The organism is Pleurocapsa sp. PCC 7327, assembly GCF_000317025.1.
Classification (GTDB): domain Bacteria; phylum Cyanobacteriota; class Cyanobacteriia; order Cyanobacteriales; family Microcystaceae; genus Hydrococcus.
On the sequence record NC_019689.1, the window covers coordinates 1,139,558 to 1,197,228 of the forward strand.

Consider the following 57,671-nt stretch of genomic DNA (forward strand, 5'->3'; position numbering starts at 1 on the left):
CTTTTGACCGAGAGAAATTCGATCGATTGTCCCCAAATTTATTCGTGGAAAAAAAACAAATTTTTTCCTGATTTTGAGCAAGCAGATTCATCTGTGGGGAAAATCCAAAATCGAAGTGACCGAGCTGAAGGAGCCGACAAAACCATGGCAGACTGGCAAGAAATTGACGGCGGCGTAACAGCACCCAAAGGCTTTAAGGCAGCAGGGATTACGGCAGGCTTAAAACCTTCTGGCGCGCCGGATTTAGCCTTAATTTTTTCAGAGACAGAAGCGATCGCGGCTGGAGTATTTACTATGTCTCAAGTTCGGGCGGCTTGCGTCGATTATTGCCGAACTCGCCTTCAAGCCAAAGCTAGCGCCCGCGCCATTCTCTGCAATGCGGGTCAGGCAAATGCAGCTACAGGCGATCGCGGTTGGGAAGATGCCCTAGAAAGCGCTCGTCTTTTAGGAGAAACCCTCAATATCTCTCCCGACTCAATTCTGTTGGCTTCTACAGGCGTTATCGGACAGCGGATTCCCATGGAGGCAATGCGCAACGGAATTCCCCAATTGGTTGCCTCTCTCTCAGAAGATGGCAGCGATGCGGCTGCCAAAGCCATTATTACAACCGATTTAGTCACCAAATCCATTGCCCTAGAAACCACGATGGACGGTCGTCCCGTCCGCATGGGCGGGATCGCTAAAGGATCGGGCATGATTCACCCCAATATGGCGACCTTGTTGGCGTTTGTTACTTGCGATGCGGCAGTTTCTACCTCCCTGTGGCAGCAGATGCTTAAGCGGACAGCCGATCGCAGTTTTAATCAGATTACGGTAGATGGGGATACCAGCACCAACGATACTTTGATTGCCCTAGCAAACGGTCAGTCCCGCACGGCAGCCATTACCGAAATGGGAGCCAGTGCCGAGAAACTGGAAGCGATGCTGACGGCGGTATGCCAGTATTTAGCCAAAGCGATCGCTCGCGACGGCGAAGGAGCGACTTGTTTAATTGAAGTGCAGGTATCGGGCGCGCCAGACGACGAAGCTGCCCGACAGATTGCTCGCACGATCGCCGGATCGTCGTTAGTTAAATCTGCTATTTTTGGGCGCGACCCAAACTGGGGTAGGATTGCAGCGGCGGCAGGACGTGCCGGAGTTTCTTTCCATCAGGAGGATTTACAAATTAAGTTAGGAAGTTTTGTGTTGATGGAAAACGGTCAACCGTTGGAGTTCGATCGCGCTGCGGCGAGTGATTATCTCAAAGGGGCAGCAGCAGGAGCGTATTTGCAAGAAGATACGGTGTTAATTTCGGTTTGTATTGGCAACGGTTCGGGGACGGGTACGGCTTGGGGCTGCGATCTGAGTTATGACTACGTAAGGATTAATGCCGAGTACACGACTTGAACGAGAATCGCTAGCAAACCGTCATACGAAGCTTTGATTCTTCTGCCGCCTAACAGTGCCGCCTCGCTGCAAGAAGCTGAGTCTATCTTGCTTGATTTCTATAAAAATGACGAACGGCTCGTTAAAATTCAACGACATGAGAAGAAACTAGATCTGACGATCGATGGCTGGATTTGTCATATCTATCTCAATAGACAACCTTACGTTCTCGAAGAATCGCGGGAGATATGGCAGAAACATTTGCTAGCGATCGCACAGATAAAGCTGAAATAGCAGCTTGCGATCGCCGATTGGAAATTATCTGTCAGCCAGACCCCGATCTAGATTACTTCAACAACTATTTGTTCGTTTTAGAGGAATTAGGTAGCTTCGTTGGTGCTAAGACTTGGGAGGGGATAACTGGGAAGTTTCTCTAAACATATCCGTTCAATTCAATATAAATACTTGACATAAACGCGATCGCATCGTTTGGTTTCCACGCCAGTAGCGCTGCGATAGCCGTATTTTTCATAAAGCGATACGGCTTGTTTGAGGATACTAGCGGTTTCGAGCCAAATTTCTTGAAATCTCTTTGCCGCGACCGCGTTTTCTAACTGTTTGAGCAAATGCTTGCCTAGTCCCATTCCTCTCGCTGTTGGTAATAAATACATTTTGCGGATTTCTACCGCCTTCTCGCCGCGAGCAATCGGGTAATAGGCAGCCGTTCCCACAATCTGTCCTTGCCGTTCGATACCCAAAATTCCCCACCAGCGCTAAGATAAGCGGTTTCGACTTCTAAAACATCTCGATCCGCACCCGTCGGTTCCCAGGGCAAGCCATACTCTTGCAACACTTGCTCGATAACGCTTGCCGCCGCCGCGCGATCGCGTTCTTGCCAGTTTCGGATTGTAAAATCTCGATAGATATTATTCATTTTACCTAGCAGATTTCAAGCGACCGTCTTCCATGTGAACGATGCGATCGGCAATATCTAAAATGCGGTTGTCGTGAGTCACTAGCAAAATCGTACAACCCTGCTCTTTTGCCAGAAATTGCATCAGATTAACCACATCGCGACCCGTTTTACTATCTAAAGCAGCGGTAGGTTCGTCTGCTAGCACTAATTTGGGGTGGCTCACTAAGGCGCGTGCGATCGCGATGCGTTGCTTTTGTCCACCTGAGAGATTGTCTGGGTAGTAGTTGACGCGATCGCCCAGACCCACCGTTCTTAACATTGCCTCGGATTTAGCCTTAGCTTGTGCGGGAGTGATATCTTCGTGGAGTTCGAGCGACATTTGTACGTTTTGCCTGGCGCTCATAAATGGCAGCAAATTATGTGCCTGAAAAATGTAGCCGATCTGGCGACGAACCATCACCAATTGGTCTTCGCTCGCCCCATTTAATTCTTTGCCAAAATGTTTTAAACTGCCTTCCTGAAGCGATCGCAACGCGCCGATCAGCGACAATAAAGTCGTTTTTCCCGAACCCGACGGTCCGGTCATAATAATAATTTCTCCTGGATAAATATCCAAATTGATATCAAATAAAACCTGTTTGACTAAAGTCCCTTTGCCATAGTAATGATTCAGATGGCGAATCTCTATCACTGGTTGCATGGCACCCTTAACCCTAGAAAATATCTGCCGGATCGGCTGCTTTTAGTTTTTGTACTGCCGAAGCGCCAGAAATAAAACACATTGCGATCGTTGCCACCAATACGATTACAGCTCTTTCAAAGGTCATAGCGATAGGAAGCAGCGTCGCTTGTTTGGTCACTTCGTACTGAATCATGGAAATTATAAAACCGGGAATATAGCCTAAAACAGCAATAAATAAAGCCTGTTGTAAAACCAGAAATAGCAAGTAGCGATGGCGATATCCAATGGCTTTTAGGGTTGCATATTCAGATAGGTGTTCGGAAACGTTAGTATAAAGGATTTGATAGACAACAACAACACCTACCATAATTCCTAACATTATGCCTAGATTAAAAACGAATCCGATCGCCGTACTGCTTTGCCAATAATGCTTCTCAAAATCGATTAATTCTTGTTTGGTAAAGACTTTTACATCTTTGGGCAAATAGTTTTGCAGGCGATCTTTAAATTTCTGTGCGTCTACTCCTGGTTTTAATTTAATCAAACCGACATCGATAGAACCTTTGCGACGAGAGGGAGAGAGCCGCAAAAAGTTAAGGTGGCTGGTAATGAGATTGCCATCCGAACCGAATGAGGTTCCCATTTTAAACAGTCCGACCACCTTGATGCGGCGATTGGTTCCTCGACCGCCAATTTCTGTAACTAGGCTGCCTGTTTTCTCAAATTCTGTCACAACCGGGCCGAATTCAGCGCGAGAATCTCGGTCGTATAAAACGACATCGGGAAGTTCTAGTTTCTTTCTATTTTCTTCAGCGCCTGGAAAACTAAAAATCGGATAGCGAATGTCAAATCCAACGATAAAAATATTGCGCCAATAATCTCTGGTTTCGGGATTTTTCCACTGACCTTGTCCGAGGTAAATGGGACTGACAAATTCGACCTCCTCAAAAGCTAGCGCTTGCGATAAACGTCGCTCTGGAAACGTTTCCATAGCAATCAAGGCATTGGAGCGAGGGCTGAGTAAAAAGCAATCGCCTTCCAACCCGTTATAAAAGCGAACGGCGCTATCAAATAAGGCTTCCTGCAACCCAAATTGCATGAAAACGATTACAACTGAGAAAACCACTCCCGCTAGGGCAACGATTAAGCGGACTTTTTGATGTCTCAGTTGTAACCAAGCTGTAGGTAATTTTTGCAGCATGAAGCTTCCGAATGTTGGCAACTCGTCACAATTGTTTCAAAGTTCAAAGTCAATGGATTTTGAACTTTGAATTTTAAACGATTTTGGTTGGGTTATTTAATGATTTCTGCTCTATCGTTGGTATTGATAATGACGTTGACTTGTAAGTTGGTTAAATTGGCAATTTTCAGGTTATCTTCTGGATTGATGCGAATTTTCACGTCAACGACTCTAGCATCGACATCCGCCACCGGATCGGTTCCCAGGACATCTTTTTGCCCGATTTGTAAGCCCACTTCGTCTACCGTTCCTCGTAAATCGCCAACAATTCCATGGCTTTTGATCGTTGCCGTTTGACCGACGCGAACTCTGGCGATATCGGTTTCGTAAACTTCTGCCGTAACGTACATTTGGTCGGTTTGTCCCAATTCTAGTATCCCGTCGTTGCTGACGATTTCTCCGGGCCAAGCGTGAATTTTGAGAATTTGACCGTTGCTGGGCGCTCTGACGTAAGCCCGATCTAAATCGGCTTGAGCGCGTTTAACGGCTGCTTGAGCTGATAGGAGTTCGGCTTGAGCGACTCGAACGTCCACGGGTCGAACCTCTGAAACGGCGCTGAGCATTGCTTGGTCTTCTTCGATCTGTCTTTGCAAGGTGGCTACTGTCTTATTAAGGGTAGCTTTTGCCTCATTGATTTGCTCCTGTAGCGTCGAGACGATTCGCCTTAAGTCGGCTTCGGCGGCTTTTAGGCTGCTACGAGTGGTTTCTGCTTGCAAGCAAACGCGATTGCGTTCCTGTTCGGCGATTCCCCCTTCGGCAAACAACTTCTGATAGCGATCGCAATTGCCATCGGCATCGCGCAACTCAGCTCTAATTTTGGCAATATTCGCTTCCTGGGCAGCTCTATTCCCGCTCAACTGTCCTTCCAGGCTAGAGATAGTCGCTTTTTGAGCGGCAATTTGTCCTTGTAATTCGGCTTGCGTGCGTAGAAATCTAGCGTCTTGCGCCTGGATGTCTCCGCTTTTAGCGCCAGCTTTGACCTTAGCGAGATTGGCTTGAGAGATTCTCACATTGGTTTTGGCTTGTTCTAGGGCGGCTTGCAAGCGATCGCGGCTGTCTAAGATAGCGATAATTTGTCCGGCTTTTACTTTGTCTCCTCGATTGACCAGCAGTTGCGCGACTCGCGCTCCCTCTTGCATCGTTGGCGCAGACAGTTTGATTACCTCTCCTTTGGGTTCGATATAGCCCAACGCCGCGACGGCATTAGTCGCGATCGTTTTTTGTCCTAAAGAAGCGGTTGGGGCGGTAGTGGGATTTGGCTGGCGCGTTGCCCGCAAACCATAGAGAAGGGCGATGCTCAAAGTCAACAAGCCGGCAATCGCTAGCGCCAGTTTTTGTGGCGATCGCTGCTTGGCTGAGTCGATTGATTCTTCTGATTCTATTTCGGTTTCTGGCGCTTGGGGCGGTGCCAGAACGGGTTCGACGAGCGCTACTTGTTGGGTATAGGGATCGGCTTCTAGCGCGCCTTGTCGCCGTCGTAGGACGCGCCAGTATTGATTATAGGTTGCTTCTTGCTTGCGGAGGTTACGGCGTTGACCGATCAGCGTTGCCTCCAGCAAGTCTTTTCTTTCCTGCTCGTTAGCTAGCTCTACTTCTAGACTAAAACGCTCGTACTCCCCAGCTGCCTGTAGTTTTTCTTCTAAATCTGCGATCGCTTGGTTTTGCGCGGCTAGTTCTACCTCTTGATCGCTGACGAAGCGCACCGATTTTTCTAAATTCGTTCTCAGATTGTCAACAATGTCTTGCAGTTCGTCTAGGGGCATATGCTCTAGCGCTTCTACCAGACCGGCTTTTTGGATGCGTTGCATGTCTTCGGTTTTGACCGAGAGACGATTCATGATTTGTCTGAGACGCTGGATTGCTTCCTGCTGGCTGTTGGGAAGCTTTTGTTGTAGCTGTTGGTTGGTTGTCTGCTTCATCATATGCAAAAATTGCTTAACGATTGAGGGTTAATTCGGACAAGAGTGGATTTGCTCGGAGCCAACTCAAGCGGTTGTTTTGGTTTTTGCACCGCAGCGGCGATTGCTACTGCGGATTGAAGGATAGATTTTGAAAGCTATCTTGTATAAGTTTGTGAAATTTTATCTAACTCGCGCTAGATGTAAGATTAACTGATATTTGACCAGATTATTCTACTTTTGCTGTAATACTTTATCTCAAATTCCTCCAATTCTCCAAATCGATGCCTGGGTTGCCCGGTAGGCAAGGAATTTGCTCTCCAGTGCTTTTAAACGTCTATCTTAGTGCTGTAGCGACCGGGAGCGAGAATTTGCTTGGGATCGAGGGCATGTTTGAGCCTGCCCAACAGCGCCCGATAGCTATCTTCTCCTTGCAGGGTTTCCATCGATTGAATTCCCGCGCGATAGGGATAGTAACCCGCCCCAGTTAATTCTTCGAGCAATTTGTCATAACATGTCATCGCTTTTTCATCCTCGCCAGGGATTTCGCGATCGTAGGAGATGCTAATAATGCAGCCAAGACAGCGTTCGGTTAGCAGCGTTATGGACATGCTCGGCTCAAACTGATATTTGGTCAAGGTTTCGCTGACGATTTTGTTAATGTTAACTGCATGTTCTCCCTCCAAGGGAGCGACGGGAGCGCACCAAATCAAGCCGCAACCGTCGCGATCGGGGTTCATTGATTCGGGTGGGGCAAATTTCTTACGCCAATAGGTGCTGACCAGCTGGGTATTGGTGGGCATTCCTTTCATCAACCCATAGACTGGCTCCAGAAGCTTGAGCAACTCCGGCAAATTTAATCCAGTCGCCATCCGGTATGGTTTGGCAAGGGTTTGTCCCAGTTTCAGGGTAAAGTCGTCTATAAATCTGAGCTTGCTGACCTTGCCTCTGAGGGCTTGTTTGATTAACTGTCGGGCAGCAGCAACTTGTTTTCTACTGCCATAAATGCCCCCAGAACCGTTCCAAGCGCCAAAGTCCCAGGTTTTGGCAAAATGCGCCATGACTTGGGGAGACAGCGGCGTTGTTCCTCCGGTTTCTTGCCAAGGATATTGCCGGATCGAAGAAAGAACTTTATAGCTGTTACCGATGTGAACGGCACTGCGAATCGTTCCATTGAGGCGCAGGGGACGCAGTGCGTCGATTAGTTCGGGGAGTTGTTCTTCTTGCTTGATACTGAAAAAAAAGGCTTGAAAATACTCCGGAGCTGGCATTAGCCATAGGGTCATCTGGGTGACGATGCCAAAATTGGATTGAGAGAACAAGCCGTCGAGATAAGGACCAAGACCCCAGCGATAGACTGAGGCGGTTTTAGCATTCGGAAACCTGCCAAAGCCTGTATGAACGACCTCTCCAGTCGGCAGAACGACTTCCATGCCGCAGACATTGGCGAAGCGATCGCCATAGGGAGTATGACCGAAGCCTCGCTCCATAATATTGCCAATCAGACTGCTATCGGGGCTGGAACCCGTCGCATCCATCCATAGGCGCGAGGATTGCTGCTGCAAAAACTCGTAAAGCTGGCGCTGAGTTACTCCAGGCTCGATGGTGACATAAGCCAGTTCCTCGTCAAAATCGACGATGCGGTTTAAGCGCGACAGATCGAGCAGCGCGCAGCCATCTTCGACGGGGACGCGAGAGCCGTATCCCCAATTTTTTCCGCTGCCAATGGGATAGACGGGCAGATCGTATTGGTTGGCTATCTTGAGACATTGGCGTACCTCTTCGCGGCTGCCGGGCTGGAGAATGACGGGAATCTGCTGCCGAGTTAGAAAGGTTGCCGTTTGAGCGTCGCGCAGCAGAGGGCGATCGCTCAGAACGCGATCGGCTCCCAAAAGCTGACTCCAGGCTTCTATGGCTCTATCTTGGTCCATTGGTATCTGCAAGCAAAAAATGTATTTTTCATATTGTTATATATTTTGGATTTTGGGACGGTTTCAGAGGACGGGGATTTTGGAGAGCGATTTAAGCATGGGAGAGACAATTAAATCGGAGCGCACGACCTCCATTAACTCGCGAATCTGGGCGGGCAAACTATTTTCAACTTCTTGTCGCATAACCTGGTACGGTCCCCGCTTACCCCGAAAGTCAACAAAATCGCCGATCTGAGTAAAGACAAATCCAAAGTAGCGAAGATGGCGGGCAAGTTTAGGTTCCATCAAAACGAAAACCCGTTCTACGCCTGCTTCCATGCCAATGCAAGTCGCAGCTAGATAAAGACTGAGGGCAATCACGGGAAAACCTCGTTTTTCTTCTCCTTCTTGAGAGCGATCGTTAAAGAATAGCAACCCTCCTGATGTTTGTGATTCTCCAGAGCGCCTGCGGAATCGACCGAGTACGGCTAGGCGCGAAACTTCTCCATAGGAATAGGGAGGTAGTTGACTGAGATCGAGATCGAGGGAACAGACTTTATTAAGAGGAAGAGAGCGTTCCGGTTGATAGGGATCGGGAAAGACAAAACGGATGCAGCCAGCGTAAACGCCGCTAGCGCGGTGTTTGAGGAGACAGTGCAAGGAGCGATCGTCGTAAATATCCATCTCTAGCCGATCGGGAAATTTATCGGTTGCTTCATAGTTGAGTTCTTGGCAATAGACCTCATAGCGAATTCGATAAACTTCTTCTTTTAGATCGTTAGTATCAGCGAGCGATATCTGAAATTGCTCGCGAAACTGCTCGCTTATGCTCTTTGGCTGCATAATCTTGGCTCGCTCGCGCTTTGGCTATAACTAAGGGAGGTTCACGATTGCAGTTTAATAGTTTTACTCATGGGTGTCCTCCGTATTTTTTCCGAAATATTGCTTATCCTTCGTTAAGGATTTGCAAATTTAGATTAGTAATACTTCCGAGCTTTATGCAAGCTATAAATAGCTTTTTATCGACTCACTACCAAAGGCAATAATGAAAAATTAGATTTGTAATACTGTTTTAAGCGCTTTCATAATTCGCACAAATCCAACCGATGCTCGCCTATCGGTCAAATTTAGTGATAGAAGGGACTTCCGAATTCCGACTTCTTTTTGACGAACTTGCGGTGGTTGCATCAACCGCCGGGGAATAAATTAAGCGTCTCATATACCAAGTCCATTGAAATGGACTCAGATCCTTATCCAGCCGTCTTTAGACGATTTTAAATATGAGGCAGCGATAGAACATCGCTGACTGACCTGACGGACTGTTGAGAATGGTTCAAGATCTTAGTTTTGACGAACTTGCGGTGGTTGGGTGCGGGACAATTTATACTGAAAAAAATTGAATGGGCTTTACCACAATCAACTTCAGAAGCTACAAAGGCTGACAGCATCTCATGAATGAGAACGTACTTGTTCTGAACCGATCGGATGTAGAACTTTCGAGGGTTCGCGATCCCGACGACGGCAGGTTAGTCATGATTCTGAGCTATCAGGGACGAACCTTTCGCCTGATGAATCAATTTAGTGCCGCTCAAAAAGACAAAGCCAAGGCGCTTGCAGAGAGCTTGGTTGAGACGCGAGGACAGTTTGTCGTCTTGTTAAACCAAGAACCGACGTACAGCGTGTGGCTCGAAGTTCAAAGCGATCGCTCAGCCGCGACTAAGGCACCAGCTAGGGTGGCTTCTGAAGACTCTTATACTCAGGCATGCCTGCTAATCGTACAGGCGATCGCCGACGATATCGAGGATCTCATGGGAGCCGGCCAAAAAAGGACTTTCCAGGAAGAGATGACTAAAATCTTCAAGCAATGTCTTCTTCCTGGCGCAGAGTCGCCAGGAGCCATTAATCCGCTACTAACAGTAGATCCTCTGATAGCAACGGGACTGCCAATTTGGAGACAAAAAGAATTGGAGATTTTATTTCCCAGGGTCGGTCGTCTGAGCAAAAAGTATTTTGGCAACACTACTTTTGTAGAGCGTGCGGTTGAAACCTTAAAGGAATTGCCGATTTATACCAATCCTCGATTTATGTATTGTTGCATGCAGTTTGTATTGATGTGTAAGGGGTAGATCTAAAGCGATAGGCTTGGCGAGGCATACAAAATATGAAACCATCTTCTTCCCCTTTAAGATTTTCTCCAAGCACGGAAACTGTCATTGCTGCTGGCATTTTTTGGTCGCTGCTGACACTCTATTGCGCTGTAGCATTTGGTATGCCTTTGCCGGGACAAGAGGTGCCAAGATGGTACGCACTCCTCGGTTACATTTTTGACGGCGTGGCTTACTTGGGGGCGGCGCTTTTGTGTCTGCGAAATTGGCTTTGTCCCAGGCTTCTCAGCGATCGCCGCATCTGGTTATATTTTAGTTTGAGGAGTTGGCTTTATCTGCTTGCCAACTTCTTCTTCGGTTACTGGGAATTGGGGTTAGAACGGTTTCCCGATGTCTCTGTGGCAGATCCCTTTTATATCCTTTCTTACATAGCGCTTCTGTGGGGGATGGTACTGGCAGTTCGTTCGAAACAGGTAAGTTTAAAACCTTGGCAATATGCCGCGATCGCGGGGCTTGTCGCCCTCGGTATTTGGTTAGGCTGGCTGAGTTCGTTTCCTCCTCAAGAATCTCAGACGACGTTAGCCTCTAGTGTACCAATTTTGGAGCCAGCCATTGTCGCTCAAAGCGCTGCCGAAAAGGAAGCACCGAAATGGGTTTTAGCGGTAGAAAAGTTACTCGCTCCCCTGGCTGGAGTTTTAAGCTTGCTCTACGTTGTCAGCGATGTTTTTTTGTTAGTTCTGGCTGGTACTCTAGTGTTAACTTTTTGGGGAGGTCGATTTTCTCGAACTTGGGCTGTAATCGCTACATCCGCTTTGTTACTCTATGCTGCCGACATCCGCTATGCCTACGTTATCTCGCGTGGGAATTTTGAAACTGGAGGGCTTCTAGATACCCTGTGGGTGTTTAGCGGCATCCTGCTTGGTATTGGAGCTGCGTTGGAATACGATATATCCACCCGTCCTCGTCAACGACGGCGCTAAAAGCAGATGAAAAGACCCTTCTTCCAGTTTTCCCCAAGTTTTAGCTCGGTCGTTTTAATCGGAACCTTATGGGCATTGCTGACAGTTTACTTGGCGCTAGCGTTTGGCATGCCCATGCCGGGAGACAAGGTGCCAAGGTGGTATTCGATCGTTTCTTACATTCTCGAAGAAGGAGCTTTTCTGGGAGCTGGCTGGCTGTGTTTGAGAAACTGGCGCTTACCTCAGATTATTAGCGATCGCAATGTTTGGTTATTTCTTGGCTTGGGAACTTTGCTTTACTTAATGGCTACCCTTATCTTTATGTATTGGGAGATAGGGCTAGAACGCGCTCCCAACGTGTCTTTGGCAGATCCATTTTATATGGTTTCCTATCTATTGCTACTCTGGGGAATGTTTCTAGCACTCAAGTCTAGAGGTCTCCATCTAAGAGCTTGGCAGTGGGTAGTGCTGGCAGCGGTAGCAGCGAGCGCCATTGGATTTGGCTGGCAGATTGCTACTCCCTACGATGACGATTCCGCTACTCTAGAACAGATTTTTATTGCTTCAACTGCTACTCTCAATAACAGCGATTGGAGCATCCTGGCTTCCGTTACTGGCAAAGAAGTTCCCGATTGGGTTCTGGGAATAGAAAAGACATTAGAGCCATCCATCGTGATTTTAAGCTGGCTTTACATCGTTTATGATGTCCTATTGTTAATTATGGCTGCCACGCTTTTGTTGAACTTTTGGGGAGGCCGATTTTCTCGAACTTGGACTTTAATTGCCTCAGCCGCCCTCTTGCTCTACATTGCCGACATGCACTTTGCCTACGTTGCCACGCGCACCGATTATGAAACTAACAGTATTATCGATACGTTCTGGACGTTGAGCGCTATTTTTTTTGGCGTTGGCGCAGCCTGGGAATACGAAATCTCAACGCGATCGCGCCGCCGTCGATCTTAGGTTTTTCGATTATTTAATTTTCTACCTTTAATCTTTTGCTATAAATATTAAGCAAGCGCATAAAATGCAAATTAAATACGCATTTTTGGAAGGTGGAAAGAAACATCCTATGAAAAAATCGCTACCTGCATTCGCCCCATCTCCAATCGTAGTTACTATAGTGGGGATTATTTGGGGACTGATCGCATTTTATTTTGGCATTATTTATGGCATGCCCTTGCCAGGAGAGGAGGTTCCTCAATGGTATGTAATTCTGAATTATATTTTTGAAGGAGTCGCTCACTTGGGAGTTGCTTGGCTGTGTCTGATCGATTGGCAGCTTCCTGAGATTATTAGCGATCGCAAGATCTGGTTATTGTTTGGTTTGAGAAGTGCGTTCTACTTTCTTGCTAACTTAATTTTTGGCTACTGGGAGTTAATTCTGCAACGATCTCCGGAAGTGTCTTTAGCAGATCCCGTCTATATCGTTTCTTACCTATTGCTTCTTTGGGGAATGATTTTAGCACTCAGAGCAAGAAGAGTAACGCTTAAAACCTGGCAATACGGAGTGATTAGTGCGATCGCGATTTTGGGAATTTGGCTGGGTAGGATAAGTGCGTTCCCACCCGAATCTTCGCAAGCGCAGCTAGCCGTAACTTCGCCTGTTGTCGAAACGGTTATTGCTTCAAACCCTTCAACAACCGTAGCGCCAGATAGCGCTTCTCCTATTGCCGAGAAAGAAGCACCGGAATGGGTTTTAGGGGTAGAAGAGATGCTCAAGCCATCGGCTGGGCTTACAAGCCTATTCTACGTAGTCCTAGATATTATTTTGTTAGTTCTCTCCGGGACTTTGGTGTTAAGCTTTTGGGGCGGTCAATTTTCTCGGACTTGGCTAGTCGTTACGATCGCGGCTTTATTACTTTATATTGCCGATGTCCGATATGCTTACGTCGCAGCCCGCGGCAATTTTGAAACTGGCGGTCTTTTAGATACCCTTTGGGTATTTAGTACCATTCTGTTTGGTATCGCAGCCGCCCTAGAATACGATTTATCGATTTCTCTGCGCCGTCGTCGGAACTAGCGGCTTAATTAGGAAGTAGTTTGAATTAGCTGATAGCGTCGCTTAAATTCTTTTTGTTGCCTATTGTGGTCTACAATTGGTCGAGGATAACCGCAGCGATCGCGTTCTGAGTCCGGAATTTTACCCGTCACTAAATATTCGGTATCTATCGAACTTAATTCGGGCAGCCATTGCCGAATATATTCTGCTTGTGGATCGAATTTTTGTGACTGACTGGCAGGATTAAAAATGCGCAATGGTTTAGGATCCATGCCACTCGAAGCACTCCACTGCCAACCCCCATTATTAGCTGCTAAATCCCCGTCATACAGTTTTTGCATGAAATATTTCTCTCCCAACTGCGGATTAATCAGCAAATCTTTGGTGAGAAAACTGGCGACGATCATGCGACAGCGATTGTGCATCCATCCCGTTTCATTTAACTGTTTCATGGCTGCATCAACGATAGGATATCCGGTTTTTCCTTCACACCAAGCTTGAAAATATTCTTCGTTATTTTCCCAAAAGAAATTTTTGAAGTTTTTTCGATAAGCACCTTCTGCTAATTCTGGGAAAAAATAAAGACAGTGTTGATAAAATTCCCTCCAAGCTAACTCTTGTTGCCAAGCTTGAATGCTGTCGCTAGCTTCATCGCTGCGGCTATTTTCGCCAGCTTCAATAGTAGCTTGCCAAACAGTCCGAATGCCAATAGCACCAAATTTGAGTGCGGCACTCAGCCGAGATGTTCCATCAATAGCAGGGAAATTTCTTTGCTCTTTATATTCATAAATTGCGCGATCGCAAAATTCAGCTAATCTTTCCTGGGCGGCGGTTTCTCCTGGTGCGAGCAGTAGGGGATTGTCCCAAATAAACCCTAAATCTTTTGCCGTTGGCAATTCAATTGTGCCTGCTTTTTTAGCAATAGCAATTTCTTGGTCAGTTAATCCTTTAACATTCTCTAAATCTTGTGCGGGAGATTGTTTGGATTGTTGGCTCCAATTTCTCCAGAAGGGACTATAAACTGTATAAAGATTACCAGATTGAGTAACTATTTTTCCAGGGGCTTCGAGTAACTGATCCCAGAAAGTTTCAACAGCAATTCCTTTTTCTTTCAGGGCTTCTTTAACTTTCTCGTCTCGCTGTTTTGCGTAGGGTTCTATATCTAAATTAAAGAAGACAGCTTGAACTTTTAAGGCTTCTGCTAAAGCAGTAATTGCTTGATTTGGATCGCCTTGGACAATCAGTAATTGACTCCCTAATTGCAGATACTTTTGCTGTAATTCTTGTAAGCAACCTATCATATAAGTTATTCTGGCAGGTGCAATATCATCGCGTTTTAGTAGATTGCGATCCAGACAAAATACACCAACTACTCTAGAACTTTTTTGACGGGCAGCAGCTAATCCTATATTGTCAGAAATTCGTAAATCGCGGCGGTGCCAGAAGAGAATTAAATCAGACATAAATAGATTCTCAATTACTCAATCGACTATTATTTCTCTATCGATCTTTTTCTAGTTTATTAACCAGAGAACTAAAAAGATCTTGAAAAAAGGTTATCGCAGCTTAATTTCGGTCTAACTTCGCGCCTTTGCGTCTTGGCGTAAAACTAAAACAAATTTACCAATTAGAAACGCGATCGCAAGCCTAAGATAACCAACTCTTTATAATCTTTATTACCCTAAAAACGGACGCGCCAAGAAAAAGCTACAAATTGATTTAGCATCCACGGGTTCGCCAGCTAAAATCGCTTTTTCTAATTCCAGAGGACTCATTAAAACTACTTCAATATCCTCATCATCATCCTGTTCGGGTGGTTGTTCTAATTGTTGCAAATCTTGTGCCAAAAATGCATAAATATATTCATCTGAATATCCTGGTGCCAGCGCAAATTTTCCTAGCGATTGCCATCTATTTGCCCGATAGCCAGTTTCTTCCTCAATTTCTCTCTTAATCGTTTCGGCGGGATCTTCGTTAGGTTCTACCGTACCCGCAGGGAATTCCAAGAGTCGTCCTTCAACCGTAAAACGATACTGTCGCACCAATACCAGTTTACCCTCGCTCGTGACGGGGACGGCTAGCGCACCGCCGGGATGGCGAACGCATTCCCAATCTCCCTCAACGCCTATCGGCAAGCGGAGTCTACTAACTTCAAAATCGAATTTACGACCTTTGTAAAACAGGCGTTGTTGTAGAATTTTTGGCGGTTCTTGACCTAGCGACATAATCGGTTATTTTTAATCAGTTATCAGTTGTTGGATAACCCCAGAACAGTCTACCTCTTCAAGAAGTTGCGCGATCGCTTTTTTTGATACCGGATCGATCCAATCTGGCGCAATTTCTGCTAAAGGTACGAGTACAAATGCTCTTTCCCGCATCCCTGGGTGAGGAATCTGTAGGTCAGACGTATCCAAAATGAGATCGTCATACAACAGTAAATCTAAGTCTAGCGTTCTCGGTCCCCATCGTTCCTGACGCACGCGACCAAATTGGCGTTCGATATCTAGCAGAGTGTCTAACAATTCTTCGGGAGTCAGTCGAACTTCGAGTAAAGCGCAGCCATTGAGATAATCTGGTTGTGGGGGACCGACCGGAGCGGTTCTGTACCAGCTAGAATAAGATTTAAGCGTAATTTTAGGAGTTTGCGCCAAAATTTCGAGGCTAGATTCTAAAATGGTATAAGAATCGCCTAGATTGCTTCCGAGTGCGATCGCGCATTTAGCAATTTTCATGATCGATCCCTTCTGACTTTTGCCTTTAGATTTTGGATTGGGGATTAGTTAGTGGTTAGTAGTTAGTAGGGGCGAGTTTATCTAATCTTTCTTAATAAATTGCCTTAAATTACTGTTTTTTACTTTAGCAACAATGCGATCGAAATACCAATTCAATCCAGGTGCTATGAGACTATGAAATCGTCCTAAGATTGCCATTTCCGAACCGGGCGCGATCGCAAATTTTTTTGTCTCAATTCCTTTAAGAATTTCACGAGCAACTGCTTGGGCGCTCCAAGTTTGAGCAGTTCCAGTAATCAATTTTGTTTCAAGGGGTTTGCTTTTATTTTCTATTTCTAATTGAGGCGTATCCGTATCGGGAGGATAGACAATAGAAATCTGAATTCCTAATGGTTTTAATTCGCCTCGTAAAGACTCTGCTAATCCCCTCAAAGCAAATTTACTCGGACTGTAAGGGGTATAACCATAAATGCCAATTAATCCCGCTCCAGAAGAGATTAGCACGACCTGACCTTTTTGTTGTTTTTCCATACTTGGCAATACGGCTTTAATACTATAAAGCGAGCCAAAATAATTAATTGCCATAGTACGTTCAAAAACTTCAATCGGCACTTCCTGAAAATAACCAGGGCTTGCAATTCCAGCAGAAGTTATTAAAATATCCGGAGTTCCTACAGTTGCAATGCAAGTTTGTATTGCTTGTTCTATTTGACTTCGTTGTGCTACATCAGCTTCAACCGAAAAAATTTGCTGCTTGGAATTAATTTTTGCTGCTTCAATTTCCAATTTTGCTGCTTCTAATTTGGCGCGATCGCGAGCAATAATTGAGATGTTAGCCCCTTTGCTGGCAAGCAATTTAGCCGTTGCTTTGCCAATGCCGCTAGAACCGCCAGTAATAATTGCGTGTTGCCGAGCAAATTTCATTTCTTTCCCATTCTTAGCATATTTTGGCATATATTGCTACAAAGTTTTAAAATCTTTATAATATGCAAGCTGATTTCATTTTAACGGTTCTACTTCCGTACCGCCCGTTGGGTTAAGCGCAAACGAAATTTTGCATTTTTAGCCAATCGCAAGCAAATGTTGCTCCTACGACAGGTTCGCAACTCTTAACTATTACGGTTATTTTGGTGATAGGAACCTAAATCTTGCCTCATCCCATTACAGAAGACCAAAAAGCAGCAGCCTGATAATGAAAAGATCGAGAGAAAACCTTCCCAGCAAGACCGACATCGATGAAATCTAAACATCTCAGCTCTCTGTTTCAATGGTGTATCATTATCTTCACCGCGATCGTTGTCGGTCAAGCTCTCTACGATAACTGGCGAGAAGTCCAAAGCCTTGAGCTTGACAAGGAAACTTGGTGGTACGTAATTGTGGCAGTGGCAGTTTCTATCCTGTCTCATTGTTGGTCGGGAGTTGTGTGGGGCGAGATTTTAAGAAATTTACAGCATCCGGTTCCTTGGCGATGGGCAACAATCATTTTCATCAAAACTGAAATTGCTAAATATCTACCCGGCGATATTTGGCAAACTTATGGTCGGCTGGTAGCGGCTCGCAAGCTAGAAATCCCCGTAACAGTGGCGTTCGCTAGCGTCCTTTTACAATCTGTCTATATCGCGGCGGCAGGAATGATATTCGGGCTGTTAATTGCTGCCGACCCGACATTGCAAAGACTGTGCGGTCTTGGTTTGGCTTGCATTCTCGTCAGCGTTCATCCATTCGTATTCGATCGCGTTTTTAGTTGGATCGAGCAACTGCCTAATGCGCTAATGCTGCAAAGGCTCTTCAATAAATTCAATAAATTAGCCCGCTCCCAATGGACTCGACCTCGCATGCAATCTTATCCCTGGCGGGTAATTTTAGGGCAGTGTTTATTTTTAGCGCTGCGAAGCGTCGGCTTTTTGTTGACGGTTGCGATCTTTACTCCGGTTCGCCCAGTAGCAATCGTCCCACTAGCAAGCGGATTTAGCTTGGCTTGGGCGTTGGGAATCGTGTCGCCTATATCTGGCGGAGTTGGCGTTTTTGAGGCAACTGCTCTTGGTTTGCTAGATAGGGTAGTAGAACCCAGCATAGTCTTGGGCGCTGTAATTTTATACCGTTTGATAGCGCTGCTAACGGAGGCGATTGGGGCGGGTTTGGGTTGGTTGCTCGGTCGAAACCTTGATTCTTCTTGAAGCCATCCAAGTCAAACACAACGGCGATTCGCAACACTATTTAACATCTTTGGTCTAGAAGGTACCAATTCCTGATACATTTACGAAGAAGTGGAAGCAGCCTCCGTCATTGCACGGCGGATTATCTTCTACCCAAGATCGGAAAATAAATTTTTATTGATTTAGTATGAAAGTTCTGGTTATTGGTGGTGACGGTTATTGCGGTTGGGCAACTGCGCTACACCTTTCAAATAGAGGGTATGAGGTCGGGATTGTCGATAGTTTGATCAGGCGACATTGGGACGCAACATTAGGTGTAGACACGCTAACTCCCATAGCATCAATTCACCATCGCATTCAGCGGTGGCAGGATCTGACGGGGAAGTCCATCGATCTATTCGTGGGCGATATCACCGATTACGATTTCCTCAGCAAAACCATGCGCCAGTTTGAACCAGAGGCGATCGTCCACTTTGGGGAACAGCGTTCGGCACCTTATTCGATGATCGATCGCGAACACGCGGTCATGACTCAAGTCAATAACGTAGTAGGCACGCTAAACATCCTCTACGCAATGAAAGAAGATTTCCCAGATTGTCATTTGGTGAAATTGGGAACGATGGGTGAGTATGGCACTCCTAACATCGACATTGAAGAAGGCTACATCACCATCGAACATAACGGACGCAAGGATACGTTACCCTATCCCAAACAGCCAGGAAGTTTCTACCACCTGAGCAAAGTTCACGATAGCCACAACATCCACTTTGCTTGCCGAATTTGGGGACTGCGGGCAACTGATTTAAACCAAGGGGTTGTCTACGGAGTTCTGACAGAAGAGACGGGAATGGACGAAATGCTAGTTAACCGTCTCGATTATGATGGAGTATTTGGAACGGCATTGAATCGATTCTGCATCCAAGCGGCGATCGGACATCCCCTGACGGTCTACGGAAAAGGAGGGCAGACGCGAGGCTTTCTCGATATTCGGGATACGGTACGCTGCGTGGAATTGGCGATCGCCAACCCAGCCGATGCCGGACAGTTCCGCGTCTTCAACCAATTTACCGAACTATTCAGCGTCGGCGACTTGGCGGTGATGGTGAAAAAGGCGGGAACGGCAATGGGATTAAATATAGAGATCGACCACCTCAATAACCCTAGGGTCGAGTTAGAAGAACACTACTTCAACGCCAAAAACACCAAACTACTCGATCTCGGATTGCAACCCCATTATTTATCCGATTCTTTACTAGATTCTCTGCTAAACTTCGCTATCAAATATAAACACCGCGTTGACGAGAAGCGCATTCTGCCAAAAGTTTCTTGGCGCAGAAATTAAATTTCATCGACATACAGTAGGGGCGATCCGCGAATCGCCCCTACCGATCGCCGATCGCTGGTCACTGATAACTGCTTATGAGAATCGCTTTATTCACCGAGACATTTTTACCCAAAATTGACGGAATTGTCACTCGCTTGCGCCATACAGTCGAACACTTACAACGCCACGGCGATCGCGTTTTGGTCTTCTGTCCCGACGGCGGAATGAGAGAATATAAAGGAGCCAAAATTCACGGCGTATCCGGCATTCCGCTGCCAATGTATCCCGAATTGAAGCTAGCGATTCCCAGACCGAGCCTTCGCCGAGTTCTGAAGAGATTCAAGCCAGACTTGATTCATGTGGTCAATCCCGCCGTTTTAGGAATAGGCGGGATTTATTATGCCAAAACGCTCAATATTCCCCTAGTCGCCTCCTACCACACCCATCTGCCCCAGTATTTACAGCACTACGGACTCGGATCCCTTGAAGGGCTGTTGTGGGAGTTGCTCAAATTGGCACACAATCAAGCTCATCTCAATCTTTGTACCTCAACGGCAATGGTACGGGAATTGACAGGTCGCGGCATCGAAAGGGTAAACTTGTGGCAGCGAGGAGTCGATACAGAGATGTTCCAACCCCATCTCGCCTCTCGCCAAATGCGATCGCGCCTCTCACAAGGACATCCCGACAGTCCTCTGCTGCTATACGTAGGACGAGTCTCGGCAGAGAAGCAAATCGAGCGAATTAAACCCATCCTAGAAGCCATCCCAGAGGCACATTTGGCAATTGTTGGCGACGGACCTCACCGAGAGGCATTGAAAGCTCTCTTTGCAGGCACTCAGACCCATTTTGTCGGCTACCTCCAAGGATTAGAACTTGCCTCGGCATTTGCCTCGGCAGATGCGTTTATCTTCCCGTCCCGCACGGAAACGCTAGGATTAGTCTTGCTAGAAGCAATGGCGGCAGGGTGTCCCGTAGTGGCAGCCGCTTCGGGCGGAATTACCGATATCGTCACCGATGGCGTGAATGGCTATCTCTTCGATCCCAACGATCCTGAAGGAGCGATTACAGCTACCAAGCGCCTGCTAGCAGCCAAAGCAGAAAAAGAGCAGTTGCGACAAAATGCTCGCCTGGAAGCAGAACGTTGGGGTTGGGCAGCGGCAACGCGCCAGTTACAGGATTATTATCGAGCCATCGTTAATTCTCAGTCTTTGTCCGAGGCAGCTTAGAAGATGAGATAACCATCATCCCCTAGAAAATTCTTTTGAATCTTGCTCGTTTTTGAAAAAGTTGAGGTATAATGAAAAATCGTGAGTTTTTGCAAAAGCAATGAACGCTGAAGAAATTATTAGGTCGATTGAGAGCGAGCAGCTAAAAACTGACTTACCAATCGTTCATGTTGGCGATACAGTCAGAGTTGGCGTGAGGATTGTAGAAGGGGGAAAAGAGCGGATTCAGCCCTATGAAGGGATCGTGATTGCCAAGCGCAATGGCGGCATCAACCAAACCATTACCGTGCGTCGGATTTTTCAGGGAGTTGGTGTAGAAAGGGTATTTTTGCTTCATTCTCCCAGAATCGCCAGCATTAAAATCATCCGTCGCGGTAAAGTACGCCGAGCCAAACTTTATTATCTTCGCGATCGCGTCGGCAAAGCCACCCGCGTTCAACAGCGTTTCGATCGCGCTCTCTAAAATTTTTCAAAGGACAACGCAGATTTGAAGCCAATTCGCTTCAAATTGCGCTACGATTGAAAAAGCTAAGAAGCGGATTGTGCTCGTCAGACTAGGCGTGCGTCCTTAGTTCAGTTGGTAGAACGCAGGTCTCCAAAACCTGATGTCGGGGGTTCGAGTCCTCCAGGGCGCGTCGGGCAGCACGAAGCAATACTCGCGGCTTGACGTGGGTTTTAAATGGCTCGTTCGTTTTAGGAGAGGCAAGCTCTAATCTCCGAGCAAAATAGCAGTGCTGCCATTTGAGAAAAATCTCGCGCGATCGCGATCGGATATTTTGCTATTATAAATGTTTGTGTTAAAGTTTGTATTTCTAAAACCCGATTCTAAAATTTTAAATTTCATGTCAGTAAAGCGTTAACTGCTAGAGTGGATTTGGTAAATGGGGGAGAGTTGTAAGCGTGGTTAATAAAAAAGAAAGCACTGAAATCAAGCCAGCCGACAGTAATAAATTGAAAGCGGGCGAGTTTATCAACGAAACCAAAGAAGAGCTTTCTAAAGTGGTCTGGCCGAGTCGGCAACAATTACTCAGCGAATCGGCGGCTGTTATTCTGATGGTCAGCCTAGTGGCAATTGTTATTTATTTAGTTGATAATTTCTTCTCGTGGGTAGCCAACCAACCGTTCATGTTTGGCTCGTAACATCTTTGCTAGGGGCGCAGGGAAGGTATTCCGATGAGTTTTGCTGACGAGCGATCGCAAGAAATACAAGAATCGCAAGAGTTAGAGCAACAACAAGAAAAAGCTAAAGCTGCTCGCTGGTATGCCGTTCAGGTCGCTTCTGGATGCGAAAAACGAGTCAAAACAAACCTAGAGCAGCGAATTCGCAGCTTTGATGTTGGCGATAGAATTATCCAGATAGAAATTCCCAAAACACCAACAGTCAAAGTTCGTAAAGATGGAAGTCGCCAGCACGGCGAAGAAAAAGTCTTCCCCGGCTATATTTTAGTCAAGATGGTTATGGACGACGAAGCTTGGCAAGTCGTCAAAAACACGCCCAACGTCATTAACTTTGTTGGAGCAGAGCAAAAACGTCGCTATGGGAGAGGACGGGGACACGTGACCCCAGTTCCCCTCTCCTTGACTGAAGTAGAGCGTATTTTCAAACAAGCTCAAGAACAAGAACCCGTCGTCAAAATCGACATGGAAGTGGGAGACAAAATTGTGGTTCTCTCAGGTCCGTTCAAAGATTTTCAAGGGGAAGTCATAGAAGTCTCTCCAGAAAGAAGCAAGCTAAAAGTACTGCTCTCTATTTTTGGACGAGACACACCAGTAGAATTGGAATTTAATCAGATAGAAAAACAAAGCTAGCGATGGCAAAGAAAGTTGTAGCACTAATTAAACTAGCTCTTCCAGCAGGAAAAGCAAATCCAGCTCCCCCAGTCGGTCCGGCGTTAGGTCAGCATGGGGTCAACATCATGGCATTTTGTAAAGAATACAATGCCAAAACAGCCGACCAAGCAGGCATGATTATCCCGGTAGAAATTTCGGTCTTTGAAGACCGCAGTTTCACCTTCGTTCTCAAAACTCCTCCTGCCTCGGTATTAATCCGCAAAGCAGCCGGAATCGAACGAGGTTCTAACGAACCCAACAAAAAAATCGTGGCGACTATCACTCGCGACCAACTGCGACAAATCGCCGAAACCAAAATGCCCGATCTCAATGCCAACGACATTGAAGCAGCGATGAAAATCGTAGCAGGTACCGCCAAGAATATGGGTGTCAACATTAAAGAATAGCAGTGGTCATTAGTACCAATAACAAAAGACAAACAGTAAAAAAAGGGGAGAGGCATAGCTTCGTTATTGACCCAAGGAGATGACAAATGGCAAAGAAAGTTTCGCGCCGACTTCGAGAAGCGCTAGCAAAAGTAGAAGACAAACCGTATCAACCCTTAGAAGCCCTTCAGCTTCTTAAGAAAACCGCAACAGCCAAATTTAACGAAACGGCTGAAGCCCATATTCGTTTGGGAATTGACCCCAAATATACCGACCAGCAATTGCGAACCACCGTAACCTTCCCGAAAGGGACGGGACAAACGGTGCGAGTTGCCGTCATTGCCAGAGGGGAAAAAGTGCAAGAAGCAAGTGCCGCTGGGGCTGATATCGTCGGTTCGGAAGAACTCATCGATGAAATCCAAGGTGGCATGCTGGATTTTGAGGTATTGATCGCGACTCCAGACATGATGCCCAAAGTGGCAAAATTAGGGCGTTTATTAGGTCCTCGCGGCTTGATGCCCTCTCCTAAGGGCGGCACGGTAACCACAGATTTAGCTTCAGCCATTCAGGAATTCAAAGCAGGAAAACAGGAATTTCGGGCTGACAGAACGGGCATCGTCCATGTTATGTTTGGTAAGGCATCTTTCAGTGCCGAAGACTTGCTAGTTAACCTCAAAGCCCTACAAGAAACGATCGATCGCAATCGTCCTTCTGGCGCTAAGGGTCGTTACTGGCGCAGCGTATTCGTTTCTGCCTCGATGGGACCCTCTATCCAAGTCGATATCAACGCACTGCGCGACCTCAAACTGACAGAAGCATAGTTCTTGTAGAGACGTGACCTGTCGGTCTCTACACAAAAAATTAAATATTCATTTGGATCGAGCCAAAGACAGCGGGTGCAACTTGCTTAATATCCTGCCGAGGTAGCTGCCAAAAAGTTTTACCGTACCCTCGATAGAGAGGGTAAGCGGTATGCAGGCAATCAAAAAAACCCCGGCAAATCATGTAGGGGTTTTCTTTTTTGCCTAATGAAATGAGTTTCCCAAAAAAACAAAGGAGGTGATACGGGATGGGAAGAACCAAAGAGAATAAAGAGACGGTAGTAGCCGATCTCAAAGAACTCTTGAAAGACTCGCAATTAGCCATTGTCATCGACTATCAAGGGCTATCGGTGGCTGAAATTACCGATTTGCGCAGGCGTTTGCGTCCTATTGGCGGCTCTTGCAAAATTGCCAAAAATACTCTAATGCGCATCGCTGTTGAGGGAGACGACAATTGGCAGCCCATGCAGGAGTTTCTCAAGGGAGCTTCTGCTTTGATGACAGTCAAAGAAGATGTTGGAGGGGCAGTCAAAGCTTACAAGAGCTTCCAAAAAGACAAAAAGAAAACCGAACTACGCGGTGGCGTCATGGAAGGTCGCGCCTTGACTAAAGCTCAAGTCGAGGCACTGGCTGACCTGCCCTCTAAGGAACAATTGATCGGGCAAATTGCTGGCGCAATTAACGCCTTGGCAACCAAGATTGCCGTTGGCATCAACGAAGTTCCCTCTTCTCTTGCACGCGTCCTGCAAGCCTATGCCGAAAAAGAACAAGGCGATGCTGCCAGTTAATTAGTAGTTATTGGTTAATAGTTAGTTAGTCTTCCACTAACTACTAACTACTAATAAAACTCATACAACTCGTACATACTCACTGAAAAGGAATAGAAAAATGTCTGCTGCAACCGATGAAATTTTGGAGAAACTAAAATCCCTGACCCTTTTAGAAGCCGCCGAGCTAGTCAAACAGATCGAAGAAACCTTCGGCGTAAGCGCTGCTGCACCTGTTGGCGGCATGGTGATGGCTGCTCCTGGTGCTGCTGCCGCGCCCGCTGAAGCCGTAGAAGAAAAAACCGAATTTGATGTCATCCTTGAAGAAGTACCTGCCGATAAGAAAATTGCCGTTCTTAAAGAAGTCCGTACTATCACTGGTTTAGGTCTCAAGGAAGCCAAAGATTTGGTTGAAGCCACTCCCAAGCCCCTCAAAGAAGGCATCAAAAAAGAAGATGCTGAAGAAATCAAGAAAAAGCTCGAAGGAGTTGGTGCAAAAGTCAGCGTGAAGTAAGCGTTGCCGATAATTCTAAGTTTGGGCAGGCAAGGCAAGCCTGCCTTTTTCTTGTGCTAACTCAGGTTAAGATTGGGCGATCGCTAGAAACTTCCAAATTCTCTTTAACGTTAATCTTGATATAAGCTATTACTTGGTTCAATGCTGACCTACTAACGCATCGGAGATGTCCCGTTGAATACGTTAATTCATCCTACTGCTGTAATTGACCCCAAGGCTGAACTGCATCCAACCGTTCGAGTCGGTTCCTACGCAGTAATCGGAGAAAAAGTAACCATTGGCGCCCAAACGACTATCGGTGCCCATGTCGTTCTAGAAGGGCCCGCAGAAATCGGAGAAAGCAATCGCATTTTTCCTGGCGCTGTTATCGGTTCGGAACCCCAAGACTTGAAGTATAAGGGAGCAGCTAGCTGGGTAAAAGTTGGCGATAATAATCAGATTCGCGAGTATGTAACGATCAACCGGGCAACTGATGAAGGAGAAGCCACTGTTATTGGCAATAATAATTTACTGATGGCTTATGCTCACGTCGCCCATAACTGCATAATCGAAGATGAAGTAGTTATTGCCAATTCCGTAGCTTTAGCAGGTCACATTCATATCGAATCAAAAGCCAGAATAAGCGGCGTATTGGGCGTTCACCAATTTGTTCGCATTGGCAGTCTGTCAATGGTAGGCGGAATGAGCCGAATCGAGCGGGACGTACCGCCCTATACCATAGTAGAAGGAAACCCTGCCAGAGTGCGATCGCTCAATTTGGTCGGTTTGCGACGAGCAGGTTTGAGTTCCGAGGAAATCGGACATCTCAAAAAAGCTTTCCGTCTTCTCTATCGTTCCGATAAAACGCTTCAAGAAGCCTTAGAGCAACTGGAATTGCTGCCTCATAACGAATATATCCAGCATTTTCATCGCTTTTTACAGTCCTCTATCTCCGGCGAAGGACGGCGAGGACCGATTCCGGGGAGATGAGAGAGTATGGGAAGTGTGGGGAGTGTGGGGAGATGGGGAGACGACTAACCACTAACCACTAACCACTAACAAATAACCAATTCCCAATCCAAAATCTAAAATCCTTTCATCCCCATTACCAATCACCAACGACGGCATGCGAATTTTTATCAGTACGGGCGAGGTTTCTGGAGATTTGCAAGGGGCAATGCTAGTCGATGCCCTAAAACGTCAGGCAAAAGCCAGGAATATAGAATTAGAAATTGTTGCCTTGGGAGGCGATCGCATGGCAGCAGCAGGGGCAAAACTGTTGGAAAATACGACGGCAATTGGTTCTATAGGACCGATCGAATCTTTGTCCTTTGTTTTACCGACCCTAAAAATTCAGCGTCGTGCCAAACAGGCTTTGCAACAAAATCCACCCGATTTATTAATATTAATTGATTATCTCGAACCTAATTTAGCGATTGGCAGTTACGTTCGTCAGCATTTGCCGCAAGTTCCTATTGTTTATTATATTGCCCCCCAAGATTGGGTTTGGGCACCTTTACTAGAAAATAACCAAGGATTATTTAAACTTACTAACCAAATACTAACCCAGAAAAGCAAGCAACTGGTTCAAATCATAGACCGATTGTTGGCAATTTTTCCAGGAGAGGCTCGTTATTTTCAGGAGAAAGGCGTGTTGGTCAGTTGGATAGGTCATCCCTTGTTAGATCGCATTGAGACGGCACCGAGTCGCGAACAAGCACGTCAATTGTTAGGAATCGAACCAGATCGACTAGCCATTGCCCTTCTTCCTGCTTCCCGCAAGCAAGAGTTGAAATATCTTCTCCCCGTCATTTGCGAGGCAGCTAAACAAATACAAGCTAAATTACCTCAAGTTCATTTCTGGATTCCCATCTCTTTAGAAGCTTATCGCAGCGCGATCTCAGCGGCAGTTAAAGACTACGGTTTGCAAGCAACTTTACTTGAGGGCAAGACGCTAGAAGCAATTGCCGCCGCCGATTTAGCTATTACCAAGTCGGGAACGGTAAATCTCGAAATTGCCTTACTCAACGTCCCTCAAGTGGTTCTCTATCGGGTTAGCCCCATCACGATCTGGATTGCTCGCAATTTACTAAATTTTTCTATTCCCTTCATGTCACCGTCCAATTTAGTCGTCATGAAGTCTATCGTGCCAGAACTTTTTCAAGAAGAAGCGACTCCAGAAAGAATCGTTCGCGAATCCCTAGAACTGTTGTTAAATCGCGATCGCCGCCAGCAAACTTTAGCCGATTACTCGCAAATGCGTGCTTGTTTGGGAGAAGTGGGAGTTTGCGATCGCGCTGCCAATGAAATTCTAGAATTCGTCAGCCATTTGCATGTCGATTAGCGATTGGTCAAACGGTGGATGATTCGGCAGAAAGTCATCCGGAAAATAGCCGTCTGGAGAGTTTCTAAAACTCGTCAACGACTTAAACAACAGTAAATATCCTGAGATCTTGCACCAGTCTCAACAGTTCGCCCCTCGATTCAAATCGCTGCCTTATATTTAAAGTCGTCTTAAGACGACTCGATAAGTGTTTCAGTCCATTTTAATGGACTTTATATATAAGACGGGAAATTCATTCCCCGACGGCTAATGCGAAGAGTACAAGATTTTAATTTTAATGGGCTTTACATGTAAGCCAGGAAATTTATTTCGGGGGTAGCTAATGCGACTGGTGCAAGATCTGAGTTTAAACTGAGATCTTGTACCAGTCGCATCAACGCCTAGAACTTTAGTTCTAGGCTCAAAGCGCAACTCGATTAAAATCGACTGAAATTCCTATCGAGTCTTCTTTAGAAGAGTTTTTCGATCGTCCAGGAAATTCATTACAAGAGCAGTTGTTGAGAATGGTGCAAGATCTCATTCTAAACAGACTTAACTCTTCTTGCAGTCAGATTTATCTGACTTGAGCTATCAGCCAAGAAATTTATTTCTTGGTAGATGAAAAGCTGGTGCAAGATTTAAGTATGGGGGGCATCCTAAATATGTAATTGTAGTGCGAGCATCTTGCTCGCAAACCTGTTTTAGCGAGCCAGACGTAAAGCGTCCCGAGCAAAAGCGAAGGAGCTTTAGAAGTACCTTTCAAAATCCTTTCATCCAAAATGGTATCAGATGTTTCGCTTCGCTCTCGCTACGCTCAACATGACAAAATTGCGGAAGATCTTCGACATTCTATACTTTTGGGATTCTAAGACAGACCTAGTTGAGTGACAAAACTCAAATCGTCCTCACCCCAACCCCTCTCCCCGAGCAGGAGAGGAGCTTTTAACTTAAGACTTTGTCCTGAAGCCCCTTCGCCTCTTGTGGGATAAGGGATTTAGGGATGAGGGGACAAAGATTTGTCACTCAACCAGAAGACAGACTCCATTTTTTCATATTTTTTTAAGGATAAATTTCGTCTCTTTATTCTGCACAATCATAGATGCGATCGCAATAATAACAAGTTGTCAAAAAAAAGCAAACTAGAATCTTAACTTTTTTTATAATTATTCGCTGGACAGATATAAAAATCTGTTTATATAATCTTAATTGCACATTTGAAGTGCAAATTAAAATCCATAAATCTGGCTAATTCAGTCTTTTTAAAGCAATTGGCAAAAAAATATTTTGCGATCGAGCTTCAAAAAAGACTGTTGTGTGGCTAGCTTTGGTGAAGAAAGAGAACTTTTATTTGATTGGTAATCCATAGTGTTTGAGCAATTGGAGCTATTACTATATGTTTTTTGTGGGTGAGACTGTTATCATTATCGATTCTGCTGTTAAGGACTATCAAAGCCTAGTCAGCGGTATCGTCCCCGGAACAAAAGTTTTTGTCCTCGACTCGGAGGAGGATGGAGTCGAGCAAATTACAAGAATTCTCAAGAAATTTTCTAATGTCGCTGCACTTCACATTGTCTCTCACGGCTCTCCTGGCTGCTTGTATCTAAGCAACAGCCAACTAAGTTTAGATACGCTAAACCGCTACAGCCAACAGCTTCAATCTTGGCCAGCTCCTAACCTTCTCCTCTACGGTTGTAACGTGGCGGCTGGAGATGCGGGTGAAGAGTTTCTTGAAAAGCTCCATCGCCTCACCGGAGCTGCTGTTGCTGCCTCAAGTTCCCCCATCGGTCATCAATCTCTTGGAGGCAATTGGCATTTAGATACCCAGATTGGAACTGTTAATGCTTCGTTGCCCATTGGCGAGGAATCTCTAAGTCGCTGGAAAGGCTTGCTCCAACAGCTCCTTATCGCAGTAACGAGCAACCCGGTAGTTGCCCCAGACGGACTCTCGGCTACCTATCAAAATGTTGGCACGCTCAACGGTGTTCTAGTTGACTTGAGGGGAACGATCGTTAGTGACTCAAATGCTTCACAGTCATTCAGTTGGAGCAGATCGGGTAATGATATCGGACTCAGTATTAATTCTGGCACTGCTGGCAGAGAAGTAACCATTCTTTGGGAAGTTTTCCAGGCAGGAACCACTACTCCGATCTCTGCTAATGTTACTTTTACCGTTGCGGATATAGATGGGAACAGTCCGGGCAATCCGATAGAAACGATATTGGCTGTTCCTAACAGATACACGGTCAACAGTCCCACGAATCTGATCGTTAATACCGTACAAGGTGTGGTAGAAGCTCAGGGGAGTGCAAATCAGAACAGCGAACCTTCGTCTGCGATCAATTATCAATGGGATAATGTCTCCTCCTGGCAAGTGACGCATAGGATTATACCCAATGGTGGCGGTCGCTTTTTCCAAATAGACGGCAATCTAGAGTTTGTCTTTTCCAATCCCGTTACAATTGTCGTCCCTGTCGCTAACAACGATAATTTCTCCACGAACGAAGATACTGCCATTAACGGAAACGTTTTAGTCGATAATGGCAACGGTGCAGATAGCGACCCTAATTCAAATCCCCTGACAGTCACTGCGGTTAATGGGACTGCCGTTAGTTCGGGTACGCCTACCACTATTATCCTTGGTTCCGGCGCTTCGATCACGATGAATGCCGACGGGACTTTCTCCTACAATCCCAACAATGCTTATCAAACCCTTGCAGTTGGTCAAACAGCTACCGAAGCATTTCAATATACTATCTCGAACGGTGCGGGTGGGGGTACAAATACTGCGACAGTTAACGTTGCGATCGCGGGCGTTAACGATCCGCCCGTCAATAATCTTCAGAGTGCTACAGGGAACATTAACGAGGACAATCCTCTCACTTTCAATAGTGCCAACAGCAACCGGATCAGCATTACCGATGTCGATGCTGGCTCCAGCCCAACAGTAACCCTTACTGCCAGCAACGGTATCCTGACGCTAGGCAGTACTGCTAACGTTACCGTCACTGGCGATGGCACGGGCACTGTAACCGTCAGCGGTTCGTTAGCAAATGTTAATAATGCCCTCAATGGACTTGTCTTTACCCCTAGTCCCAACTTCAATGGTTTGACTAGCATTCAAATCCAAACTGACGATGGCAACGGCGGAACTGATACAGACAGCATTACCATCACCGTCAACCCCCAGCCCGACCCGCCCGCTCTCGACCTCAACGGCAGTGCTAGCGGTCAAAATTTCAGTAATACCGTTATTGGAAGCGGCATTGCCGTAAACGTTGCTAGCGCTACAGAAGCAACAGGTGAAGACCCCGACGGCGATGAGGTTCAAACAATAACTATCGCCTTGTCTGGCGTAGCCGATGGAGCTAATGAAATTCTAACCATCGGCGGAACAGCAGTTCCTCTAGTCGATGGTAGCGCTACTGGTACAGCCGGAGGTACGACCTTTGCTATCGCTGTTAGCGGCAGCACGATTACTATTACCAGGCAAGGCGGAGGGATTATTCCCAATGCCGATTTCACGGCTTTGTTGCGGGGCATTACCTACCAAAACAATAGGCCAACACCAACAGATGGCGATCGCGTTTTCACTTTTACTGCCAGTGACGGAACCGCAACCAGTAGCCCCGTTATCAGCACTATCAACGTTAGTGCAGATACCGATGGGGACGGCATTATCAATGTCAATGACCTTGACGACGATAATGATGGCATTCCCGATGCCATCGAACAAAATGGAGATCCTAACCGTGACACGGACGGCGACGGGATCATCGACAGCATTGACCTCGATAGCGATAACGACGGAATTACCGATTTGCGCGAAAGCGGTCTGAGCGACTCCCAAATTGCAGCTCTCGATACCAATAATGATGGCATTATAGACTCTGGCTTCGGAACCAACGGTCTTGCCGATGCCGTTGAAACTACTTCCGACTCCGGCAGTCTCAACTACACTCTTGCTAATAGCGACGGCGATGGAGTTCCAGATTTCCAAGACTTAGATAGCGATGGCGACGGTCTTTTCGATTTACTCGAAGCAGGCGGAACCGATATCGACAATAACGGCGAGATAGATAATTTTAGCGACGGAAATGCTAACGGACTAGGAGACAGCGTCGATCCAAGTTCAGGAGGCACGCCTCTACCCGTACTTGATACGGATGGCGATGGCGTAGCTAACTACCGCGACCTCGACAGCGACAACGACGGCATCTTAGATAGCACCGAACAAAACGGAAATCCGAATCGCGATACTGATGGCGACGGGATTCTCGACAGCCTCGACCTCGACAGCGACAACGACGGGATTACTGACGTTGTCGAAGCAGGCGGAATCGACGCTAACGGCGATGGCATTATCGACAATTTCAGCGATAGCAACGGCAACGGATTAGCCGACAGCGTTGACCCAGCAGCGGGAGGCACGCCCCTATCTCTCCCCGATACCGACGGCGATGGCATCAGGGATTTCCAAGACTTAGATAGCGATAATGATGGAATTACTGATGCCGTTGAAGCTGGAGGCATCGACGCCAACGGCGATGGCATTATCGACAATTTCAGCGATAGCAACGGCAACGGATTAGCCGACAGCGTAGAAGGATCTCCGTTGCCTGTACCCGATACCGACGGCGATGGCATCAGAGATTTCTAAGACCTCGATAGCGACAACGACGGCATTGCCGATCTCGTCGAAGCAGGCGGAGTTGATACTAACGGCGATGGCATTTTAGACAACCTCAGCGATAGTAACAGCGACGGACTAGCAGATCTCGTCGATTCCAAAACGGGAGGCACGTCTCTATCTCTCCCCGATACCGACGGCGATGGAGTCAGCGATTTCCGCGATCGTGATAGCGACAACGACGGCATTACCGATGTCATCGAAGCCGGAGGAATTGACGCTAACGGCGATGGAGTTATCGATAACTTTGTCGATAGCAATGGCGATGGATTGGCAGACAGCGTTGACTCGACGACCAATGGTACGCCTCTATCTCTTCCCGACACCGACGGCGATGGCATCAGAGATTTCCAAGACCTCGACAGCGACAATGACGGCATTACCGATGTCATCGAAGCAGGCGGAGTAGATGCTAACGGCGACGGCATTATCGACAATTTCAGCGATAGCAACGGCAACGGATTAGCCGACAGCGTAGAAGGATCTCCGTTGCCCGTCCCCGACACCGATGGCGATGGCATCAGAGATTTCCAAGACCTCGACAGCGACAATGACGGCATTACCGATGTCATCGAAGCCGGAGGCATCGACGCCAACGGCGATGGCATCATCGACAACTTCATCGATAGTAACGGGAATGGAGTAGCAGATAGCGTTGAGGGATCTCCGTTGCCCGTCCCCGACACCGATGGCGATGGCATCAGAGATTTCCAAGACCTCGACAGCGACAATGACGGCATTACCGATGTCATCGAAGCGGGTGGAGTTGATACTAACGGCGATGGCATTATCGATAACTTTGTCGATAGCAACGGCGATGGTCTAGCCGACAGCGTCGCTCCAGCTACGGGAGGCACGCCCCTATCCGCGCCCGACAGCGACGGCGATGGCATCAGAGATTTCCAAGACCTCGACAGCGATGGGGACGGACAGTTCGACCTCGTCGAAGCCGGCGGAGTCGATGCCAACAATGACGGCAAAGTGGATAACTTCAGCGACAGCAACGGCGACGGACTAGCCGATAGCGTCGATCCCAAAACAGGCGGAGTGCCCCTCAATCCCAATCGCGACAGCGATGGCAATGGACTAGCCGACCGTCTAGACAATGGAGACTTTGATGGCGATGGCATTCCCGATAGCGCCGACCTCGACGACGACAACGATGGCATTTTAGATAGCATCGAACAAAACGGAGATCCCACCAGAGATACCGACGGCGATGGGATTCCCGACAGCTTTGACCTCGACAGCGACAACGACGGCATTGCCGATCTCGTCGAAGCAGGCGGAGTAGATGCTAACGGCGATGGCATCATCGACAACTTTGTCGATAGCAATGGGAATGGTTTAGCCGACAGCCAAGAAGGATCTCCGTTGCCCGTCCCCGACACCGATGGCGATGGCGTGCAAGATTTCCAAGACCTCGACAGTGACAACGATGGCATTACCGATGTAGTCGAAGCCGGAGGCATCGACGCCAACGGCGACGGCATCATCGATAACTTTGTCGATAGTAACAGCGACGGAATAGCAGACAGGGTTAGCTCATCAACTGGAGGCACGCCTCTATCTCTTCCCGACACCGATGGCGATGGCATCAGAGATTTCCGCGACCTCGACAGCGACAACGATGGCATTACCGATATAATCGAAGCCGGAGGCATCGACGCCAACGGCGATGGCATCATCGACAACTTTGTCGATAGTAACGGCGATGGACTCGCAGATAACGTCGATCCAGTTGCTGTACCCGACAGCGACGGCGATGGCATCAGAGATTTCCAAGACCTCGACAGTGACAACGATGGCATTACCGATGTCATCGAAGCCGGAGGCATCGATGCCAACGGCGACGGCATCATCGACAACTTTGTCGATAGCAATGGGAATGGTTTAGCCGACAGCCAAGAAGGATCTCCGTTGCCCGTCCCCGACACCGATGGCGATGGAGTCAGAGATTTCCAAGACCTCGACAGTGACAATGACGGGATTACCGATGTCATCGAAGCCGGAGGCATCGACGCTAACGGCGACGGCATCATCGACAACTTTGTCGATAGCAATGGGAATGGTTTAGCCGACAGCCAAGAAGGATCTCCGTTGCCCGTCCCCGACACCGATGGCGATGGCGTGCAAGATTTCCAAGACCTCGACAGTGACAACGATGGCATTACCGATGTAGTCGAAGCCGGAGGCATCGACGCCAACGGCGACGGCATCATCGATAACTTTGTCGATAGCAACGGCGATGGACTGTCAGATAGCGTCGCTCCAGCTACGGGAGGTACGCCTCTATCCGCACCCGACACCGACGGCGATGGCATCAGAGATTTCCAAGACCTCGACAGCGATGGGGACGGACAGTTCGATCTCGTCGAAGCAGGCGGAGTCGATGCCAACAATGACGGCAGAATTGATAACTTCAGCGATAGTAATGGAGATGGATTAGCCGATAGCATCGATCCCAAAACAGGCGGAGTGCCCCTCAATCCCAACCTCGATAGCGATGGCAATGGACTAGCCGATCGCCTAGACAATGGAGACTTTGATGGCGATGGCATTCCCGATAGCGCCGACCTCGACGACGACAACGATGGCATTTTAGATAGCATCGAACAAAACGGAGATCCCACCAGAGATACCGACGGCGATGGGATTCCCGACAGCTTTGACCTCGATAGCGACAACGACGGCATTGCCGATCTCGTCGAAGCAGGCGGAGTAGATGCTAACGGCGATGGCATCATCGATAACTTCATCGATAGTAACGGGAATGGAGTAGCAGATAGCGTTGAGGGATCTCCGTTGCCCGTCCCCGACACCGATGGCGATGGAGTCAGAGATTTCCAAGACCTCGACAGTGACAACGACGGCATTACCGATGTCATCGAAGCCGGAGGCATCGACGCCAACGGCGACGGCATCATCGATAACTTTGTCGATAGTAACAGCGATGGAATAGCAGACAGGGTTAGCTCATCAACTGGAGGCACGCCTCTATCCGCACCCGACATCGATGGCGATGGCATCAGCGATTTCCGCGACCTCGATAGCGACGGCGACGGACAGTTCGACCTCGTCGAAGCCGGCGGAGTCGATGCCAACAATGACGGCAAAGTGGATAACTTCAGCGACAGCAACGGCGATGGTCTAGCCGACAGCGTCGATCCCAAAACAGGCGGAGTGCCCCTCAATCCCAACCTCGATAGCGATGGCAATGGACTAGCCGATCGCCTAGACAATGGAGACTTTGATGGCGATGGCATTCCCGATAGCGCCGACCTCGACGACGACAACGATGGCATTTTAGATAGCATCGAACAAAACGGAGATCCCACCAGAGATAGCGACGGCGATGGGATTCCCGACAGCTTTGACCTCGACAGCGATAATGACGGCATTGCCGATCTCGTCGAAGCAGGCGGAACTGATGCTAACGGCGATGGCATCATCGACAACTTCAGCGATAGCAACGGCAACGGATTAGCCGACAACGTAGAAGGATCTCCATTGCCCATCCCCGATACCGATGGCGATGGGGTCAGAGATTTCCAAGACCTCGACAGCGACAACGACGGCATTACCGATGTCATCGAAGCCGGAGGCATCGACGCCAACGGCGACGGCATCATCGATAACTTTGTCGATAGCAACGGCGATGGAATAGCAGACAGGGTTAGCTCATCAACTGGAGGCACGCCTCTATCTCTTCCCGACATCGACGGCGATGGCATCAGAGATTTCCAAGACCTCGACAGCGATGGGGACGGACAGTTCGATCTCGTCGAAGCAGGCGGAGTCGATGCCAACAATGACGGCAGAATTGATAACTTCAGCGATAGTAATGGAGATGGATTAGCCGATAGCGTCGATCCCAAAACAGGCGGAGTGCCCCTCAATCCCAACCTCGATAGCGATGGCAATGGCATCCCCGATCGCACTGATAGTCGCATTCCCGATCGAGACCCTAATCGCCCTCTAGTCCAAGCCGCAGACGATCGCGGCAGGACGCTTAGGGATACGCCGATTTTCCTCAACGTTCTCAATAACGATGCTAAGGGACTAAGAATTAGCTCGATTACCAATCCAGCCAACGGCACCGTTACCATCAACGACAACGGCACGCCCAACGACCCTACAGACGACTTCCTCGTCTATACTCCCAATCCTGGCTTCACAGGCAGCGATAGCTTTAGCTATACCGCCAGAGACGCTCAAGGCAACGAGTTTACTGCTAACGTGGCTGTCGCCGTTAGAAACCCTTCTCCTGCCAAAGACGACAGTATTGCTACACCGCCGAACAAACCCGTTAATATTCGAGTTCTCGACAACGATGGCAGGGGACTGAGGATCGGTTCGGTTACCAACCCAGTCAACGGCACCGTTACCATCAACGACAACGGTACTCCTAACGATCCCAGGGACGACTTTCTCGTCTATACGCCTAATCCGGGTTTTGAAGGGAAAGACGAATTTACTTACACGGCGATCGATGCTTTGGGCAATTCTTATGAAGCGATTGTTTCTGTCAAGGTAGACCCCAATCGCCCCAATGCTGCCGATGACGATGTTTCTGTAATTCCTGGTGCAGACGTATTCATCAACGTTTTGGGCAACGATAGCGATCCCAACCGACAAGCCTTGCGCATCGTTAGCGTAACGCAAGGGCTGCGAGGGACGGTAAGGATCGATGACAACGGCACGCCCGACGATCCCAGCGACGACCGCATTTTATACGCGCCCAATGACCGAGGAGAAAGCGTTTTTAGCCTTAATCGAGCAGGCAATCGAGGTCTATTCTCCATCAGAGGGAACTTCCAACCGTTCACCGATACTTTCTCCTATACTGTTAGCGACCCCGATGGTAACGAAGAAACCGCGACGGTCAACGTCAATGTAGCGCCCGAGGTGCGGCTCAAATTTACTCTCACTGAAAACCAGGCAGATTTAGTCAGCGAGGTAGGCTTCTTTAAAGTCGATGATGAAAACGGCACCATTGACGGCATTGCTCCAGGCGAAGCGGGTTACGTAGAAGCGGCACTGCGATCGGGTCGCGTTATCTTCTCCTCCTTGAGTGGGTATTCCCAATTGTTTGGGGAAAATCCCACCCGCATTATGGAAGGCTTCCGTTCTGACGACCTCCTGAATTTCTTCTTCGTACAGGATAGTACTGTAGATGAAGTTCTCGCTCGCATCGATGCAGGCGAGATTCCCGATAACGTCTTCTTTGCCACGACTGAAGCTAATAACGATAATTTCAACCATCTCGAAGTCGGCGAAGTCGAGAGTGCTTTCTCTCTCGGTTGGGAAGATCGCGGTCAGAGGAGCGATCGCGACTTTAATGATATGCGCCTGACCGTAGAAGTGACCGACGAACCCATTCCCATCGGCAGTAAACTGCAAGGAGACGGTCAACGGGAACTGTTGGATTTGACCGAGTTGACTGGGCAAACCTTGCAAGCTCAGATATCTATCTTCCAAGAAGCTTCCTACGACAATATTGTAGGTCTTTATCGCCTGGAGGATGCTACTGGAGCGGTGCGCGATCCCCTAACCGGCGCTTTGATAACTCCAGGTCAGCAAGGGTATACAGAGGCGGCGCTAGCTCAAAGTGTCGGTCAGTTCGACGAAGACACAACTTCTGCGACAGTCAATGTTGAAGGCGGTGTTTTCTATGCGCCCTATATTCTTGCCAACGGTTCCCAATCGCAAGCTTACTTCCCCTTCCTAGCGTCAAATGCGGATGGCTTCGATCATCTGCGATTGCTCGGAGACAATACCTTCGGTTTCGAGGATCTCGTCAATGGCGGCGACGCCGACTATAACGATGCGGTTATCCGAGTCGCGATTACGCCTATCTAAGCCAGGATCGAGTTCCTAGCTGATAGCCAAAGTCCTGAGGACTTTGGCTATCGTCATAGAATTGGTGGAAAGGTGCAAGCTTTGAGTATCGATGACAAGAGGCGGCTTCAAATGCGATCGCCGCTTCGATTTTTGGTAACGATCGCACAATTGAACTGGCAGTTAAGCCAATAGTCACCAGCCTCTTGCATAATAAGAATAGACCTCCTGCTTTCAAGCACAAAATTTAATTTCCCTTTCCCAACTTCAGCAAGAAGTCTAATATCCACGCGATCTCGCCAGGAAATCCTCTAGCCCTATCGAATCTTTTATGTCCCCAGATTACATTCTCTTTGCCCAACACGGATGGGCAGATACCAACCGCGCGATCGCTCAATTCGCTAAAAAAGCCTTAGCTACGCCAAAAACTCTCGTTATTGCTCCCAATCTGGGTTATTTGAAAACCTGGCTGTGGATCGAACCCCTCATCGAATATGTTGCACGAGTTGCGATCGAGACAGTTGCCAGCTATCCCGACGCGGCTATTAGGATTGTCGGTCATTCGATGGGTGGCTTAATTTGGCTCGAAGTTCTCGATCGCTACCCGCAACTGCGATCGCAGGTAGAGTCATTAGTATTGGTTGCCTCTCCTGTGGGAGGAGCAGATATTGCCCGCGCGATCGATCCGCTAGGCATCGGTATTGGCATCGCACGGGATTTGGGCATCAATCGGAGAGCGATCGCGCAACGAATCGCCGCAAAAATTCCGACGTTAGTCATCGCTGGAGATATCGACAATGGCAGCGATGGCACGATTGCCGTCGAGACGACTAAGTTCGATCCCGTCAAGTTTGTCTGCCTGAAAGGAATCTCTCACGCCGCCCTGAAAAATCATCCCGATCTAGTAGACATCATTCACGATTTTTGGGCTAATCCGCTCGTAACGGTCGCTCCAAAACCCGATTTCTCAAAACACTTAATTCAACGTTTGCAATCGCTTCCAGGGATGACGGATACCCATCCCAGAGATTTCTGGCGATCGAAGATTCATATCACTTTCAACAATGGCATTACGATTCGGACTTGGAACAATCCATTGCAAATCCAGCATATTTTTGTAGCCGATCGCGAGGAAAACTGTCTCTACAGCGGTTTCGTCGGTTGGCTGCACGACGAAGCTTTACGCATGATGTTAGCCGAGATCCAAAAAGAAATTCATCAGTAACCAGTTTTTTGATGAAAGGATTTTCGATTTTGGCGAAGCCGCCGCACGCTCCTTGAACCTCTTCAAGGAGAACGGCGGATGCAAGGATTGGGGATTAGTTAGTGGTTAGTCGTTAATTGTCTCCCCACACTCCCTCTACTTCCGAATTCCGACTTCCGGTTTCCGACTTCCCCTAGTCTCCCCACACTCCCCAGTCCCCTTCAATCCTGCTGGTGGGAAAATTGATAAGCCCCTGCCACCGAAAGCGCGATCGCGGCAACCAGCAAGATGGGAAGGGAATACCAGGGAAATTGAGACAAAGGGGAATATGCTGCCGCCCGCAAACTGACGCTGGTATAAGTTAGAGGCAGGCAATAGACTATTATTTTAAGGGCGACTGGCAAGGTACTGGGATCGAAGAAGGTTCCACCCAAGAAGGACATGGGAACGATCAGAAAATTGTTGTAAAGTCCTACGCTTTCGAGAGACTTAACTCGCAATCCTACAATTACTCCCAACCCTGCGAAAACGGCACAATTGAGCGTTAGTAGCAACAAAAATAAAGGATTGAGAAAACTACCGATTTTTCCAGTAAACAGCACCGCTACCAAAATAACCGAACCCGAAGTCATTAGTCCCCGCGCAATTCCTGCCAACATTTTGCCGAGATGTAAGGCAAGCGGATGTACTGGTAGAAGCAAGATTTCCTCAAAGGTTTTAGTAAAAAGGCGTTCTCCGCAAATCGAAAAAGTCGTGCCTCCAAAGCTGATGGTCATAGAAGACAGCGCGACCATTCCTGGCAAAATAAATTCTAGGTAATTATCGCCTACTGGCGGTTTCATTGCGCGATCGAGAGCGCCGCCCAATCCCAAACCGAAGGCGAAAATGTAAATTAAAGGCGAGATTAATCCCGTTGAAGCGATTTGTACGATGCGCGATCGCAATTTCAACCATTCTCCCCAAAAGACGGTTAGGGTATCTGCTAGGATCGTTGGTAATTGCGGCTCCTTTATCGGTTTGCTGGAATTATGGCTCAGTGGGGGTAATGGTTGCGATTTCACGGGTAATAGTCAATCTCATCTTGTTAGTATTACTTAATATTTAACCAGAACCAAAAAAACTTTTTAAATTTTTGCTCTTAATTGCATAGAGCCTACAGGCGTTTGCCTCTCCTAATCTTCTTCCTAAAGAGAAGTTTTTCTTAGGGTAGGGCGAGATCGGACAGATATTATTTTTCCAATTGTTCTAGTGACGCAGAAGGAGATTGCGATAAAACTTCCAAAAATGAGTCAATACCATTGGTACTACGAAATTCTTGGACTTATCCCAAATGCCTCTCCAGAAGAGGTTAAAAAAGCTTATCGCCAACTTGCCAAAACTTGGCATCCAGATCGCTTTCCCAATAACTCTCAGGAACAAAAAGAGGCGGCAGAGAAATTTAAAAAAATTCTCGAAGCCTATGAGGTACTGAGGAATCATCAACCAAGCGCAAATTCTTCAACGGCTGCGTCAACTTCAACAGTTGGATCGAAATTTTCGACTCAGCGATCGACTCCCGAAACTCACTATCAAGAGGGAGTTAAATATGCCCAAAAAGAACTTTATCAAGACGCGATCGAGGAATTTTCTATTGCCATTCGTCTCGATTCCAATTATATTAAAGCCTATCAATATCGCGGCTTTATTTTCTCTAAATTAGGCTTTGAAAGGAGAGCCGAAGCCGATCTAAAAAAAGCAGCAGAATTAAAGTTAAACAAGCAATATCGAGAAGAGTTTGTGTCCGAGCGATAACTTTAGTCTCTTATTCGGCAAGGTGGTTAAAGTTAAAAGATGAGCAAATAGTATTCTCTCTTGGCAAGCAAGTTAAATCTTGGTTTGGATTAGATAACTTTACGTTACCAATGCCCAGCAATCTAAATTTCTCTCAGTTGAAAGAAGGATGATTAAATAGGGTAACAATTGTCAGTAGTTTTTGTTACAAAAAGTAAAGATTTGGGGGGATAAAAAGGGCGGGGATTGCCCGCCCAAATCCTTAATTAGACAGATCTTTCACCTGCGCGACCAACTGAGCTACAACATCTTGAGCGCTGCCGAAGAGCATTAGAGTCTTATCCTTGTAAAATAACTCATTATCAACTCCGGCAAAACCTGTCCTCATGCTGCGCTTGATGACGATCGCACGTTGCGCCTTATCTACATCTAGGATTGGCATTCCGTAGATAGGGCTACTCGTATCGTGTCGAGCGGCTGGGTTGACAACATCATTCGCACCGATAATTAAAGCGACATCGGTGCGATCGAATTCGGGGTTGATATCATCCATATCGTAGAGTTGGGTGTAGGGGACATTTGCCTCTGCCAGTAACACGTTCATATGTCCCGGCATTCGTCCCGCAACGGGGTGAATGGCATATTTAACCTCTACGCCCATTTTTTCCAAGCAATCGGCAAGTTCTCGAACTCCGTGCTGTGCCTGAGCTACTGCCATCCCATAACCGGGAACGATGACAACAGAACGGGCATAGCCCAACATCATTGCCCCTTCTTCAGGATCGACGGAGCGAACGACTTTATCCTGCTGCACTCCCGATCCGCCAGCAACAACCGTGCCATCGCTACCAAACGCACCAAAGAGAACGTTGGTAAGAGAGCGGTTCATGGCTTTACACACGATCTCGGTCAAGATGATGCCAGAAGCTCCCACCAAAGCACCAGCGACGATAAGCATATTATTCGCCAAGATAAAGCCCGCCGCACTAGCAGCCAAACCGGAGAAGGAGTTCAACAGCGAGATGACCACTGGCATATCAGCGCCGCCGATGGGCAGAACGAACATAACGCCAAGTACCAGAGAAATCCCCACCAAAGTTAGGAAAACTGCTAGATTTTCTGGGTAAACCAGTAGGTAGCCGCTACTGACTAGAAAGCTAATGAGAAGAAAAGCATTGAAGGGCTGCTGGAAGGGGAAAGTCACAGGAGCGCCAGTAACAAGCTCTTGTAACTTGGCGAATGCCATGATGCTACCTGTAAACGTCACGCCGCCGATTAAAACCCCTAAAATGGCAATAATCGTAGCATCTAGCGGCACGGTGCCAGTGGTTTTGAGTAGTCGCCAAAATTCGCCGACAGAAACTAGTGCCGAGGCCGCACCGCCCACGCCGTTGAAAATCCCGACCATCTGAGGCATGGCAGTCATGGCAACTTTTTGGGCAGAAATTGCTCCAATCAGAGAGCCAATGACGATACCTACTAAAATCATCTGATAGCTCAGGATTGACTGATGGAGCAGAGTGGCAACGATCGCGATTAACATGCCGACTCCTGCCACTACATTCCCCTGACGAGCGGTGGCAGGCGAACCGAGTTGTTTCAATCCCAGGATAAACAGAACCGCCGCCGCTAGATAAGCTAGCTCGATCCCGGTTACTAAATAGTCGCTCATGCTTTCGCCTCCTTCTTCTTAAACATTTGCAGCATTCGGTCTGTTACCCAAAAGCCGCCTACGACGTTGATGGTTGCCAAAATGACGGCAATGAAGCCTAAAATCGTTACCAGGCTCCATTCCTTGGCTCCAGTCATGAGTAATGCCCCGACGATGGAGATGCCGGAGATTGCATTCGATCCTGACATGAGAGGCGTATGTAGCGTTGGCGGAACTTTGTTAATTACTTCAAAACCAACAAATGATGCCAACACGAATACAACGATACCTGTAAGTAATTCTGAACTCATAGACCCTTTCATTCCTTTGTCTGTCAATGATTTTGTTGTCCCTGAAGGGGCTAAACAGGGATCGACAAAGCCTCGCGAACTCGCGAATTGCGAATTTCTCCTGCATGGGTCACACAGGCGCTATCGATAATGTCATCCGCAAAATCGAGTTTTAACTCGCCATCTTTGACGAGATACTGCACCAAGGTCAGTACGTTCTTGGCATACATCTGACTGGCATCAATGGGTACTGAGGCGGGCAAATTAATCGGACCGATGATGGTAACGCCGTATTGCGTGACATCTTTGCCCGGTTCGGTGTAGGCACAGTTCCCACCTTGTTCGGCAGCAATATCAACAATGACAGAACCCGGTTTCATCTGAGCAACCATCGATTCGGTAACGATTAGAGGCGCTCGCTTGCCAGGAACCTGTGCTGTGGTGATGACGACATCAGCTCGTTTGACGTGTTCGGTCAGGACTTCGCGAACTCGTTCTTGGCTGGCAGTCGAAACTTCTTTGGCATAGCCACCGTCTGCCACCGCGTCTTCTTCTAAAGTAATGTCGATGAATTTAGCGCCGACGCTTTGGACTTCTTCTTTGACTGCCGGACGGATATCAAAGGCTTCTACCACGGCTCCCAAACGGCGGGCAGTCGCGATCACCTGCAACCCGGCTACCCCTGCGCCGATAACTAATACTTTGGCAGGGGGAATGGTTCCTGCGGCAGTGGTCATCATGGGGAAGATTCTGGGCAAATAGGCAGCAGCTAGCAAGGTAGCTTTGTAGCCAGCAATATTAGCTTGAGATGACAGCGCGTCCATGCTTTGAGCGCGACTGGTGCGGGGAATTAGCTCTAGGCTAAACGCGGTAATCTGGCGATCGGCTAATTTTTTGATGCCAGCAGGATCGCTTAGCGGATCGAGCATTCCGAGCAAAACTGCCCCTGGTTTGAGCCAATTAATTTCTGGCTGTCCGTCTCGTTCGCTGGGAGGGGAAACTTTGAGCAGGAGATCGGCTTCTCCCCAAAGTTGGGCGGGATCGGCAATCAGTTTAGCGCCAGCCGCTTCATAAGCATCATCCGAGAAGTGCGCTCCCGCACCCGCTCCAGTCTGAACCAAGACTTCAAAACCTCCTTTGACTAATCGGGCGACGGTATCTGGTACTAACGCCACCCGAAATTCTCCAATTTCAATTTCTTTAGCAATAGCTATCTTCATGGTTTTTCCTTTTTTTGACAGATCGATTCATCTCCCTTCTTTTGAAGAATAGAAGGTAGAGAATTTTGGGTTATTAAGCTACTCCTCTCACCATGTAAACTAAACCGATAAGCTATAGTTATCTCGCTTTCTGAAACTAGAGTTTCACGATTAATGGTGGCTGAAAGTTCATAAGCAACTTTTTTATAAAGGATTAATTTTTCTGGAATTGAGTTATGAAGATCGATAAAAAGCCACCCCTAACGACAGAAGTGGCTTAGTAAAAAAAATAAAAATTTATTTAAAACTGGATTAGCTTAGCGCTTGAGTTTCGCTTTCATCAATTTCTTTTTTGACGGCTTGACTGACAATTTGCTTAACTATTTTGATGAGTTCGCGCCAAGAAGCATCGTTGCGAGGAATTTCGCCTTGATACATCCAAAGCCAATCTAACAGCTCTTGTAGGGCTTCTCTAGCTTCTTGGATTTCCTGGCGTTCGGGCGGCAGAAGCGGCGTGGAAAATCTAGCGGGGTCTTTCCGAACCACTTCTAGCGCTTCGCGAACAGTGGCTGTAATTAACTGTTGCATTTCTTTTTGACCCCGTTGTTTTTGCCAAGCTAAACCTTCTTCGCTCGAAGCGTAGAGAGAGGGCAAACGATTGAGAGCGTAGGTTGCTACCTCGACTTGATTGACTAACTCTTTGATTTCAGCCGAACAAGGCTCTAGTTGTTTTTTGATTTCTTGGGCAACTAGCAACTCCATCGCGTTTTTGTTAGACTGCGAAACGACGCGCTCGGACTGAGAAGCCAGATAATCTAAGATTGAATCCATTGCTCGAATGATTTTTTTTATGTCACATTAGCGTTAGTATGCCCAAAGCGAGGAAAAAAATTGCGATCGCCAGCGATTTCTCTTCCCAGCCAAGCTTTTAGCCACCCTAAAAAATTTGTCAGATAAAAATCATGCTAGATTTTACATCGGTTTTGAATTTTTCCCACCATCATTGCATTGCCATCTGCGCTTTTCTCGTTCCAGCCAATCTGCTGATAACCTTACAAACTTTAGCGATGGTTTTACTGACTCGCCCTCAATCTCATATTCGTTGGTCGGTAGCGATCGCGGCTTGTCTAGCTTTAATCCTAGTCCTGCACGTGGGAACTTGGTTTGCGATCGAGGTTGTCACCCCCGTCACCTTTATTTTGCTGGGATTGGCAAGTACTTGTTTGGCTTTAAACCTTTGGACGGCAAACTATCCATCTACTTTCCAACGCTTGTTGAGAATAGCTCCGAGCATTCCCAACCGCGATCGCCAATCGTGGCTTTCTTATTAACGTAAATTGTTTTGGTTACGAAGGCACTGCCAAACATTGCTGGTAAATTACTTTAGCAGCTCGATGCAAGAGCGAATGCCGAGCGACTAATCCTTGGAGATCGTCGGCGTATCCCCCGCCAATGACACAAGCAACAGGACAGCCAGCTGCCAAACAGGTAGTCAAAACCTGCATTTCGCGGCGATAAATTCCCAGATCCGTTAGGGCTAATTTTCCCAGGCGATCGCTCGCATGAGTATCTACGCCAGCATCGTACAACACCAAATCGGGTTGGACTTGAGAGAGTACATCGGAGAGATATTTAGCCAGGATGTGTAAATAGCCGTCATCATCTAAACCAACGGGTAGCGGCACGTCGAGATCGCTTTTTTGCTTGTTATTGGGGAAATTCGCTTCGCAATGCATCGAGAAAGTAAAAACGCTGGGATCGTCTTGAAAGATACAAGCCGTTCCATCGCCTTGATGAACGTCTAAATCGACAATGAGGACTTTTTTGACCAGTCCGAGTTGTTGCAAGACGCGAGTTGCGATCGCTAAATCGTTAAAAATACAAAACCCCGAACCATAACCCGGAAAAGCATGGTGAGTTCCCCCTGCCGTATTGCAAGCCAATCCATATTGCAAAGCCAGTTGAGCCGTCAGAATCGTTCCGCCGACCGCAACACAAGTCCGATTGGCTAAAGCGGGACTCCAAGGCAAGCCAATGCGGCGCTGTGCCTTCGGATCGAGCGTTCCCTCGCAATAGGCTCGCACGTATTCTGGTAGATGTACTAATTCAATTAACTCCCGCGACGGGACTTCTGGACGGTAAACGCAGTCGAGTTGAGCGATGCCGTCGGCGAGTAGCAATTCGTAAAGGAGTTTGAATTTAGACATCGGAAAGCGATGTCCCTCTGGCAATGGCGCAATGTAGTCTGGATGGTAGACGATCGGTAAACTCATTCTTACAGCAATTATCAACTAAATAATATTAAATCCGTTTCATTGACCATAATTGACCATAATATGGAGTGCGGTGCGTTCGCGTAGCGTGTGCGTAAGCGCATACGTCTTGCTCGCTTTTCATGCCTGCTCGAACGCGAGCTAGAAGCTCGCACTACTGGTTATTGTGTTTGTTCGTTCAGATTTGATATAAATTGTAGGGTGGGCTAGTATTAGCCCACCCTACACGTAAGGTTTTCAAGTATCTCTACTAACTACTAACCAGGATTAGCCTTTGAAAACCATCGCAGGGTCGATTCGCGTTACCTTGCGAATGGCGAGAAACGCAGAACCGATGCACATGGCGACAATAATACCAAACACGCCAACTGCCGCTCCCGGAGTAATCAAAATGATAATTCCCTGTTCGGCGACGGCTGCGCTCAAGCCTAGGCAGATCAGCATTCCTGGAATATAGCCCAAAACTGCCATCCAGATCGATTGCTCTACGATAACCCCATAAAGCAGCTTATCCGACGCGCCGATTGCTTTGAGGGTACCAAATTCCTTAATGTGTTCGGACACGGAAGAATAAAGAATTTGGCTCACAACGACCATGCCGACGATTACCCCAACTGCCGCTCCGATACCCAAAATCACGCCAACGCCCGTGCGAACTTTCCAGTAATCTCTCGTTTTTTGCGACATTTCTGCCTTAGTATAGGCAGTCGTTCCGGGGATGGTCTCTTGCAGGCGCTTTTTGAGCGCTTCCATGTTTTGACCCGGTTTAGCTTTTATCAAAATATAGGTAACGGGATCGGTTAAGCTCAAGGCTTTGAGTGGAGGCATCTGCGACTGCTTGGTTTCGGCATCAGAAGCCTTCTCATAAATTGTCGTACAATCGAACTTTCCATTTTCGTTTGCCTGACAGTTGACCCTAGAGGTATACCCAGCACTCATGTAGGTATTAACATTCTTAAGAGATGTAAAGACAAACGGAGACGCTACTAAAGATTGAGTATTTTCGGTAACTGCGTCTACGCGAGCGGGCAAGCTTCCGATTTTCCCCATCTGACCGATAGAGTTGATGTGTAGTTCCTCTATGCGACTTCCTTCTACCATGATAGTGTAGGGGTTAGATACCGCTTTTAGGCTTCCTTGCGTAATATCTCCCGGTTGAAAGAGTCTTCCGTTTGGGTCGAAACCAATGATGCGCACGGAACTACTTTCGGTACTGTTGGCTGGATACCATCTCGACGTAGTAAGAGTAATAGGTTCTGCCCGTTCGACTCCTTCTACTTGTTTTGCCTCTTCTAGTTGTGCGTAGGTCAATGGTTCTGTATACTCGAATTGAACCATCCGATCGGAAGTTAGCCAGATGTCTGCTTTCGAGCGATCGATGAGGAGGGCTGTAGAGCGAGAAAAACCGTTGAGAATGCCAGTTTGGATTGTCACTAGGCTAACGGCAAACATGATACCTGCCTGGGCAACTAAGAAACGAGGCAAGTCTTCGAGTAGGTTCTTACGAGCAATGGATACCATAGCAGATTAGAGGACTATGTTTTTGTGCGCCTGCTGAAAGATTCAGCGGATTGGGGTTGGGTTTCGGAACTTGACGAAGTTTACGTAATATTTATTATTTCCGAATCCATTAAGTTATGTAACAGCGAGTGGGACAGTAATTAGAGTGTCAACTGGGAAACTGAATTCCGAAAATTTTCCAGTAAAACGCTATAAATCCTCAAAATCGGAAGATTATGCGCGACGGAGAACGGTTAAATCATCCCATTCTCGAACAGAGTTTTGCGATTATCGACCAAGAGATTGGCAATCATAGCTTAAATTCTTGGGAATACGCGATCGCCCGTCGGGTTATTCACACCACCGCTGATTTTGAATTTGCCGAGTTATTAAGATTCAGTCCCGATGCGATCGAATCCGGTATGGCTTGCCTGCGCCGTAAAGTGCCCATCATTACCGATGTCGGCATGGTTAAGCAGGGTATAACAACCATGGTAGCAAAAACTTTTAACAATTTTTTGATGGCTGCTGTCGAGCAAGTTTTAGTAGCCGATGCAGGCAGAACTCGCACGGAGATAGGAATTCTAAGATGCTTTGAGCAATACCCCCAGGGAATTTATGTCATTGGTAATGCACCTACTGCCTTACTAGCATTATGCGATCGCATTTCTGAGTCAAACCTTAAACCAGGATTAATTATTGGTGCGCCCGTGGGATTTGTTTCCGTGGTAGAGTCGAAACAAGCTTTGGCACGGCTAAGCGTCCCCCAAATTCGAGTAGAAGGACGCAAGGGAGGATCGCCCGTCGCTGCTGCAATTTTAAATGCATTATTAGTGCTAGCGTGGGAGAATTTATAATTATTAAAAATATAAATAATGATAGAAGTTGTTGGAATTGGATTAGATGGAGCGGCAGGACTGTCAGAGAACGTTAGAGCTATTGTAGAAAATGCAACTTTATTGGTTGGAAGCGATCGCCATTTAAGTTATTTCCCCAAACATCCAGCTAAAAAATTAATTTTAAGCAATTTTCTTGAAGTCATTAAAGAAATCAAACAGCATGTAGACGAACGAGTTATTATTTTAGTCAGTGGCGATCCTTTGTTTTTTGGATTGGGGCGTTTGCTGTTAGAAAAATTTCCATCAGAACAATTAAGATTTCATCCCCACCTTACGTCAGTACAATTAGCATTTAATCGAATTAAAGTTCCTTGGCAAGATGCAAAAGTTGTTAGCGTTCACGGACGGTCTTTAGAAAAGTTAACCCCTCTACTACAACAAGGTTTTGAAAAAATTGCTATTTTGACAGATGAAAAGAATAATCCAAGCGCGATCGCTCGTTTTTATTTAGGGTTGGATTTGCCGACGCGATATGATTTTTGGATTTGTGAAAATTTAGAAGATTCTCAAGAAAAAGTTTCTCAGTTTTCAGCAATAGAATTAGCCGATTTACTAGCGGATAATTTTGCCGATCTCAATATCGTTATTCTACTGCGTCAATCTGAGGAGAAAGAACGACCATTAAATGTTGAAAATCTACCTTTATTAGGATTGCCAGATAGCATATTTTTAAGTTTTCAAGATCGACCTGGTTTAATGACCAAGAGAGAAATTCGCCTCTGTCTTTTGGGCGAATTAGGATTACAAGATGGACAAATTATTTGGGATATTGGTGCTGGGACGGGTTCGGTTTCGATTGAAATAGCTCGTCTGTGTCCTTCCTCGCAAATATATGCGATCGAAAAAACAGCGATGGGAATTAATTTGATTAAAAAAAATTGCCTACGCTTGCAAGTTTCTAACGTTATTCCAATTCATGGAAATGCACCAGAGATACTAACTGATTTACCAGAAACCAACCGGATTTTTATTGGAGGTAGCGGTGGGAATTTACTTGATATTTTAGAAACGTGTCAAAGAAAAATAGCTTCTGATGGGATTCTAGTATTAGCCTTAGCGACTTTAGAACATTTAAATAGTAGTTTGGTTTGGTTGCGCGATCGCGATTGGAGTTATCGTTTATTACAAGTACAAATATCCCGTTCCGTTCCCATCGGAAATATGACCCGTTTTTCTCCATTAAATCCCGTTACTATTATTACGGCTAGGTTAAACTAGCAAACTTATCTGTGGCATCTAATAAAGCACTGCGAATTCCTGGTTCTGTCATAGAATGTCCGGCATCGGGAACGATGATAAATTCTGCTTCTTGCCATGCTTTATGCAGTTCCCAAGCTGTTATCATCGGACAAACTACATCATAGCGTCCTTGTACGATGACTGCTGGGATATGACGAATGCGATCGATATTTTCTAACAGTTGATTTTCGCTTTTAAAAAAGCCACCATTGACAAAATAATGGCATTCAATTCTGGCAAATGCATCAGCAAATTGATTTTCTCCAAACTTTTGAATCAGATCCTCAGATTGAAAAAGTTTACTTGTACTTGCTTCCCAAATCGACCAAGCACGCGCAGCTTGCAATCTGATTTCTTTATCTTCGCTAGTTAACCGTTTATAGTACGCCGAGATGAGATCTCCTCTTTCTTCAGGAGGAATGGGTTTCAGATATTCTTCCCAAGCATCGGGAAAAATATTACTAGCGCCTTCTTGATAAAACCAAAGCAATTCTTTTTTTCGCAGTAGAAAAATCCCTCGTAATATTAATCCCTGACAACGTTGAGGATGAGTTTGACTATAGGCAAGAGACAGCGTACTCCCCCAACTCCCTCCAAAAACTACCCATTTTTCAATTCCTAAATGTTCCCGTAGTTTGTCGATATCGCCGACTAAATCCCAAGTTGTATTTTCCTGCAACTCAGCATGAGGCGTACTTTTCCCGCAACCCCGTTGATCGAAAAGAACAATTCGCCATTGTTGGGGATCGAAATATTGCCGATAGATAGGATCGATGCCACCACCTGGTCCGCCATGAAGAAAAATAACGGGTTTTCCTTGAGGATTGCCTACTTCTTCAAAATAGATTGTATGTAAATCGGAAACTTTTAATTTGCCTTCATTGTAAGGCTCAATTGGTGGATAGAGTTCTCGCATCTTTTCTACTCGTATCTGTTACTTATAATTAACCTTATCTAACCGGTCTACTTTAAGGTTGAAAAATATTATTGTCTTCGAGCGCAGCAATAATTTATGTTTGATTCCACTCCCCCCAAATTGCCAGAGTAATTCCAGGATCGTAAATATTAACAAACATAGTTTGTCCGTCGGGAGCAAAACAAATTCCGGCAAATTCGCTATTATTAAAAGCATTGCGAGCGAAGTGATAGTATTCTCCTTCGGGAGTAATTCCTACTAAGAATTGTTCGCCCAATCCATCTTCACAAACCATCAAATGACCGAAAGGAGTTAGGATTAAATTATCGGGATAATCCAAGACTTCCATTCCTGGCGATTCGACAAATAATTCTACCGTTTCAGAAGCAAGATTGTAGCGAAAAATTTGTCCTGTCCCTGCCTTTCCTCCGTTGGTACAAGTCCAATAAATTTCGCCATTTCCAAAACAAATTCCTTCCCCTCTCCTAAAAATAGCTGCTCCTTTCGATTGTGCTTCATAGCGGAGCGTATCTTTTTCGGGGTCTACTTCTTCAATTTTGACCCACTCTACTTTTTTAGGGTTGCCCATCGGAAAATCGAGGCTGGTATTTACCGCAGGCATATCTTTGATAACTAAAGCTTCTAAAATTCCCCCCGCTTTTAAGTTACCATTTTGCTTAGGACGAAAGCGATAAATACAGCTATCTTCTCGATCTTCGGTTTGATAAATATAGCCTGTTTTGGGAGCGACTGCGATCGCTTCGTGTCGAAAACGTCCCATTGCGACAAGGGGAAGAGGAGGGGAAATTTTTCCATCAGCAAAAACCTCAAAATTATAGCCGTGCTTGATAGATTCTGTTGTCAAATGGCTGAGATCGGAAGATTGTGGTGCTAAATCGTCTTCTTCACAACTAATCCACGACCCCCAAGGCGTTGAACCCCCAGAACAGTTACGATTCGTACCAGCAAGAGACACAAATTCTTCAATGGTTTGGCGATCTTTATCCACAATTAGAGTCGTCGTTCCCCCACTCGAGCGCCGATCGTAGTATTTATTAGTATTTGCTGCCATAACTGCGGGAGTTTGTCCCGGACTGAGTTCGTGATTGCGGACTAAAATTGTTGCTCCATTTTTGCCAGGAAAAGCTGCCATGCCATCATGACTGGTTGGCACGGGATTATTATCGCTCATCAGCTTTCCCGTTTGCGAAAGAATGCGATATTGAAATCTTTTTGGAAGATCTAAAATTCCATTGGGATCGGGAATCAGTTCGCCAAATCCTTTCGCCAATAGAGATTGACCTGTAGTTGCCCTCACATAATAATTCCTCAGCAGAGAAGCTAAGGCAAAAGTAGCAGCACCTGCACCCGCTAAAGTCAAAAAATTTCGTCGAGATAAAGCCACAGTTTTTTCGGAGATTCTTCGAGGTCGAAAACTAAACTCTATTAATATGCCTAATTTTTCGAGCAATTGACTAGATATTGCCGATAAGCCTACGCGATCGCTGTCTTACAAGGGCAACAGAAGTGTAACAATGGTAAAGGTTATCTTGGTCACTTCTGGTTATTTTAATCGTGAAAAAGCTGGATTTGCGCCGCAAATTAGCTCGCAAGCAACGAAAAAGACTGCTCAAAGTAGTCGCGATCGTTATCTTAGGCGCGATGCTAGCTAGTTTGTTATTCAATATTGCCGTGCGATTGCCTTCCAATGCCTCGAAACCTGTAGATGCCGTGTTGGTATTGGGAGGTAGTATCCAACGAGAAATTCATGCAGCATGGTTGACAAAAGACTATCCAGATATTCCCTTCTTAATTTCACATGGTTCTGACGATCCCTGTATCTTATTCATTTTTCAACGAGCGGGCGCTAGATTGGAGCAAGTCTGGTTAGAAAGATGTGCCGATTCAACTTTTGGCAATTTCTTTTTCAGCGCGCCAATTCTACGTCGCTGGAATGCTCACAAAGTTAAATTAGTCACTTCTGGCAGTCATATAGAACGGGCGGAATGGATGGCAAAAATTTTACTAGGCGCTCAAGGAATGGCAGTCGAAATCGATCCTGTCCAAGAAAAAGGAATTCCGGGCAATCGAGAATCCAGACTGAAGACCACACTAGATGTAACTCGCAGCATAGTTTGGTCATTTTTTAGCCAATTGATTCAGCCCCCCTGCTTTGATGTCAAAGAGTTGGCGAATGTCGATTTACAAGCGTGGAAAGAAAAAGGATATGCCTGCGAGCGTCTAGTAAATTAGTTTTCTGCCTCCGCTGGAAACGCTGCGGGTTGGACGGCAAGGGTTTTCCTATCGCCATCGCGATTGACTTCGACTTTTAGTGTCGTTCCAATTTGGCTCTTTTCGACTTGTTCTTGTACGTCAGTAGCCGTGGCTACCTTTTGACCGCTGACTCTCTCAATGATATCTCCCGCTCGAAAACCTGACTCTGCTGCGGGCGAGTTCGGGATGACGCGGATGACTAATACGCCTCGATCCGTAGAGATGTTTAAGTTGAGTTCTTTGTCTCGATTGAGTTCTTCTCGCAATTCGGGAGACAGTGTAACCATGTGAATTCCCAAATACGGATGATCCACTTTTCCTTTTGTAAACAGTTGTTCGGCAATTCGCTGGGCGGTTTCGATGGGAATGGCAAAACCCAACCCTTGAGCGTCGGCACGAATCGCAGTATTGACACCGATGACTTCGCCTGCGGCGTTGAGAAGGGGACCGCCAGAGTTACCGGGGTTGATCGCGGCATCGGTTTGGATAAATCTGACTCGTTTGTCGGGAACGCCGACATCGCTGCTAGAGCGACCCAAAGCGCTAATAATTCCTACCGTGACGGTATTATCTAAACCTAAAGGATTGCCAATTGCGATCGCCCATTCTCCCGGTTGCAAGTTTTCTGCATTGCCAAGCGTCACGGTCGGTAAGTCGCTGGCGTTAATTTTCACCACCGCTACATCCGTTACCTTATCTATTCCTACTACCTGACCGTCATACACCTGACCGTCTTTGAGCGTTACCTTAACGCGAGCTGCGCCTTCGACTACATGTGCGTTAGTAAGCAAGCGTCCGTCGGCGCTAAGAATAAATCCCGATCCCGTTCCTCTCTCTATATATTCTCTGGGAATTGGCAAGTCTTGACCGAAAAATCGTCGAAAAAAGGGTTGCTCGAACGAGTCCGGAATTTGTTGGCTCACCTGACGAGCTGCATCGATCCGCACGACGGCGGGTCCTACTTTTTGTACTGCCCTGGCAATAAAGTTTAAATTTTCTTGGGATGCCGAACCCGATGGAATCGGCAAGGTTTTACTAAAAGCGGTGGGAACTATCTGGGGCGTTTCTTGCATCTGTTTAGATTGTTGGGAAAGTAAGTAATAACCTCCTCCTACTCCTGCGCCCGCGCCGATTGCTAGCAAACTCAAATATACGCCTAGCCGTTTCATAGATAAACTCATTGCCCCAGCAATAACCGAATCGTCCCTATTAAAAATTATGGCAGAGTTACACTTAACAGTGTTCGGTTATTAGCGACCAATGACCAGTTCTTATGCAAAAACTTTTAGTCACAGGGGCTAGCGGTTTTTTGGGCTGGAATCTTTGTCAGCAAGCCCGACAAAAATGGGACGTTTGGGGGACTTATTTTACCCATGCGGTTGAAATTCCCGGCGTTACGCTTCTCAAGGTCGAGCTAACAGATTTTCATGCCCTCAAACAATTATTTACAGACATTCAACCAGCAGCCGTCATTCATACCGCCGCTCAATCCAAGCCAAATTTTTGTCAAGAGCATCCCGATGAAACTTATGCCATCAATGTTACGTCTTCCCTAAATATTGCCCGCTTGTGTAGCGATCGCGCTATTCCTTGCGTTTTTACTTCCACTGACCTAGTTTTTAACGGTCTCAATCCCCCCTATCAAGAAACCGATCCCGTTTCTCCGATTAGCTATTACGGCGAGCAAAAAGTCCTCGCCGAACGGGGAATGTTGGAATGCTATCCCAGGACTGCCATTTGTCGAATGCCATTAATGTTTGGCGTTGCTTCTCCGGTGGCCGGTAGTTTTATTCAACCTTTTATCGAGATCCTCAAAGCAGGAAAAGAACTCAGTTTATTTACCGATGAATTTAGAACGCCTGTCAGTGGTTCGACGGCAGCTAGCGGACTGTTATTAGCCCTAGAAAAACAGATTGCAGGACTGCTTCATTTGGGTGGCAAAGAAAGCATTTCTCGCTATCAATTTGGTCGCTTATTGGCAGAAATCTTAGAACTTCCGCAAGAAAATATCAAAACTTGCCAACAAAAAGATGTACCGATGTCTGCTCCTCGTTCTCCCGATACTTCTTTAGATAGCTCTAAAGCTTTTGCTTTAGGTTATCAACCGCGATCGCTACGAGAAGAGTTAGAAGCTTTAAAAGGTAGAATTTAACGAAAAAAGAGGAAAACCATGGTTTTCCTCTCTAAAAATTTGACTTCTTCAATCCTATCGGAAATTCTAAAAAACTCTAGATATTAAGTTTTTTATAAAAAAATTTAGATTGGTTGACTTTTTTAAAAACTTTTACCAATTGATAAAAATTAATTCAAAAAGCAACAATAAGGCTATTATCTCTCTAATGCTCATTTTACAATAGATGTAGATTAAGATAAAAAATCCTAGAATTTTTCAAGAGTTTTTTAGTTGAAATTTCCAAAAATCTTCTTGTAGTTTTCATAGTAGGAGCTAATGGCTATGACCAGCGTTATTCAACGTCGCCGCGAGTTAGACATTGGCAGGATTTGGGAAGGATTTTGCAATTGGGTAACGAGTACCGACAATCGCATCTACATTGGTTGGTTTGGTGTTTTGATGATTCCCACCCTCATCGCTGCCAGCGTTTGTTTTATCATTGCCTTTATCGTCGCTCCCCCAGTGGATATGGACGGCATTCGGGAACCCATAATCGGTTCTTTATTGGGCGGGAACAATCTTATTACTGCTGCCGTCGTTCCCACTTCTGCTGCGATTGGCCTACATTTCTATCCGATTTGGGACGCGGCTTCCATGGACGAGTGGCTTTATAATGGCGGTCCCTATCAACTAATTATTCTTCACTTCCTGATTGGCATTTGGTGCTATCTAGGTCGTCTATGGGAACTCAGCTATCGCTTGGGGATGCGTCCTTGGATTTCCGTGGCATTCTCGGCACCTGCCGCAGCCGCCACAGCCGTATTCTTGGTTTATCCCATCGGTCAAGGGGCTTTTGCGGAAGGAATGCCTCTGGGTATCAGCGGTACGTTCCATTTTATGTTGGCATTCCAAGCCAATCACAATATCTTGATGCATCCGCTGCACATGTTAGGAGTTGCTGGCATATTTGGCGGCGCATTGTTAGCTGCCACGCATGGTTCTTTGGTCACGTCCAGCTTGATTCGAGAAACTACAAATGAGGAATCGATCAATGCTGGTTACAAGTTCGGTCAAAAAGAAGTAACCTATAATCTGCTTGCTGGACATGTTGGCTATCTGGGTCGCCTTCTCATCCCCAGTCTGGCCATGCGCAATCACCGTGCCATCCACTTCTTGCTCGCTGCATTGCCCACGATAGGTATCTGGTGTGCTGCACTGGGCATTAGCACGATGTCATTCAATCTCAACGGTTTCAATTTCAACCAATCCATTCTCGACAGCCACGGTCATCCAATTTATACCGACGCCGACCTAATCAATCGTGCCAATTTGGGTTTGAGAGCAATGCACGCGCCGAATACCCATCACTTTCCACTGGTTTTGGCAGGTGGTGAAGCTGTTTCTATCAGTTAAGTAATCCTCCAATGACTCGATTAAATTTGAGCGTTTCCCTGTTGAAACGCTCTTTTTTTGAGCGCAAGACTTGTAAGTTTTGCGCTATATAATGATAAAAACCTGCAAGCGAAGAAAAATTAATATGAAAGTAGAGGAAATCTTCGATCGCATTGCTGAAGTTCGCTTACTAAAAAAACTGAGCGATCGCGGAAATTTACTTTTTGTTGGCGAAGAAGAAACGATTCAATATTTACAAAATTTTTTCGCTCGCAGTAATACTAATAGTCATTATAATTATTACTGCTTGTCTGAAAACTCAGATGGGTTTAATTACAGTCGCGACGATCTATTAAATTACCAAGCTATTATCGTTGCATCTATTGATGATGAGCATTTCATTTTCGATCGCCTCAAACAAGAGCTTGAGCAATTAAATCTAGAAACTCCTATTTTAAAGTTATTTTCCGATCTTTTTGTCAATGTTGCGTCAGCTCGCCCATTGTTACAGGCATCTGACAGTAAATTTACTGTACCTAAAATTGCCTATGCGATCGCCTCTACTGCGCGATCGGGTTCGACGGTTTTATGTAAAGCTTTAATAGCAACGCAAATTGCTGGATTTCCCGAAGAACATTTAAGACAGTCCAGTCAAGTCCTTACGCAAAATTGTCATTTCGATTGCCTTAGATATCTTCGGCATTTGATGACCTATCGAACCACCGAAAATGGAGTTTTTGGAACCAAATTTATATCTCATTTTTTTCCCGTTCGAGAGCAAAATAATTTGGATCTTGATGAAATACTTGCTCGATTCAATTTTATTTATTTAATCAGGCGAGATAAAATCGCACAGGCAGCTTCAGGATACATTGCCCAAAAAACAAAAACTTGGCATATTGATACCGATAAAAAGTATAAAGCTTATCAAGCTAGTCTTAACAAAATTAAAATAGAAGATGCCGATCTCGAAAAATTGCACGGTTATTACCAATGGATCTTGCAAGAAGAACGTTTTTGGGAGGAATTTTTTGAGCAGCGTCAAATTTCCCCATTAGTAATTGAGTACGAACAATTTGTAGCATCTCCAGAACAGCAAGTCAATCAAGTTTTAAAATATCTAAAAATTATTGATGAGGATAGAGTAAAGGTTCTGAATCGATATCAGTATAAGCTCTATCAAATTGCCAAAAAATTTAAAATTATTGGGGACGATCGAGCGATCAAAATTAAACTAAAATCTAAAAAACTTCAATCAAATCTTTCGAAAGTTTTAATACAAAAA

50 protein-coding genes, 1 tRNA gene, 1 pseudogene and 1 other annotated feature (1 of these 53 cut by a window edge) are annotated in these 57,671 nt (G+C 46.5%); of the genes and pseudogenes, 31 read left to right on the forward strand and 21 right to left on the reverse strand.

From position 1 onward, the window contains the following. Window positions 1-144: 144 nt before the first annotated feature. The 3 genes from argJ to PLE7327_RS05115 are packed head-to-tail and all read left to right on the forward strand — an operon-like array spanning window position 145 to window position 1,802. The gene (gene argJ / locus PLE7327_RS05110; protein WP_015142798.1) at window positions 145-1,386 is read left to right on the forward strand and encodes a bifunctional ornithine acetyltransferase/N-acetylglutamate synthase; all 1,242 of its coding nucleotides are present in this window, start codon (window positions 145-147) and stop codon (window positions 1,384-1,386) included. A gap of 33 nt (window positions 1,387-1,419) precedes the next feature. Beyond that, window positions 1,420-1,659: a hypothetical protein gene (locus tag PLE7327_RS24245; RefSeq protein WP_144266085.1), complete on the forward strand. Its 240-nt coding sequence runs from the start codon at window positions 1,420-1,422 to the stop codon at window positions 1,657-1,659. Beyond that, window positions 1,614-1,802, forward strand: coding sequence for a hypothetical protein (locus PLE7327_RS05115; protein WP_015142799.1), 189 nt, complete (start codon window positions 1,614-1,616; stop codon window positions 1,800-1,802). The genes PLE7327_RS24245 and PLE7327_RS05115 overlap by 46 nt, the downstream gene beginning before the upstream one ends. A gap of 15 nt (window positions 1,803-1,817) precedes the next feature. Here PLE7327_RS05115 and PLE7327_RS26375 read toward each other — a convergent pair. The 6 genes and pseudogenes from PLE7327_RS26375 to PLE7327_RS05145 all read right to left on the reverse strand — a co-directional run bounded on the left by PLE7327_RS26375 (window position 1,818) and on the right by PLE7327_RS05145 (window position 8,854). Continuing rightward, window positions 1,818-2,299: pseudogene (locus tag PLE7327_RS26375) on the reverse strand (GNAT family N-acetyltransferase). Between the two features lies 1 nt (window position 2,300). Next, window positions 2,301-2,981, reverse strand: a complete 681-nt coding sequence (locus PLE7327_RS05125) for a DevA family ABC transporter ATP-binding protein (protein WP_015142800.1) — start codon at window positions 2,979-2,981, stop codon at window positions 2,301-2,303. Between the two features lie 13 nt (window positions 2,982-2,994). Then, the gene (devC, locus tag PLE7327_RS05130; protein WP_015142801.1) at window positions 2,995-4,164 is read right to left on the reverse strand and encodes an ABC transporter permease DevC; all 1,170 of its coding nucleotides are present in this window, start codon (window positions 4,162-4,164) and stop codon (window positions 2,995-2,997) included. A 92-nt stretch (window positions 4,165-4,256) separates the two neighbouring features. Then, on the reverse strand, window positions 4,257-6,125 hold the full coding sequence (locus PLE7327_RS05135; protein WP_015142802.1) for an HlyD family efflux transporter periplasmic adaptor subunit: 1,869 nt from the start codon (window positions 6,123-6,125) through the stop codon (window positions 4,257-4,259). 305 nt (window positions 6,126-6,430) lie between these two features. Further along, window positions 6,431-8,032, reverse strand: coding sequence for an FAD-binding oxidoreductase (locus PLE7327_RS05140; RefSeq protein ID WP_015142803.1), 1,602 nt, complete (start codon window positions 8,030-8,032; stop codon window positions 6,431-6,433). A gap of 63 nt (window positions 8,033-8,095) precedes the next feature. Then, window positions 8,096-8,854: a PEP-CTERM/exosortase system-associated acyltransferase gene (locus PLE7327_RS05145; protein WP_015142804.1), complete on the reverse strand. Its 759-nt coding sequence runs from the start codon at window positions 8,852-8,854 to the stop codon at window positions 8,096-8,098. Between the two features lie 608 nt (window positions 8,855-9,462). On the opposite strand from PLE7327_RS05145, the gene PLE7327_RS05150 reads away from it, so the two are divergent. From PLE7327_RS05150 to PLE7327_RS05165, 4 genes are all read left to right on the forward strand, one after another. Beyond that, on the forward strand, window positions 9,463-10,137 hold the full coding sequence (locus PLE7327_RS05150; RefSeq protein ID WP_015142805.1) for a hypothetical protein: 675 nt from the start codon (window positions 9,463-9,465) through the stop codon (window positions 10,135-10,137). A 35-nt stretch (window positions 10,138-10,172) separates the two neighbouring features. Further along, on the forward strand, window positions 10,173-11,096 hold the full coding sequence (locus tag PLE7327_RS05155; RefSeq protein WP_015142806.1) for a hypothetical protein: 924 nt from the start codon (window positions 10,173-10,175) through the stop codon (window positions 11,094-11,096). Window positions 11,097-11,102: 6 nt separating this feature from the next. Beyond that, window positions 11,103-12,038: a hypothetical protein gene (locus PLE7327_RS05160; RefSeq protein ID WP_015142807.1), complete on the forward strand. Its 936-nt coding sequence runs from the start codon at window positions 11,103-11,105 to the stop codon at window positions 12,036-12,038. Between the two features lie 64 nt (window positions 12,039-12,102). Then, the gene (locus tag PLE7327_RS05165) at window positions 12,103-13,098 is read left to right on the forward strand and encodes a hypothetical protein (protein ID WP_015142808.1); all 996 of its coding nucleotides are present in this window, start codon (window positions 12,103-12,105) and stop codon (window positions 13,096-13,098) included. A gap of 8 nt (window positions 13,099-13,106) precedes the next feature. On the opposite strand, the gene PLE7327_RS05170 is transcribed toward PLE7327_RS05165, so the two are convergent. The 4 genes from PLE7327_RS05170 to PLE7327_RS05185 form a co-directional block, all read right to left on the reverse strand. Then, the gene (locus PLE7327_RS05170) at window positions 13,107-14,540 is read right to left on the reverse strand and encodes a deoxyribodipyrimidine photo-lyase (RefSeq protein ID WP_015142809.1); all 1,434 of its coding nucleotides are present in this window, start codon (window positions 14,538-14,540) and stop codon (window positions 13,107-13,109) included. A 213-nt stretch (window positions 14,541-14,753) separates the two neighbouring features. Then, window positions 14,754-15,302 carry an NUDIX hydrolase gene (locus PLE7327_RS05175; RefSeq protein WP_015142810.1) on the reverse strand — a complete coding sequence of 183 codons (549 nt, stop codon included), beginning with the start codon at window positions 15,300-15,302 and terminating at the stop codon, window positions 14,754-14,756. A gap of 12 nt (window positions 15,303-15,314) precedes the next feature. Continuing rightward, window positions 15,315-15,809: a 2-amino-4-hydroxy-6-hydroxymethyldihydropteridine diphosphokinase gene (gene folK, locus PLE7327_RS05180; protein ID WP_015142811.1), complete on the reverse strand. Its 495-nt coding sequence runs from the start codon at window positions 15,807-15,809 to the stop codon at window positions 15,315-15,317. Between the two features lie 81 nt (window positions 15,810-15,890). Further along, window positions 15,891-16,733, reverse strand: coding sequence for an SDR family oxidoreductase (locus PLE7327_RS05185; protein WP_041392824.1), 843 nt, complete (start codon window positions 16,731-16,733; stop codon window positions 15,891-15,893). Between the two features lie 311 nt (window positions 16,734-17,044). On the opposite strand from PLE7327_RS05185, the gene PLE7327_RS05190 reads away from it, so the two are divergent. The 15 genes from PLE7327_RS05190 to PLE7327_RS05260 all read left to right on the forward strand — a co-directional run bounded on the left by PLE7327_RS05190 (window position 17,045) and on the right by PLE7327_RS05260 (window position 37,687). Further along, the gene (locus tag PLE7327_RS05190) at window positions 17,045-17,986 is read left to right on the forward strand and encodes a lysylphosphatidylglycerol synthase domain-containing protein (protein ID WP_015142813.1); all 942 of its coding nucleotides are present in this window, start codon (window positions 17,045-17,047) and stop codon (window positions 17,984-17,986) included. 166 nt (window positions 17,987-18,152) lie between these two features. Next, the gene (locus tag PLE7327_RS05195; protein WP_015142814.1) at window positions 18,153-19,307 is read left to right on the forward strand and encodes a UDP-sulfoquinovose synthase; all 1,155 of its coding nucleotides are present in this window, start codon (window positions 18,153-18,155) and stop codon (window positions 19,305-19,307) included. 77 nt (window positions 19,308-19,384) lie between these two features. After that, complete coding sequence (locus PLE7327_RS05200; RefSeq protein WP_015142815.1) at window positions 19,385-20,518, forward strand: glycosyltransferase family 1 protein; 1,134 nt, start codon at window positions 19,385-19,387, stop codon at window positions 20,516-20,518. A gap of 100 nt (window positions 20,519-20,618) precedes the next feature. Continuing rightward, window positions 20,619-20,981 (forward strand): 50S ribosomal protein L19, encoded by a 363-nt coding sequence (gene rplS / locus PLE7327_RS05205; RefSeq protein WP_015142816.1) that lies wholly within the window; start codon window positions 20,619-20,621, stop codon window positions 20,979-20,981. Between the two features lie 99 nt (window positions 20,982-21,080). Next, window positions 21,081-21,153, forward strand: a tRNA-Trp gene (locus PLE7327_RS05210). Window positions 21,154-21,418: 265 nt separating this feature from the next. Next, the gene (gene secE, locus PLE7327_RS05215; RefSeq protein ID WP_015142817.1) at window positions 21,419-21,658 is read left to right on the forward strand and encodes a preprotein translocase subunit SecE; all 240 of its coding nucleotides are present in this window, start codon (window positions 21,419-21,421) and stop codon (window positions 21,656-21,658) included. 33 nt (window positions 21,659-21,691) lie between these two features. After that, complete coding sequence (nusG, locus tag PLE7327_RS05220; protein WP_015142818.1) at window positions 21,692-22,327, forward strand: transcription termination/antitermination protein NusG; 636 nt, start codon at window positions 21,692-21,694, stop codon at window positions 22,325-22,327. 2 nt (window positions 22,328-22,329) lie between these two features. Next, window positions 22,330-22,755 (forward strand): 50S ribosomal protein L11, encoded by a 426-nt coding sequence (gene rplK, locus PLE7327_RS05225; RefSeq protein WP_015142819.1) that lies wholly within the window; start codon window positions 22,330-22,332, stop codon window positions 22,753-22,755. A gap of 86 nt (window positions 22,756-22,841) precedes the next feature. Beyond that, window positions 22,842-23,555 carry a 50S ribosomal protein L1 gene (rplA, locus tag PLE7327_RS05230; RefSeq protein WP_015142820.1) on the forward strand — a complete coding sequence of 238 codons (714 nt, stop codon included), beginning with the start codon at window positions 22,842-22,844 and terminating at the stop codon, window positions 23,553-23,555. Window positions 23,556-23,599: 44 nt separating this feature from the next. Continuing rightward, window positions 23,600-23,762: a sequence feature (ribosomal protein L10 leader region), on the forward strand. 41 nt (window positions 23,763-23,803) lie between these two features. Then, complete coding sequence (gene rplJ, locus PLE7327_RS05235) at window positions 23,804-24,343, forward strand: 50S ribosomal protein L10 (RefSeq protein WP_015142821.1); 540 nt, start codon at window positions 23,804-23,806, stop codon at window positions 24,341-24,343. A 100-nt stretch (window positions 24,344-24,443) separates the two neighbouring features. Further along, window positions 24,444-24,836, forward strand: a complete 393-nt coding sequence (gene rplL, locus PLE7327_RS05240) for a 50S ribosomal protein L7/L12 (protein ID WP_015142822.1) — start codon at window positions 24,444-24,446, stop codon at window positions 24,834-24,836. 159 nt (window positions 24,837-24,995) lie between these two features. Further along, window positions 24,996-25,805, forward strand: coding sequence for an acyl-ACP--UDP-N-acetylglucosamine O-acyltransferase (lpxA, locus tag PLE7327_RS05245; protein WP_217523394.1), 810 nt, complete (start codon window positions 24,996-24,998; stop codon window positions 25,803-25,805). 136 nt (window positions 25,806-25,941) lie between these two features. Next, window positions 25,942-27,159, forward strand: coding sequence for a lipid-A-disaccharide synthase (gene lpxB, locus PLE7327_RS05250; protein ID WP_015142824.1), 1,218 nt, complete (start codon window positions 25,942-25,944; stop codon window positions 27,157-27,159). Window positions 27,160-28,531: 1,372 nt separating this feature from the next. Beyond that, window positions 28,532-31,795 carry a DUF4347 domain-containing protein gene (locus tag PLE7327_RS05255; protein ID WP_015142825.1) on the forward strand — a complete coding sequence of 1,088 codons (3,264 nt, stop codon included), beginning with the start codon at window positions 28,532-28,534 and terminating at the stop codon, window positions 31,793-31,795. A gap of 300 nt (window positions 31,796-32,095) precedes the next feature. Next, the gene (locus PLE7327_RS05260) at window positions 32,096-37,687 is read left to right on the forward strand and encodes an Ig-like domain-containing protein (protein ID WP_041391870.1); all 5,592 of its coding nucleotides are present in this window, start codon (window positions 32,096-32,098) and stop codon (window positions 37,685-37,687) included. Here the strand turns inward: PLE7327_RS05260 and PLE7327_RS24250 are convergent. Further along, on the reverse strand, window positions 37,680-37,865 hold the full coding sequence (locus PLE7327_RS24250) for a hypothetical protein (RefSeq protein ID WP_144266086.1): 186 nt from the start codon (window positions 37,863-37,865) through the stop codon (window positions 37,680-37,682). The two genes, PLE7327_RS05260 and PLE7327_RS24250, sit on opposite strands and share 8 nt — an antisense overlap. 132 nt (window positions 37,866-37,997) lie before the next feature. On the opposite strand from PLE7327_RS24250, the gene PLE7327_RS05265 reads away from it, so the two are divergent. After that, window positions 37,998-38,891, forward strand: a complete 894-nt coding sequence (locus PLE7327_RS05265; RefSeq protein ID WP_015142827.1) for an alpha/beta fold hydrolase — start codon at window positions 37,998-38,000, stop codon at window positions 38,889-38,891. Between the two features lie 200 nt (window positions 38,892-39,091). Here PLE7327_RS05265 and PLE7327_RS05270 read toward each other — a convergent pair whose 3' ends face one another. Continuing rightward, window positions 39,092-39,907: an ABC transporter permease gene (locus PLE7327_RS05270; RefSeq protein ID WP_041392827.1), complete on the reverse strand. Its 816-nt coding sequence runs from the start codon at window positions 39,905-39,907 to the stop codon at window positions 39,092-39,094. Between the two features lie 247 nt (window positions 39,908-40,154). On the opposite strand from PLE7327_RS05270, the gene PLE7327_RS05275 reads away from it, so the two are divergent. Next, the gene (locus tag PLE7327_RS05275) at window positions 40,155-40,661 is read left to right on the forward strand and encodes a J domain-containing protein (RefSeq protein ID WP_051036384.1); all 507 of its coding nucleotides are present in this window, start codon (window positions 40,155-40,157) and stop codon (window positions 40,659-40,661) included. Window positions 40,662-40,902: 241 nt separating this feature from the next. Here the strand turns inward: PLE7327_RS05275 and PLE7327_RS05280 are convergent, their stop codons facing one another. The 4 genes from PLE7327_RS05280 to PLE7327_RS05295 form a co-directional block, all read right to left on the reverse strand. Continuing rightward, window positions 40,903-42,312 (reverse strand): NAD(P)(+) transhydrogenase (Re/Si-specific) subunit beta, encoded by a 1,410-nt coding sequence (locus tag PLE7327_RS05280; RefSeq protein ID WP_015142829.1) that lies wholly within the window; start codon window positions 42,310-42,312, stop codon window positions 40,903-40,905. Then, complete coding sequence (locus PLE7327_RS05285) at window positions 42,309-42,602, reverse strand: NAD(P) transhydrogenase subunit alpha (RefSeq protein WP_015142830.1); 294 nt, start codon at window positions 42,600-42,602, stop codon at window positions 42,309-42,311. Before PLE7327_RS05285 ends, PLE7327_RS05280 begins: the two co-directional genes overlap by 4 nt. Window positions 42,603-42,652: 50 nt before the next feature. Further along, window positions 42,653-43,801 (reverse strand): Re/Si-specific NAD(P)(+) transhydrogenase subunit alpha, encoded by a 1,149-nt coding sequence (locus PLE7327_RS05290; RefSeq protein WP_015142831.1) that lies wholly within the window; start codon window positions 43,799-43,801, stop codon window positions 42,653-42,655. Window positions 43,802-44,092: 291 nt separating this feature from the next. Next, on the reverse strand, window positions 44,093-44,611 hold the full coding sequence (locus PLE7327_RS05295) for a late competence development ComFB family protein (protein ID WP_015142832.1): 519 nt from the start codon (window positions 44,609-44,611) through the stop codon (window positions 44,093-44,095). Window positions 44,612-44,742: 131 nt separating this feature from the next. Between PLE7327_RS05295 and PLE7327_RS05300 the strand changes: the two genes are divergently transcribed. Continuing rightward, window positions 44,743-45,111, forward strand: a complete 369-nt coding sequence (locus PLE7327_RS05300; RefSeq protein WP_015142833.1) for a hypothetical protein — start codon at window positions 44,743-44,745, stop codon at window positions 45,109-45,111. A gap of 15 nt (window positions 45,112-45,126) precedes the next feature. On the opposite strand, the gene PLE7327_RS05305 is transcribed toward PLE7327_RS05300, so the two are convergent. Together PLE7327_RS05305 and PLE7327_RS05310 are read right to left on the reverse strand one after the other, a co-directional pair. Then, window positions 45,127-46,053 (reverse strand): histone deacetylase, encoded by a 927-nt coding sequence (locus tag PLE7327_RS05305; protein ID WP_015142834.1) that lies wholly within the window; start codon window positions 46,051-46,053, stop codon window positions 45,127-45,129. A gap of 267 nt (window positions 46,054-46,320) precedes the next feature. Further along, window positions 46,321-47,574, reverse strand: a complete 1,254-nt coding sequence (locus tag PLE7327_RS05310; protein ID WP_015142835.1) for an FtsX-like permease family protein — start codon at window positions 47,572-47,574, stop codon at window positions 46,321-46,323. 215 nt (window positions 47,575-47,789) lie between these two features. Here PLE7327_RS05310 and PLE7327_RS05315 point away from each other — a divergent pair, with 215 nt between their 5' ends. Then, window positions 47,790-48,410, forward strand: a complete 621-nt coding sequence (locus PLE7327_RS05315) for a cobalt-precorrin-8X methylmutase (protein WP_015142836.1) — start codon at window positions 47,790-47,792, stop codon at window positions 48,408-48,410. Between the two features lie 18 nt (window positions 48,411-48,428). Beyond that, window positions 48,429-49,670 carry a bifunctional cobalt-precorrin-7 (C(5))-methyltransferase/cobalt-precorrin-6B (C(15))-methyltransferase gene (locus PLE7327_RS05320; protein WP_015142837.1) on the forward strand — a complete coding sequence of 414 codons (1,242 nt, stop codon included), beginning with the start codon at window positions 48,429-48,431 and terminating at the stop codon, window positions 49,668-49,670. Here the strand turns inward: PLE7327_RS05320 and pip are convergent. Both pip and PLE7327_RS05330 read right to left on the reverse strand, forming a co-directional pair. Continuing rightward, on the reverse strand, window positions 49,657-50,607 hold the full coding sequence (gene pip, locus PLE7327_RS05325; protein ID WP_015142838.1) for a prolyl aminopeptidase: 951 nt from the start codon (window positions 50,605-50,607) through the stop codon (window positions 49,657-49,659). The two genes, PLE7327_RS05320 and pip, sit on opposite strands and share 14 nt — an antisense overlap. Window positions 50,608-50,701: 94 nt before the next feature. Further along, window positions 50,702-52,012, reverse strand: coding sequence for an alkaline phosphatase PhoX (locus PLE7327_RS05330; RefSeq protein WP_015142839.1), 1,311 nt, complete (start codon window positions 52,010-52,012; stop codon window positions 50,702-50,704). Between the two features lie 170 nt (window positions 52,013-52,182). Here PLE7327_RS05330 and PLE7327_RS05335 point away from each other — a divergent pair, with 170 nt between their 5' ends. Beyond that, a complete protein-coding gene (locus tag PLE7327_RS05335; RefSeq protein WP_015142840.1) occupies window positions 52,183-52,860 on the forward strand; it encodes a YdcF family protein in 678 nt (225 codons plus the stop codon). On the opposite strand, the gene PLE7327_RS05340 is transcribed toward PLE7327_RS05335, so the two are convergent. Beyond that, window positions 52,857-54,050 (reverse strand): HhoA/HhoB/HtrA family serine endopeptidase, encoded by a 1,194-nt coding sequence (locus PLE7327_RS05340; RefSeq protein WP_015142841.1) that lies wholly within the window; start codon window positions 54,048-54,050, stop codon window positions 52,857-52,859. The genes PLE7327_RS05335 and PLE7327_RS05340 overlap by 4 nt on opposite strands. A 104-nt stretch (window positions 54,051-54,154) precedes the next feature. Here PLE7327_RS05340 and PLE7327_RS05345 point away from each other — a divergent pair, with 104 nt between their 5' ends. From PLE7327_RS05345 to PLE7327_RS05355, 3 genes are all read left to right on the forward strand, one after another. Then, entirely contained in the window at window positions 54,155-55,033 is an 879-nt protein-coding gene (locus PLE7327_RS05345; protein WP_015142842.1) for an NAD(P)-dependent oxidoreductase, read from the forward strand. A gap of 303 nt (window positions 55,034-55,336) precedes the next feature. Continuing rightward, window positions 55,337-56,407, forward strand: a complete 1,071-nt coding sequence (psbA, locus tag PLE7327_RS05350; RefSeq protein ID WP_015142843.1) for a photosystem II q(b) protein — start codon at window positions 55,337-55,339, stop codon at window positions 56,405-56,407. A gap of 124 nt (window positions 56,408-56,531) precedes the next feature. Then, window positions 56,532-57,671, forward strand: partial view of a Stf0 family sulfotransferase gene (locus PLE7327_RS05355; RefSeq protein WP_015142844.1) — the 5' portion only. The gene runs 21 nt beyond the window's last position; the window shows 1,140 of its 1,161 coding nt (coding positions 1-1,140); it begins with the start codon at window positions 56,532-56,534; the stop codon falls past the right edge of the window.

Bases quoted from the DNA above. Each gene is read 5' to 3' on its own strand.
- PLE7327_RS05275 (WP_051036384.1), top strand. From the start codon at position 40,155: ATGAGTCAATACCATTGGTACTACGAAATTCTTGGACTTATCCCAAAT.
- PLE7327_RS05175 (WP_015142810.1), bottom strand. From the start codon at position 15,302: ATGTCGCTAGGTCAAGAACCGCCAAAAATTCTACAACAACGCCTGTTT.
- PLE7327_RS05145 (WP_015142804.1), bottom strand. From the start codon at position 8,854: ATGCAGCCAAAGAGCATAAGCGAGCAGTTTCGCGAGCAATTTCAGATA.
- PLE7327_RS05305 (WP_015142834.1), bottom strand. From the start codon at position 46,053: ATGAGTTTACCGATCGTCTACCATCCAGACTACATTGCGCCATTGCCA.
- PLE7327_RS05150 (WP_015142805.1), top strand. From the start codon at position 9,463: ATGAATGAGAACGTACTTGTTCTGAACCGATCGGATGTAGAACTTTCG.
- lpxB (WP_015142824.1), top strand. From the start codon at position 25,942: ATGCGAATTTTTATCAGTACGGGCGAGGTTTCTGGAGATTTGCAAGGG.
- devC (WP_015142801.1), bottom strand. From the start codon at position 4,164: ATGCTGCAAAAATTACCTACAGCTTGGTTACAACTGAGACATCAAAAA.
- PLE7327_RS05280 (WP_015142829.1), bottom strand. From the start codon at position 42,312: ATGAGCGACTATTTAGTAACCGGGATCGAGCTAGCTTATCTAGCGGCG.
- rplS (WP_015142816.1), top strand. From the start codon at position 20,619: ATGAACGCTGAAGAAATTATTAGGTCGATTGAGAGCGAGCAGCTAAAA.
- argJ (WP_015142798.1), top strand. From the start codon at position 145: ATGGCAGACTGGCAAGAAATTGACGGCGGCGTAACAGCACCCAAAGGC.
- PLE7327_RS05345 (WP_015142842.1), top strand. From the start codon at position 54,155: ATGCAAAAACTTTTAGTCACAGGGGCTAGCGGTTTTTTGGGCTGGAAT.
- PLE7327_RS05340 (WP_015142841.1), bottom strand. From the start codon at position 54,050: ATGAAACGGCTAGGCGTATATTTGAGTTTGCTAGCAATCGGCGCGGGC.
- PLE7327_RS05195 (WP_015142814.1), top strand. From the start codon at position 18,153: ATGAAAGTTCTGGTTATTGGTGGTGACGGTTATTGCGGTTGGGCAACT.
- nusG (WP_015142818.1), top strand. From the start codon at position 21,692: ATGAGTTTTGCTGACGAGCGATCGCAAGAAATACAAGAATCGCAAGAG.
- PLE7327_RS05140 (WP_015142803.1), bottom strand. From the start codon at position 8,032: ATGGACCAAGATAGAGCCATAGAAGCCTGGAGTCAGCTTTTGGGAGCC.
- PLE7327_RS05155 (WP_015142806.1), top strand. From the start codon at position 10,173: ATGAAACCATCTTCTTCCCCTTTAAGATTTTCTCCAAGCACGGAAACT.
- rplK (WP_015142819.1), top strand. From the start codon at position 22,330: ATGGCAAAGAAAGTTGTAGCACTAATTAAACTAGCTCTTCCAGCAGGA.
- PLE7327_RS05125 (WP_015142800.1), bottom strand. From the start codon at position 2,981: ATGCAACCAGTGATAGAGATTCGCCATCTGAATCATTACTATGGCAAA.
- PLE7327_RS05190 (WP_015142813.1), top strand. From the start codon at position 17,045: ATGAAATCTAAACATCTCAGCTCTCTGTTTCAATGGTGTATCATTATC.
- PLE7327_RS05200 (WP_015142815.1), top strand. From the start codon at position 19,385: ATGAGAATCGCTTTATTCACCGAGACATTTTTACCCAAAATTGACGGA.
- PLE7327_RS05290 (WP_015142831.1), bottom strand. From the start codon at position 43,801: ATGAAGATAGCTATTGCTAAAGAAATTGAAATTGGAGAATTTCGGGTG.
- PLE7327_RS05115 (WP_015142799.1), top strand. From the start codon at position 1,614: ATGGCAGAAACATTTGCTAGCGATCGCACAGATAAAGCTGAAATAGCA.
- PLE7327_RS05165 (WP_015142808.1), top strand. From the start codon at position 12,103: ATGCAAATTAAATACGCATTTTTGGAAGGTGGAAAGAAACATCCTATG.
- PLE7327_RS05310 (WP_015142835.1), bottom strand. From the start codon at position 47,574: ATGGTATCCATTGCTCGTAAGAACCTACTCGAAGACTTGCCTCGTTTC.
- folK (WP_015142811.1), bottom strand. From the start codon at position 15,809: ATGAAAATTGCTAAATGCGCGATCGCACTCGGAAGCAATCTAGGCGAT.
- rplA (WP_015142820.1), top strand. From the start codon at position 22,842: ATGGCAAAGAAAGTTTCGCGCCGACTTCGAGAAGCGCTAGCAAAAGTA.
- PLE7327_RS05185 (WP_041392824.1), bottom strand. From the start codon at position 16,733: ATGAAATTTGCTCGGCAACACGCAATTATTACTGGCGGTTCTAGCGGC.
- pip (WP_015142838.1), bottom strand. From the start codon at position 50,607: ATGCGAGAACTCTATCCACCAATTGAGCCTTACAATGAAGGCAAATTA.
- rplL (WP_015142822.1), top strand. From the start codon at position 24,444: ATGTCTGCTGCAACCGATGAAATTTTGGAGAAACTAAAATCCCTGACC.
- psbA (WP_015142843.1), top strand. From the start codon at position 55,337: ATGACCAGCGTTATTCAACGTCGCCGCGAGTTAGACATTGGCAGGATT.
- PLE7327_RS05300 (WP_015142833.1), top strand. From the start codon at position 44,743: ATGCTAGATTTTACATCGGTTTTGAATTTTTCCCACCATCATTGCATT.
- PLE7327_RS05255 (WP_015142825.1), top strand. From the start codon at position 28,532: ATGTTTTTTGTGGGTGAGACTGTTATCATTATCGATTCTGCTGTTAAG.
- PLE7327_RS05135 (WP_015142802.1), bottom strand. From the start codon at position 6,125: ATGATGAAGCAGACAACCAACCAACAGCTACAACAAAAGCTTCCCAAC.
- PLE7327_RS05160 (WP_015142807.1), top strand. From the start codon at position 11,103: ATGAAAAGACCCTTCTTCCAGTTTTCCCCAAGTTTTAGCTCGGTCGTT.
- PLE7327_RS05265 (WP_015142827.1), top strand. From the start codon at position 37,998: ATGTCCCCAGATTACATTCTCTTTGCCCAACACGGATGGGCAGATACC.
- PLE7327_RS05315 (WP_015142836.1), top strand. From the start codon at position 47,790: ATGCGCGACGGAGAACGGTTAAATCATCCCATTCTCGAACAGAGTTTT.
- PLE7327_RS05170 (WP_015142809.1), bottom strand. From the start codon at position 14,540: ATGTCTGATTTAATTCTCTTCTGGCACCGCCGCGATTTACGAATTTCT.
- rplJ (WP_015142821.1), top strand. From the start codon at position 23,804: ATGGGAAGAACCAAAGAGAATAAAGAGACGGTAGTAGCCGATCTCAAA.
- PLE7327_RS05320 (WP_015142837.1), top strand. From the start codon at position 48,429: ATGATAGAAGTTGTTGGAATTGGATTAGATGGAGCGGCAGGACTGTCA.
- PLE7327_RS05285 (WP_015142830.1), bottom strand. From the start codon at position 42,602: ATGAGTTCAGAATTACTTACAGGTATCGTTGTATTCGTGTTGGCATCA.
- PLE7327_RS05295 (WP_015142832.1), bottom strand. From the start codon at position 44,611: ATGGATTCAATCTTAGATTATCTGGCTTCTCAGTCCGAGCGCGTCGTT.